Annotated in this window: 48 protein-coding genes (2 of these 48 cut by a window edge); 37 read left to right on the forward strand and 11 right to left on the reverse strand. The window is 62.1% G+C overall.

Translation table 11 applies throughout. From position 1 onward, the window contains the following. Positions 1–807: the 3' portion of a penicillin-binding protein 1A gene (locus tag SLW74_RS03355; protein ID WP_410928352.1), read on the forward strand. It extends 1,668 nt beyond the left edge of the window; 807 of the gene's 2,475 nt are visible here — the last part of the coding sequence; the start codon falls outside the window, past its left edge; it ends in the stop codon at positions 805–807. 124 nt (positions 808–931) lie between these two features. On the opposite strand, the gene SLW74_RS03360 is transcribed toward SLW74_RS03355, so the two are convergent. The 3 genes from SLW74_RS03360 to rpmE all read right to left on the reverse strand — a co-directional run bounded on the left by SLW74_RS03360 (position 932) and on the right by rpmE (position 3,439). Next, the gene (locus SLW74_RS03360; RefSeq protein WP_410928133.1) at positions 932–2,200 is read right to left on the reverse strand and encodes a malic enzyme-like NAD(P)-binding protein; all 1,269 of its coding nucleotides are present in this window, start codon (positions 2,198–2,200) and stop codon (positions 932–934) included. 178 nt (positions 2,201–2,378) lie between these two features. Further along, positions 2,379–3,182, reverse strand: coding sequence for a thermonuclease family protein (locus tag SLW74_RS03365; protein ID WP_410928134.1), 804 nt, complete (start codon positions 3,180–3,182; stop codon positions 2,379–2,381). A 23-nt stretch (positions 3,183–3,205) separates the two neighbouring features. After that, a complete protein-coding gene (gene rpmE, locus SLW74_RS03370; protein ID WP_065986634.1) occupies positions 3,206–3,439 on the reverse strand; it encodes a 50S ribosomal protein L31 in 234 nt (77 codons plus the stop codon). Between the two features lie 168 nt (positions 3,440–3,607). On the opposite strand from rpmE, the gene SLW74_RS03375 reads away from it, so the two are divergent. Further along, the gene (locus tag SLW74_RS03375; RefSeq protein ID WP_410928135.1) at positions 3,608–5,827 is read left to right on the forward strand and encodes a primosomal protein N'; all 2,220 of its coding nucleotides are present in this window, start codon (positions 3,608–3,610) and stop codon (positions 5,825–5,827) included. Here the strand turns inward: SLW74_RS03375 and SLW74_RS03380 are convergent. Further along, positions 5,821–5,949, reverse strand: coding sequence for a hypothetical protein (locus SLW74_RS03380; protein WP_274605108.1), 129 nt, complete (start codon positions 5,947–5,949; stop codon positions 5,821–5,823). The two genes, SLW74_RS03375 and SLW74_RS03380, sit on opposite strands and share 7 nt — an antisense overlap. On the opposite strand from SLW74_RS03380, the gene argS reads away from it, so the two are divergent. From argS to SLW74_RS03405, 5 genes are all read left to right on the forward strand, one after another. Beyond that, positions 5,948–7,693: an arginine--tRNA ligase gene (gene argS, locus SLW74_RS03385; RefSeq protein WP_296310018.1), complete on the forward strand. Its 1,746-nt coding sequence runs from the start codon at positions 5,948–5,950 to the stop codon at positions 7,691–7,693. The two genes, SLW74_RS03380 and argS, sit on opposite strands and share 2 nt — an antisense overlap. A gap of 1 nt (position 7,694) precedes the next feature. Continuing rightward, positions 7,695–8,384, forward strand: coding sequence for an SPOR domain-containing protein (locus SLW74_RS03390; RefSeq protein WP_065986637.1), 690 nt, complete (start codon positions 7,695–7,697; stop codon positions 8,382–8,384). 350 nt (positions 8,385–8,734) lie between these two features. Next, positions 8,735–9,265: an ATP-dependent protease subunit HslV gene (gene hslV, locus SLW74_RS03395; RefSeq protein ID WP_065986638.1), complete on the forward strand. Its 531-nt coding sequence runs from the start codon at positions 8,735–8,737 to the stop codon at positions 9,263–9,265. Positions 9,266–9,334: 69 nt separating this feature from the next. Continuing rightward, the gene (gene hslU, locus SLW74_RS03400) at positions 9,335–10,672 is read left to right on the forward strand and encodes an HslU--HslV peptidase ATPase subunit (protein ID WP_065986640.1); all 1,338 of its coding nucleotides are present in this window, start codon (positions 9,335–9,337) and stop codon (positions 10,670–10,672) included. A 99-nt stretch (positions 10,673–10,771) separates the two neighbouring features. Further along, positions 10,772–11,149 carry a gamma-butyrobetaine hydroxylase-like domain-containing protein gene (locus SLW74_RS03405; RefSeq protein WP_410928136.1) on the forward strand — a complete coding sequence of 126 codons (378 nt, stop codon included), beginning with the start codon at positions 10,772–10,774 and terminating at the stop codon, positions 11,147–11,149. A gap of 15 nt (positions 11,150–11,164) precedes the next feature. On the opposite strand, the gene SLW74_RS03410 is transcribed toward SLW74_RS03405, so the two are convergent. Next, the gene (locus tag SLW74_RS03410; RefSeq protein ID WP_065986644.1) at positions 11,165–11,443 is read right to left on the reverse strand and encodes a polyhydroxyalkanoic acid system family protein; all 279 of its coding nucleotides are present in this window, start codon (positions 11,441–11,443) and stop codon (positions 11,165–11,167) included. 141 nt (positions 11,444–11,584) lie between these two features. On the opposite strand from SLW74_RS03410, the gene ubiE reads away from it, so the two are divergent. The 11 genes from ubiE (at position 11,585) to SLW74_RS03465 (ending at position 22,107) form a co-directional block, all read left to right on the forward strand. Next, positions 11,585–12,355 (forward strand): bifunctional demethylmenaquinone methyltransferase/2-methoxy-6-polyprenyl-1,4-benzoquinol methylase UbiE, encoded by a 771-nt coding sequence (ubiE, locus tag SLW74_RS03415; protein ID WP_065986646.1) that lies wholly within the window; start codon positions 11,585–11,587, stop codon positions 12,353–12,355. After that, a complete protein-coding gene (locus SLW74_RS03420; RefSeq protein ID WP_410928137.1) occupies positions 12,355–12,978 on the forward strand; it encodes an SCP2 domain-containing protein in 624 nt (207 codons plus the stop codon). The genes ubiE and SLW74_RS03420 overlap by 1 nt, the downstream gene beginning before the upstream one ends. After that, on the forward strand, positions 12,975–14,594 hold the full coding sequence (gene ubiB, locus SLW74_RS03425) for a ubiquinone biosynthesis regulatory protein kinase UbiB (protein WP_192130899.1): 1,620 nt from the start codon (positions 12,975–12,977) through the stop codon (positions 14,592–14,594). The genes SLW74_RS03420 and ubiB overlap by 4 nt, the downstream gene beginning before the upstream one ends. A gap of 56 nt (positions 14,595–14,650) precedes the next feature. Beyond that, a complete protein-coding gene (gene hisI, locus SLW74_RS03430) occupies positions 14,651–15,043 on the forward strand; it encodes a phosphoribosyl-AMP cyclohydrolase (protein WP_410928138.1) in 393 nt (130 codons plus the stop codon). 2 nt (positions 15,044–15,045) lie between these two features. After that, positions 15,046–15,378 (forward strand): phosphoribosyl-ATP diphosphatase, encoded by a 333-nt coding sequence (locus tag SLW74_RS03435; RefSeq protein ID WP_065986654.1) that lies wholly within the window; start codon positions 15,046–15,048, stop codon positions 15,376–15,378. Positions 15,379–15,420: 42 nt separating this feature from the next. Then, complete coding sequence (locus SLW74_RS03440) at positions 15,421–15,705, forward strand: twin-arginine translocase TatA/TatE family subunit (protein WP_065986662.1); 285 nt, start codon at positions 15,421–15,423, stop codon at positions 15,703–15,705. A gap of 10 nt (positions 15,706–15,715) precedes the next feature. Then, a complete protein-coding gene (gene tatB / locus SLW74_RS03445) occupies positions 15,716–16,285 on the forward strand; it encodes a Sec-independent protein translocase protein TatB (RefSeq protein WP_410928139.1) in 570 nt (189 codons plus the stop codon). Next, positions 16,282–17,076, forward strand: a complete 795-nt coding sequence (gene tatC / locus SLW74_RS03450) for a twin-arginine translocase subunit TatC (RefSeq protein ID WP_065986665.1) — start codon at positions 16,282–16,284, stop codon at positions 17,074–17,076. Before tatB ends, tatC begins: the two co-directional genes overlap by 4 nt. Further along, positions 17,073–17,780: a 16S rRNA (uracil(1498)-N(3))-methyltransferase gene (locus SLW74_RS03455; RefSeq protein WP_410928140.1), complete on the forward strand. Its 708-nt coding sequence runs from the start codon at positions 17,073–17,075 to the stop codon at positions 17,778–17,780. The genes tatC and SLW74_RS03455 overlap by 4 nt, the downstream gene beginning before the upstream one ends. A 275-nt stretch (positions 17,781–18,055) precedes the next feature. After that, positions 18,056–19,981: a methyl-accepting chemotaxis protein gene (locus SLW74_RS03460; RefSeq protein ID WP_410928141.1), complete on the forward strand. Its 1,926-nt coding sequence runs from the start codon at positions 18,056–18,058 to the stop codon at positions 19,979–19,981. A 182-nt stretch (positions 19,982–20,163) separates the two neighbouring features. Beyond that, entirely contained in the window at positions 20,164–22,107 is a 1,944-nt protein-coding gene (locus tag SLW74_RS03465; protein ID WP_410928142.1) for a methyl-accepting chemotaxis protein, read from the forward strand. Positions 22,108–22,299: 192 nt separating this feature from the next. On the opposite strand, the gene mdoH is transcribed toward SLW74_RS03465, so the two are convergent. From mdoH to pip, 4 genes are all read right to left on the reverse strand, one after another. Then, the gene (gene mdoH, locus SLW74_RS03470) at positions 22,300–24,897 is read right to left on the reverse strand and encodes a glucans biosynthesis glucosyltransferase MdoH (RefSeq protein WP_410928143.1); all 2,598 of its coding nucleotides are present in this window, start codon (positions 24,895–24,897) and stop codon (positions 22,300–22,302) included. Next, a complete protein-coding gene (locus SLW74_RS03475; protein WP_083233003.1) occupies positions 24,890–26,869 on the reverse strand; it encodes a glucan biosynthesis protein in 1,980 nt (659 codons plus the stop codon). Before SLW74_RS03475 ends, mdoH begins: the two co-directional genes overlap by 8 nt. Positions 26,870–27,127: 258 nt before the next feature. Then, on the reverse strand, positions 27,128–27,565 hold the full coding sequence (gene dtd / locus SLW74_RS03480; protein ID WP_065986671.1) for a D-aminoacyl-tRNA deacylase: 438 nt from the start codon (positions 27,563–27,565) through the stop codon (positions 27,128–27,130). Then, a complete protein-coding gene (pip, locus tag SLW74_RS03485) occupies positions 27,566–28,537 on the reverse strand; it encodes a prolyl aminopeptidase (RefSeq protein WP_065986673.1) in 972 nt (323 codons plus the stop codon). It abuts the gene before it with no gap. A 379-nt stretch (positions 28,538–28,916) separates the two neighbouring features. Between pip and SLW74_RS03490 the strand changes: the two genes are divergently transcribed. The 6 genes from SLW74_RS03490 (at position 28,917) to SLW74_RS03515 (ending at position 38,598) form a co-directional block, all read left to right on the forward strand. Continuing rightward, positions 28,917–31,400, forward strand: a complete 2,484-nt coding sequence (locus SLW74_RS03490; protein ID WP_065986675.1) for a glycogen/starch/alpha-glucan phosphorylase — start codon at positions 28,917–28,919, stop codon at positions 31,398–31,400. A gap of 478 nt (positions 31,401–31,878) precedes the next feature. Beyond that, positions 31,879–34,761, forward strand: a complete 2,883-nt coding sequence (locus SLW74_RS03495; RefSeq protein WP_410928144.1) for a DUF2339 domain-containing protein — start codon at positions 31,879–31,881, stop codon at positions 34,759–34,761. Next, positions 34,758–36,158, forward strand: coding sequence for a DUF3999 domain-containing protein (locus SLW74_RS03500; RefSeq protein WP_410928145.1), 1,401 nt, complete (start codon positions 34,758–34,760; stop codon positions 36,156–36,158). Before SLW74_RS03495 ends, SLW74_RS03500 begins: the two co-directional genes overlap by 4 nt. 355 nt (positions 36,159–36,513) lie before the next feature. Further along, on the forward strand, positions 36,514–37,524 hold the full coding sequence (locus tag SLW74_RS03505) for a class 1 fructose-bisphosphatase (RefSeq protein WP_065986681.1): 1,011 nt from the start codon (positions 36,514–36,516) through the stop codon (positions 37,522–37,524). A 235-nt stretch (positions 37,525–37,759) separates the two neighbouring features. Continuing rightward, complete coding sequence (gene bamE, locus SLW74_RS03510) at positions 37,760–38,014, forward strand: outer membrane protein assembly factor BamE (protein ID WP_065986688.1); 255 nt, start codon at positions 37,760–37,762, stop codon at positions 38,012–38,014. Then, positions 38,011–38,598, forward strand: coding sequence for a lipocalin family protein (locus SLW74_RS03515; RefSeq protein ID WP_410928146.1), 588 nt, complete (start codon positions 38,011–38,013; stop codon positions 38,596–38,598). The genes bamE and SLW74_RS03515 overlap by 4 nt, the downstream gene beginning before the upstream one ends. Position 38,599: 1 nt before the next feature. Here SLW74_RS03515 and SLW74_RS03520 read toward each other — a convergent pair whose 3' ends face one another. Further along, positions 38,600–39,964 carry a formimidoylglutamate deiminase gene (locus SLW74_RS03520; RefSeq protein ID WP_410928147.1) on the reverse strand — a complete coding sequence of 455 codons (1,365 nt, stop codon included), beginning with the start codon at positions 39,962–39,964 and terminating at the stop codon, positions 38,600–38,602. Between the two features lie 190 nt (positions 39,965–40,154). Here SLW74_RS03520 and hutC point away from each other — a divergent pair, with 190 nt between their 5' ends. The 13 genes from hutC to hutG all read left to right on the forward strand — a co-directional run bounded on the left by hutC (position 40,155) and on the right by hutG (position 56,408). Continuing rightward, entirely contained in the window at positions 40,155–40,865 is a 711-nt protein-coding gene (gene hutC, locus SLW74_RS03525; RefSeq protein WP_167355769.1) for a histidine utilization repressor, read from the forward strand. Continuing rightward, positions 40,862–41,455 (forward strand): HutD family protein, encoded by a 594-nt coding sequence (locus tag SLW74_RS03530; protein ID WP_192130874.1) that lies wholly within the window; start codon positions 40,862–40,864, stop codon positions 41,453–41,455. The genes hutC and SLW74_RS03530 overlap by 4 nt, the downstream gene beginning before the upstream one ends. A gap of 59 nt (positions 41,456–41,514) precedes the next feature. Next, complete coding sequence (gene nhaA, locus SLW74_RS03535; RefSeq protein WP_410928353.1) at positions 41,515–42,687, forward strand: Na+/H+ antiporter NhaA; 1,173 nt, start codon at positions 41,515–41,517, stop codon at positions 42,685–42,687. A 484-nt stretch (positions 42,688–43,171) separates the two neighbouring features. Further along, the gene (hutU, locus tag SLW74_RS03540) at positions 43,172–44,863 is read left to right on the forward strand and encodes a urocanate hydratase (protein WP_410928148.1); all 1,692 of its coding nucleotides are present in this window, start codon (positions 43,172–43,174) and stop codon (positions 44,861–44,863) included. Between the two features lie 180 nt (positions 44,864–45,043). After that, positions 45,044–46,513 carry a purine-cytosine permease family protein gene (locus SLW74_RS03545; protein WP_410928149.1) on the forward strand — a complete coding sequence of 490 codons (1,470 nt, stop codon included), beginning with the start codon at positions 45,044–45,046 and terminating at the stop codon, positions 46,511–46,513. A gap of 139 nt (positions 46,514–46,652) precedes the next feature. Next, positions 46,653–47,618: an ABC transporter substrate-binding protein gene (locus tag SLW74_RS03550; RefSeq protein WP_369318314.1), complete on the forward strand. Its 966-nt coding sequence runs from the start codon at positions 46,653–46,655 to the stop codon at positions 47,616–47,618. Positions 47,619–47,804: 186 nt separating this feature from the next. Next, the gene (locus SLW74_RS03555; RefSeq protein WP_192130864.1) at positions 47,805–48,656 is read left to right on the forward strand and encodes an ABC transporter permease; all 852 of its coding nucleotides are present in this window, start codon (positions 47,805–47,807) and stop codon (positions 48,654–48,656) included. Then, entirely contained in the window at positions 48,653–49,537 is an 885-nt protein-coding gene (locus SLW74_RS03560; RefSeq protein ID WP_065986706.1) for a glycine betaine/L-proline ABC transporter ATP-binding protein, read from the forward strand. Before SLW74_RS03555 ends, SLW74_RS03560 begins: the two co-directional genes overlap by 4 nt. A 13-nt stretch (positions 49,538–49,550) precedes the next feature. Next, a complete protein-coding gene (gene hutH / locus SLW74_RS03565) occupies positions 49,551–51,200 on the forward strand; it encodes a histidine ammonia-lyase (protein ID WP_410928150.1) in 1,650 nt (549 codons plus the stop codon). Continuing rightward, on the forward strand, positions 51,197–52,747 hold the full coding sequence (gene hutH, locus SLW74_RS03570; protein ID WP_410928151.1) for a histidine ammonia-lyase: 1,551 nt from the start codon (positions 51,197–51,199) through the stop codon (positions 52,745–52,747). The genes hutH (SLW74_RS03565) and hutH (SLW74_RS03570) overlap by 4 nt, the downstream gene beginning before the upstream one ends. Positions 52,748–52,849: 102 nt before the next feature. After that, positions 52,850–54,244 carry an amino acid permease gene (locus SLW74_RS03575; RefSeq protein ID WP_192130859.1) on the forward strand — a complete coding sequence of 465 codons (1,395 nt, stop codon included), beginning with the start codon at positions 52,850–52,852 and terminating at the stop codon, positions 54,242–54,244. A gap of 141 nt (positions 54,245–54,385) precedes the next feature. After that, positions 54,386–55,591, forward strand: a complete 1,206-nt coding sequence (gene hutI / locus SLW74_RS03580; protein WP_065986712.1) for an imidazolonepropionase — start codon at positions 54,386–54,388, stop codon at positions 55,589–55,591. Between the two features lie 13 nt (positions 55,592–55,604). Then, positions 55,605–56,408, forward strand: coding sequence for an N-formylglutamate deformylase (hutG, locus tag SLW74_RS03585; RefSeq protein WP_410928152.1), 804 nt, complete (start codon positions 55,605–55,607; stop codon positions 56,406–56,408). Between the two features lie 120 nt (positions 56,409–56,528). On the opposite strand, the gene SLW74_RS03590 is transcribed toward hutG, so the two are convergent. Further along, a protein-coding gene (locus SLW74_RS03590) for a heavy metal translocating P-type ATPase (protein ID WP_410928153.1) crosses the window boundary here: on the reverse strand, positions 56,529–57,671 show its final stretch. The gene runs 1,203 nt beyond the window's last position; only the last 1,143 of its 2,346 coding nucleotides appear in the window; its start codon lies beyond the right edge, outside the window; the stop codon is at positions 56,529–56,531.

Genomic DNA, 57,671 nt, shown 5'->3' on the forward strand with positions numbered 1-57,671 from the left:
TCCCTGGCCCTGGGCACAGCCACCCTGACGCCGATGGAAATCGTCGGCGGCTGGAGTGCGTTTGCCAACGGCGGCTACAAGATCAGCCCGTACCTCATCCAGAAGATTGAGGACCGTGAAGGCAAAACCCTGTTCGTCGCCAACCCGCCGACGGTGCCCGCCAATGACCCGAATCCGAAAGCGGTCAGCGAAGCGGCCATCAGCAGCGCATCGACCTACGCAGCGCCAGACACGCCACCGCTGACTGCCAACGTCGTGCCAAACGCACTGGATACTTCGGGCGCAGCGCCGGCCCCGGTGGTCGCGGAGCGGATTGTTGACGGTCGCACGGTTTACATCCTCAACAGCATGCTGCAGGACGTGATCAAGCGCGGCACCGGTCGCCGCGCCCTGGCCATGAACCGTCCGGACATCGCAGGCAAAACCGGTACCACCAACGAATCAAAAGATGCGTGGTTCACGGGATACAACGCTGACTACGTGACCACGGTCTGGACCGGTTTCGATCAGCCTGAAAGCCTCGGTCGTCATGAGTTCGGCGGCACGGTCGCGCTGCCGATCTGGATGAAGTACATGAGCGCCGCGCTGAAGGACAAGCCGCCACACGTTCAGGCAGAACCGGACGGCATCCTTAGCCTGCGCATCGATCCGGTCAGTGGCCGCTCTGCGACGCCAAGCACGCCGGGTGCGTTCTTCGAGCTGTTCAAGAGCGAAGACACGCCGCCTAGCGTGAACGAACTCGGCGGCAGCCCACCCCCAGGCAGCCCGCTGCCAGCGGACGAATCGGCGCCGATCGATCTGTTCTAGGGGAGCAGCCGCAAGCCTCAAGCGGCAAGCTCCAAGTAAAAGCAGCGGCGATCAGTTGCACTGCTGGTAGCCTCCAGCCATAAAAAAACCCAGCACTTGGCTGGGTTTTTTATGGGCGCTTGTATCAGCCGTTGAACACTTCGTCCACGCTCTTCAGCGGGTAGTGCTTTGGATACGGCATTGTCGCGACACCGCTCTCGATGGCTGCCTTGGCAACTGCATCGGAGATCAAGCCCAACAGGCGTGCGTCCATTGGTTTCGGGATGATGTACTCACGACCGAATTCCAGGGCGATGCCGCCGTAGGCGTCGCAGACTTCCTGAGGCACCGGCAGCTTGGCCAGTTCGCGCAGGGCGTTGGCCGCTGCGATCTTCATCTCTTCGTTGATGCGCTTGGCGCGAACGTCCAGTGCGCCACGGAAGATGAACGGGAAGCCCAGCACGTTGTTAACCTGGTTCGGGTAGTCCGAACGGCCGGTCGCCATGATCACGTCGTTGCGGGTGGCGTGAGCCAGTTCCGGCGAGATTTCCGGATCCGGGTTCGAGCAGGCGAACACGATCGGGTTGGCCGCCATCGATTTCAGGCCTTCAGCGCTCAGCAGGTTCGGACCGGACAGACCGACGAACACGTCAGCGCCTTCCAGTGCATCGGCCAGCGTGCGCTTGTCGGTGGTGTGAGCGAACTGGGCCTTGTACTGGTTCAGATCGGTACGTCCGTCGTGAACCACGCCGCTACGGTCGATCATGAAAATGTTTTCGATCTTCGCGCCCATGCTCACCAGCAACTTCATGCAGGAGATGGCCGCAGCGCCAGCGCCCAGGCAGACGATCTTCGCCGTTTCCAGGGTTTTGCCAGCGATTTCCAGCGCGTTGATCATGCCGGCGGCGGTAACGATCGCGGTGCCGTGCTGGTCATCGTGGAAAACCGGAATGTCGCATTGCTCGATCAGCGCCTTTTCGATTTCGAAGCACTCAGGTGCCTTGATGTCTTCCAGGTTGATGCCGCCGAAGGTGATGGAGATGCGTCGCACGGTGTCGATGAAGGCCTGCGGGCTTTCCGAATCGACTTCGATATCGAACACGTCGATACCGGCAAAGCGCTTGAACAGCACACCCTTGCCTTCCATGACCGGCTTGGAGGCGAGAGGCCCGAGGTTACCCAGACCCAGAATCGCGGTGCCATCAGAGATCACCGCTACCAGGTTGCCTTTGCCGGTGTACTTGTAGGCAAGTTCCGGATCGCGACCGATTTCGCGGACCGGCTCAGCCACACCCGGGCTGTAGGCCAGCGACAGATCGCGAGCGGTTGCAGTGGCTTTGGTGAGCTCGACGCTGAGTTTCCCTGGACGGGGATGAGCGTGGTATTCGAGAGCGGCAGTTTTCAAATCTGACATGGGGGCATTCCGCTTTTTTGCTGTTGGACAGACGGACCGCCGAGCATACGCAAGTCATAAAGTCCTAACAAGACTGGCGGGTCACCTGTGTCAAGAGGCCGCATCTACGACTTTCAGCGTAGAGACGCAGAACACAAGGCCTCCAGCGGCGACAATCCTGACCAAAACTGTCTACAATTTATTTATTGACTGTATCCAACATTGCAGGATGAGTGATCGGCATCATCCAGCGAGGCTGACCTGATTTAAGGCTGCCCCGACGCGAACGATCGACTACCCAGCCACGCGCCTCGATTCGCTGACCTTTCAAGCGCTGCAACGCGGCAGTGTCAAACTGGCCGAGCAGCCTGGGCGCAATGCGCAGCACCAGCGCATCGCCGAATTCGATCCACAGGCCGCCGCCATTGCGCTGCATGCTGGTCACGCGCCCACTGACCAGCGCAAACCCGCCCGTGCTGATCTGCTCGACCGGCTGAACCGGCGAGTTGCGCCACAGGCCCCGTCCGGCCTGGCGTGCTGACGTCTCTGCGGCCTGCTGGCAGCTCACCAGTGCAACGTTAGGGGAGACTGCGACGAGATAGCCTAGGCCTTCCGCCAGCAGTTGCGCCTCGAGATTGGCGCCATCGCGGCCATAGACGTTGGCCAGGGTGCGTCCGTAGTGATCGGTCGGCTCTTCACCGACACGTAGCCTGACCTGCCCGTCACTGGCATCCACCAATGCCTGCAAACGACGCTTGGCCGCTTCGGCAAACGGCTGGGCGGACTGGCCCTTTTTGCCGGTTTCTGGCGTATTCAGGCCAATCATGCGAACGCTGCGACCATCGCTCAGGCGAACCGTGTCGCCATCGACCACTCGCTGCACCTGAAGCACAGGCAGAGACGGCGGCGCAGGGCACAAGGCCTGGGCCGACGAAAGCCAAATCGCAGACATAAAAAAGGCGCCCGCGAGGGACGCCTTTTTAAGCAGCCTGGAGAAACGCATCGGCGACTCCAGAACGGCCAACCTTACTCTGCAGCAGCAGGAGCTTTGGTAGGACCGAATGCACCGAAACGCGACTTGAACTTGTCGACACGACCGCCGACGTCCAGAGTTTTTTGCTTGCCGGTGTAGAACGGGTGGCACTCGTTGCACACGTCCAGGCTCAGAGGCTTGGCCAGTGTGGAACGGGTTTTGATGACATTGCCGCAGCTGCAGGTTGCGTCAATGGCTTCGTAAACTGGATGGATATCAGCTTTCATGGGTATTTCCTCAGGCTATCGTGCCGCCACCCAACACTATTGTTGAATACCGCACGGAATTAGGCCGCGCATATTAACAGACAACGCCAATCACGCAAGGGAACGTTCACGCCGGTCGTCTGCTAAGATCGCGCCCTTCGCCATACTCCGTAACAGGATATCCCCCGCGTGCCCGACGCCATCTTGCGCCTCGCCCTGCCCTCGCCGCTGCGTCGCCTGTTCGACTACCTTGCCCCCGCAGGTGTGGCGCGCAGTGCCTTGCAGCCAGGGATGCGCCTGCGCGTGCCGTTCGGACGTCGGGAAATGATCGGCGTGTTGGTGGAGGTCGTCGATCACAGCGACGTGCCGGCCGACAAGCTCAAGCCGGCCATTGCCGTGCTGGATGCCGAAGCGCCGCTGCCGCCTGCATTATTCAAGCTGTGCCTGTGGACGGCCCAGTATTACCAGCACAGCCTGGGCGACACGTTCAGCTGGGCGTTGCCGGTGTTGCTGCGCCAAGGGGAACCTGCGGAAGCGCGGCAGGAGCGGTTCTGGCACGCAGCCCCGGACGCCAGCGTCGATGACCCGCGCATCGCCCGGGCGCCGAAACAAAAGGAAGCGCTGCGCACCCTGGCCCAGCATCCCCACGGCGTGGCTCATCAGTTGCTGAGCAAGCTGATGCTCAACCGGGACAGCCTGAACTTGCTGCTCGCCAAAGGACTGGTGACCGTCGAGGTGCGCGGTCATGGCCCGGTCGAGCGGCACGAGCACTGGCTGGCGCAGCCGGAACTGCCGCTCAACACCGAGCAACGGGCGGCCTATGAGGCCATCCGTTCGGGTTTCGGCAGTTTCCACGCCTCACTGCTGGCGGGGGTCACCGGCAGTGGCAAGACCGAGGTTTATCTGCAGCTCATCCGCGAGACGCTGGAAGCGGGCAAGCAGGCGCTGGTGCTGATTCCGGAGATCAACCTCGGCCCGCAGACCCTCGCGCGCTTCGAGCAGCGTTTCAACGCGCGCATCGCGCTGCTGCATTCGGCGGTCAACGATCGCGATCGGCTGGACGCCTGGCTGGCAGCACGCGATGGCGAAGCCGACATCATCATCGGCACCCGTTCGGCGCTGTTCACCCCCATGAAAAACCCCGGGCTGATCATCATCGACGAGGAGCACGACGGTTCCTATAAACAGCAGGAAGGCCTGCGCTATCACGCCCGGGACCTGGCGCTGGTGAGGGCGCATCAGGAGGACATCCCGATCGTGCTCGGCTCGGCGACGCCTTCGCTCGAAAGCCTGCACAACGCCCACACCGGTCGGTACGCGCTCCTGCGCCTGAATCAGCGCGCAGGCGGTGCGCAGCAACCTCGCTTCCTGCGGCTGGATGTGAAAAGTCGTCCCCTCGACAGCGGCATCTCGGGCCCCATGCAGCAAGCCATCGCCCAGACCCTGGCGGCGGGCCAGCAAGTGCTGGTGTTCCTCAATCGCCGCGGGTTTGCCCCTACTCTGCTGTGTCACGACTGTGGCTGGTTGTCGGAATGCCCCCGTTGCGACGCGCGCATGACTGTTCACCAGCGCTCGGGTGAGCTGCGGTGTCACCACTGCGGCCATGTCGAGCGCGTCCCACGCAATTGCCCGGCATGCGGCAAGGTTGATCTGCGCCCGGTGGGTGCAGGGACCGAACGTGCCGAGGAGCGGCTGGCGATTCTGTTCCCCGACTATCCGGTCCTGCGCGTCGATCGCGACAGCACTTCGCGCAAGGACGCGATGAATCAGCTGTTCGCGACCATCCAGAAAGGCCAGCCGTGCATTCTGGTGGGCACCCAGATGCTCGCCAAAGGGCATCACTTCCCGCGTGTGACGCTGGTGTCGATTCTCGACGCCGATGGCGGGCTGTTCTCCGGTGACTTCCGCGCCAGCGAGCGCATGGCGCAATTGATTGTGCAGGTCGCAGGCAGGGCCGGGCGCGCCGAAGAGCCGGGCAAGGTGATCATCCAGACCCACCTGGCCGACCATCCTTTATTGATTCAACTCACCGAGCAGGGTTATTTCGCCTTTGCCGAGCAGGCGCTGAGCGAACGTCGCGCCGCCGGGCTGCCGCCGTTTTCACACCTGGCGCTGTTGCGCGCGGAAGCGCACAAGCCGGGTCAGGCCGAAGGGTTTCTTGACGAAGCCTGCACCGAAGCCGAGCGGTTATTGAAGGACATGGCGCTGGGCGGCATCGAGCTGCTGGGTCCGGTTCCGGCACCGATGGAACGACGCGCCGGACGCTATCGCGCTCAGTTGCTGGTCCAGGCCAACGCCCGCGCGCCACTGCACAAGCTGCTCGCGACCTGGCTGCTGACGCTGGAAAACATGCCGAGCGGGCGCCAGGTCAGATGGTCGCTGGACGTGGACCCGGTGGACCTTTATTGATTCGCATCGATTGACCGCGCATCCAGCGCGGTTGGCAAGGCGGCTCCGGCCACGGATAATGCCCAGTTTTTCCACCCGCGCATCCAGGCGCGGCCGCGCTTGCGGTCGAAAGAGAGCACCATGAAAGACACCATCCGCCAGCTGATTCAACAAGCTCTGAGCCAACTCGTCACCGATGGCGTCTTGCCGGAAGGGCTGACGCCGGCGATTCAGGTGGAGAACGCCAAGGACAAGAAAAACGGCGACTTCGCCAGCAATATCGCCATGATGCTGGCCAAGCCTGCCGGCTTGAAACCTCGCGATCTGGCCGAGAAAATCGTCGCCGCGCTGCCCGCCGACGAGCAGATCACCCAGGTCGACATCGCCGGCCCCGGCTTCCTCAATTTTTTCCAGAACACCCAGGCCCTGGCTTCGCGCCTCGACGAAGCGCTGGCCGACGCGACCCTGTCCGTGCGCAAAAATGGTCCTGCTCAACGCGTCGTGGTCGACCTGTCCGCGCCGAACCTGGCCAAAGAGATGCACGTCGGCCACTTGCGCTCGACCATCATTGGCGACGGCGTGGCCAGCGTTCTTGAGTTCCTTGGCGACACCGTGATCCGTCAGAACCACGTGGGCGACTGGGGCACCCAGTTCGGCATGCTGCTGGCCTATTTGCAGGAAACCCCGGCGACCAGCGACGAGCTGGCTGACCTCGAAAACTTCTACCGCGCTGCAAAGGGCCGTTTTGACGAGTCCGAAGAGTTCGCCGAGCGCGCACGTGGGCTGGTGGTCAAGCTGCAAGCGGGCGACGCCGAGTGCCTGAGCCTGTGGACGCGCTTCAAGGACATCTCCCTGTCTCACTGTCAGGAAGTGTACGAACGCCTGAACGTCAAGCTCACGCCGAAGGACGTCATGGGCGAAAGCGCCTACAACGACGACCTCGCCAATGTCGTCGCCGACCTGAAGAAAGCCGGCCTGCTGGTTGAGAGCAACGGCGCGCAGTGCGTGTTTCTTGAAGAATTCAAAACCGCTGAAGGCACGCCGCTGCCGGTGATCGTGCAAAAGGCCGGTGGCGGTTATCTGTATGCCACCACCGACCTCGCCGCCATTCGCTACCGCAGCAACGTGCTGAAAGCCGATCGCGCGCTGTATTTCGTCGATCAGCGTCAGGCCCTGCACTTCCAGCAGGTCTTCGAAGTGGCGCGCCGCGCAGGCTTCGTCACCAACGGCATGCAGATGGAGCACATGGGCTTCGGCACCATGAACGGCGCCGATGGCCGTCCGTTCAAGACCCGCGACGGCGGCACGGTCAAGCTGGTCGACCTGCTCGACGAAGCCGAAGAACGCGCCTACACGCTGGTGAAAGAGAAAAACCCGGACGTCGCCGAAGACGAGTTGCGCTCGATCGCCAAGGCCGTGGGCATCAGCGCGGTGAAATACGCCGACCTGTCCAAGCATCGCGCCAGCGACTACAGCTTCAACTTCGACCAGATGCTCAGCTTCGAAGGCAACACCGCGCCTTACCTGCTGTACGCCTACACCCGTGTGGCCGGCGTATTCCGCAAGCTCGAAGAAAAGGGCGAAACCTTCGACGCGAGCCAGGGCCAAATCATCCTGGACGCACCTCAGGAGCAAGACCTGGCCGCGCGTCTGGCGCAGTTCGGCGAGACCGTCAACACTGTCGCCGACAAGGGCACGCCCCATGTGCTCTGCGCCTATGTGTACGACCTCGCCGGTCTGTTCTCCAGTTTCTACGAGAACTGCCCGATCCTGGCGGCAGAAAGCCCTGAGCAACAGCAAAGCCGTCTGCGCCTCGCCGCCCTGACCGGTCGCACCCTCAAGCAAGGCCTGCAGTTGCTGGGTCTGGACACTCTGGAGCGTATGTAAGTTGGCCGTTAAAAAGAAACCTGCTCCCAAGCGCGGCGCCAGCCGGTATCAGGCACCCGCAAAGACGCCGATTCCGGGTTGGGTGTGGATGGCGATCGGCCTGACCGTCGGCGCTTTCGTTGTTTTTCTGATGAAGCTCGAACCCGGCAGTGGCGACGATATCAAGCGCGTCAAGGCTGAAGCCAAGGCCGCGAAGATCGCCGAAGCGAACAAGACGCCGCCCAGCCCGACCGCGCCCGTGAAGCCGAAGTACGACTTCTACACGCTGTTGCCTGAGTCGGAAGTCATCGTGCCGAATGAAGCGGTGCCAGAGAAGACGCCACCGGTCGTTGCGCCAAGCACGCCGGTTACGCCTGAAGTGGCCGCGAAGATCGACACGGCTCGTGCCCAGGCGGCACTCAGCGGTCTGACGCCACCGCCAGCGCCCCCGGTGGCCAAGCCGGCGGCCGTGACGACGTTCTTCCTGCAAGCGGGCTCGTTCCGCAAACAGGCCGACGCCGAAAAAGTGCGCGCGCAGATTATTCTGCTGGGGCAAACCTCGACCGTGGAGTCGGGGACGGTGAAGGATGAAACCTGGTACCGCGTGCTGGTCGGCCCGTTCAGCAACCGCGAACAGCTGACCATCGCGCAGAAGCAACTGGCGGGCGGCGGCTTCAGCAACCTGCTCCTGCAACAGCGCCAGGCTCGCTAGGGCACTTCATAGAGTGTGGTGGCTGCTCTTGGTCCTGATGCAACGCCATAGCGCAGCGAACACCGCACCTGTGGGAGCGAGCTTGCTCGCGAAGACGGTATTTCAGCCGCTGAAGATCTAGCGGATGTTCCTGCCCTTTCGCGAGCAAGCTCGCTCCCACGGTGATTGTGCTTGCGCTCGGGGACGCTCAGCGTCCAGCCCGGCATTACCACGCGGAGCGCGGGAACGATCAAGCAGTGATCGGCAACGCCATTCATCCCTCAACCCACTCAACGGTTGAAATACCCGCCCCCACCCCCATATGAGTTTCCATCAGGGCATTTTCGCCCCGCAGCGTGGAGACTCTCCCCTTGACCACCATCGTTTCAGTGCGCCGCCAAGGCAAAGTCGTCATGGCCGGTGACGGCCAGGTTTCCCTGGGCAATACCGTCATGAAAGGCAACGCCAAGAAAGTCCGGCGCCTTTACCACGGCCAGGTCATCGCCGGTTTCGCAGGCGCCACCGCTGACGCCTTCACCCTGTTCGAGCGCTTCGAAGCCCAACTGGAAAAGCACCAGGGTCACCTCATTCGCGCCGCCGTAGAGCTGGCGAAAGAATGGCGTACCGACCGTTCCCTGAGTCGCCTTGAAGCCATGCTGGCCGTTGCCAACAAAGACGCCTCGCTGATCATTACCGGTAACGGCGACGTGGTTGAGCCCGAAGATGGCCTGATCGCCATGGGCTCCGGCGGTGCCTTTGCCCAGGCCGCGGCCCGCGCGCTGCTGCTGAAGACCGAACTCTCTGCCCGTGAAATCGCCGAAACCGCCTTGCACATTGCCGGCGACATCTGCGTCTTCACTAACCACAACATCACCATTGAGGAGCAGGACCTCGCCGAGTAAGCCTGAGGTAATGGCCGCCATTCATCGCGGCCTGCCCGACTTGCACTCTGCCGAGGACCGTTGAAAACCATGTCCATGACTCCCCGTGAAATCGTCCACGAACTCAATCGCCATATCATCGGCCAGGACGATGCCAAGCGCGCCGTCGCCATCGCCCTGCGTAACCGCTGGCGCCGGATGCAGCTGCCTGAAGAGCTGCGCGTCGAAGTCACCCCGAAGAACATTCTGATGATCGGCCCGACCGGCGTCGGTAAAACCGAGATCGCCCGTCGTCTGGCCAAGCTCGCCAACGCGCCTTTCATCAAAGTCGAAGCGACCAAGTTCACCGAAGTCGGCTACGTGGGTCGCGATGTCGAGTCGATCATCCGTGATCTGGCCGACGCGGCGATGAAGCTGCTGCGTGAACAGGAGATCACCAAGGTCCGCCACCGCGCTGAAGACGCCGCCGAAGAGCGCATTCTCGACGCCCTGCTGCCACCGGCGCGCGCGGGCTTCAACGAAGACGCGACATCGGGCAGTGATTCCAACACCCGTCAGCTGTTTCGCAAGCGCCTGCGCGAAGGTCAGCTGGACGACAAGGAAATCGAGATCGAGGTCGCGGAAATGGGCGGCGTCGATATTTCCGCGCCGCCGGGCATGGAAGAGATGACCAACCAGCTGCAGAGCCTGTTTGCCAACATGGGCAAGGGCAAGAAGAAAAGCCGCAAGCTGAAAGTCAAAGACGCGATGAAGATGGTTCGCGATGAAGAAGCGGGCCGTCTGGTCAACGACGAAGAGCTGAAAGTGCAAGCGCTGGAAGCGGTCGAGCAGCACGGCATTGTGTTCATCGACGAGATCGACAAAGTGGCCAAACGCGGCAATGTCGGCGGCGCCGATGTTTCACGCGAAGGCGTTCAGCGCGACCTGCTGCCGCTGATCGAAGGCTGCACCGTCAACACCAAGCTGGGCATGGTCAAGACCGATCACATCCTGTTCATCGCGTCCGGCGCGTTCCACCTGAGCAAGCCGAGCGATCTGGTGCCTGAACTGCAGGGTCGTCTGCCGATTCGCGTCGAGCTCAAAGCGCTGAGCCCGCAGGATTTCGAACGCATCCTGACCGAACCCCATGCCTCGCTGACCGAGCAATACCGCGAGCTGTTGAAGACCGAAGGCCTGAACATTGCGTTCCTGCCGGATGGCATCAAGCGTCTGGCCGAGATCGCCTGGCAGGTCAACGAGAAGACCGAGAACATCGGTGCGCGTCGCTTGCATACGCTGCTTGAGCGGTTGCTGGAAGAGGTTTCTTTCAGTGCCGGTGATCTGGCGGGTGCGCAGGATGGCGGGACGATTCAGATCGACGCTGAGTACGTGAACAGCCACTTGGGTGAGCTGGCGGAAGACGAAGATCTGTCGCGTTATATCCTTTAAAGCAGCTGCAAGCGGTTAGCTTCAAGCGGCAAGCAGATTTCACTGGCTGCACGAATCTGCTTCGCTTGTAGCTTGTAGCTTGTAGCTGAGATTACCTCTATGACCCGCATTCCCACCGCCATCCAGCTGCACAAAGCATCGAAAGTCCTCAGCCTGAAATACGGGACGGACGAGGAATACCGCCTGCCGGCTGAATTTCTGCGTGTGCACTCGCCTTCGGCGGAGGTGCAGGGCCATGGCAACCCGATTTTGCAGTTCGGCAAGCTGGGCGTCGGGCTTACCAAAGTGGAACCCGCTGGCCAGTACGCGCTGAAGCTGACCTTTGACGACGGTCATGACAGCGGCTTGTTTACTTGGGAATACCTGGAGCAACTGGCGCAACGCCAGGCGCAACTGTGGGAGGAGTACCTGGCCGAGCTCAAGGCCGCCGGCAAATCCCGCGACCCTTCCGAGCAAGTCATCAAGCTGATGCTCTAGCCGTCGCTCCAGACGTCAGGCGGTCAGCACCTTGTCCAGCTGCCGTTCAACTTCCGACTGAATCGAACCGCTCATGGCGGAGAGGAAGAAGTTGAGATCAATGTTCACCCGCACCCATTCATCTTCGACCGCGACAGTGCCCTTGGCGCCCTTGCCTTCCAGGGCCACGGTGTCGCCTGTCCACTCGTGCTCGATGCCGTACTTGTCGGATAGTTTCTGCAGCATGATCTCAGCCTTCTCGCGGGCCTTTTCCTTTCCCAGCGTGTGCTGGCGTTCCACGGTAATTCTGGCCACTGACGGGCTCCTGCTTCGGCTTAAATCGTCGACGCACTATACCAGCGGCCCGAAGCGAAGAAACTGTTGGCCGTGCGCCTTGTCAAGACAAAGCCAGCCCCGACGATTAGAATGGCGCCACTTTATTCCGGTGACAGCGATATGAATGATCCGCGCAAAGGCAGCGATGCCGAACCCATCACCCACTTCGGTTACAAAAACGTACCGGAAAGCCAGAAGGCCGAGAAAGTCGCCGAGGTATTTCACTCCGTCGCGGCCAAATATGACCTGATGAACGACGTACTGTCCGGCGGTATGCATCGCCTCTGGAAGCGCTTCACCATCGAACTGTCCGGCGTTCGCAGCGGCAACCGCGTGCTCGACATCGCAGGCGGCACCGGTGATCTGGCGAAGAAGTTCTCCCATCTTGTCGGCCCGACCGGTGAGGTCGTACTGGCTGACATCAACGCATCGATGCTCAAGGTCGGTCGTGACCGCCTGCTGGATCGCGGGGTGGCCGGCAACATCAAGTTCGTCCAGGCCGACGCTGAAAAGCTGCCGTTCCCTGACAACCACTTCGACTGCGTGACCATCGCCTTCGGCCTGCGCAACGTGACGCACAAGGAAGACGCGATCCGCTCCATGCTGCGCGTGCTCAAGCCGGGTGGTCGTTTGCTGGTGCTGGAATTCTCCAAGCCAACCAGCAAAGTCATGTCCAAGATCTACGACGCCTACTCGTTCGCTTTCATGCCGCTGGCGGGCAAGCTGATCACCAACGATTCGGAAAGCTACCGCTATCTGGCAGAGTCGATCCGCATGCACCCTGATCAGGAAACCCTGAAGTCAATGATGGTCCAGGCCGGTTTCGACCGAGTGACCTACCACAACATGACCTCCGGCATCGTGGCGCTGCACCGGGGCATCAAACCCTGATGCTGATCAACGGCTTGCTCGCCAGTGCCGAACACGGCATCAACCGCGTGCTGCGCATGGACAGCACCGCCTTGCCGCGCCTTGACCGGCTGAGCGGCAAGGTCATCGCGATCGAGTGCACCAGCCCGACGTTTCATCTGCACGTGCTGCCCAGCGACGACGGCCTGATGCTGGCGGCGAACTGGGAAGGCGGTGCTGATGTGACCCTGCGCGCGCCCGCTGCGAGCCTGATGCGCCTGGCGATGAGCAAAGACAAAAATGCCGTGCTGCACAGCCCGGAAGTCGAGCTGGAGGGCGAAAGCGCCGTGCTGCTTGAGCTGGTGGGCGTGCTGCAGGACCTGGACCTCGATTGGGAGTACGAGCTGCAACGCTGGCTCGGCCCTGTCGCGGCGCCCCTGATCGGCGGGCACCTGCGCAACAGCGCGCGCTGGACCCGCGACAGCGCGGCCAGCCTCAGCCACAACCTGGCCGAATACCTGGCCGAAGAATCCCGCACGCTGGTCGGCAAACGCGAGGCCGAAGCCCGCTTCGCCGAACTGGATCAGACCAAACAAGACCTGGAACGCCTCGAAGCCCGCTTCGAGCGTCTGGCCCACTCCCTCACATCCAGCGATAACGCATGAGCCTGCTTGCCGTCCGCCGCCTGTTTCGCATCCAGCGTGTCGTAATCCGTTACCGCCTCGATGACCTGTTGTTCGCCCTGCCCCTGCCGTGGTGGCTGCTGGCTGTGCGCTTCGTGCTGCCATGGCGCTGGTTGCCGCGGCGCAAGAACGAACTGAGCCGTGGTGCCCGTCTGCGACTGGCGTTGCAGGACCTGGGGCCGATTTTCATCAAGTTCGGGCAGTTGCTGTCCACTCGCCGGGATCTGCTGCCTGAAGACGTGGCCGACGAGCTGATGATGCTGCAGGACCGCGTGCCGCCGTTCGACTCCGCCAAAGCCGTGGCGCTGATCGAGTCGCAGCTGGGCGCGAAGATCAGCGAAGTGTTCAGCCGTTTCGATGTGGCCCCGCTCGCCTCTGCTTCTGTCGCTCAAGTCCACGCCGCGCGCCTGAAGACTGGCGAGGAAGTGGTGGTAAAGGTCGTACGGCCAGGCTTGAAGCCGATCATCGGTTCCGATCTTGCGTGGCTGTTCATTCTGGCAAAGATTGCCGAGCGGGTTTCCGCAGACGCCCGCCTGCTGCACCCGGTGGACGTGGTCGCCGATTACGAAAAAACCATCTACGACGAGCTCGACCTGCTGCGCGAGGCGGCCAACTCCAGCCAGCTGCGCCGCAACTTCGAGGGCTCGCCCATGCTCTACGTGCCGCAGGTCTACTGGGACTGGTGCCGGCCGAAGGTGTTGGTCATGGAGCGCATTTACGGCGTGCAAGTGACCGATCTGGCGACCCTCGCCGATCAGCGCACCGACATGAAGAAGCTGGCGGAGCGCGGCGTCGAGCTGTTCTTCACCCAGGTTTTTCGTGACAGCTTTTTCCACGCCGACATGCACCCCGGCAATATTTTCGTCAGCACGGTCACGCCGTGGGATCCCCAGTACATCGCCATCGACTGCGGAATTGTGGGCAGTCTGACCCCTGAGGATCAGGACTACCTGGCGCGCAACCTGTTTGCCTTCTTCAAGCGCGACTACCGCCGTGTGGCTCAGCTGCACATTGACTCGGGCTGGGTGCCGGCCGAGACCAAGCTGAATGAATTCGAAGCGGCCATCCGTACGGTGTGCGAACCGATATTCGAGAAGCCCCTGAAAGACATTTCCTTTGGCCAGGTACTGATGCGCCTGTTCCAGACCGCTCGCCGCTTCAACATGGAAGTGCAGCCGCAACTGGTGCTGCTGCAAAAGACGCTCCTCAATATCGAAGGCCTCGGCCGTCAGCTGTACCCGGAGCTGGATCTCTGGGCGACTGCGCAGCCGTTCCTCGAACGCTGGATGCGCGAGCGCGTCAGCCCGAAAACCCTGCTGGGCAACCTGCAGTCCCAGGTTGAACAGATTCCGCATCTGGCCAACATGACCCGGGATTTGCTCGAGCGCCTGTCGCAGCCCCATCGCCACGATCCGCCCCCGCCCTACCGGCGCGATGGCGATCATTGGGCCCTTCGGCTGCTCGGCGCGGGCCTGCTGGCCGGCGGCGTGCTGCTGGCAATCACCCATACCCAGACCGGCGCAGCGCTGAACACCCTGAGTGCCTGGCCTGCCTTGCTGATGCTGGCGGCAGGCGTCTATCTGGTCGTTCGCCGATAGCCATCGGCGCAAGCCGCTGGCACACTAACCCTCCCCTGGAACGGCCGGAGCCGATGATGAAAGACTGGCTGGACGAGATTAAGTGGGACAAGGACGGCCTGGTGCCCGCCATCGCACAGGACCACAAGACCGGTCGCGTGCTGATGATGGCGTGGATGAACCGTGAAGCCTTGAGCCTGACTGCCAGCGAACAGCGCGCTATCTATTGGTCACGTTCGCGTGGCAAGTTGTGGCGAAAGGGCGAAGAATCGGGCCACGTGCAGAAGCTTCATGAGCTGCGTCTGGACTGCGATGCCGACGTCATTATCCTGATGGTCGAGCAAATCGGCGGCATCGCTTGCCATACCGGCCGCGAGAGCTGCTTCTACCGCGTCTACGATGATGCCGGCTGGAAGACCGTGGACCCGGTACTCAAAAACCCGGAAGCCATTTACCAAGCAGGACACTGAACATGACTGATACCTTGTCACGCCTTGCCGAGGTGCTCGAATCACGCAAGGGCGCGGCTGCCGACTCGTCATACGTCGCCAGCCTGTATCACAAGGGACTGAACAAGATTCTGGAGAAGGTCGGCGAAGAGTCGGTCGAAACCATAATCGCTGCCAAGGACGCTGCCATCAGCGGTGACTGCAGTGATGTCGTCTACGAAACCGCCGACTTGTGGTTCCACAGCATGGTGATGCTTGCCCAGTTGGGCCAACACCCGCAAGCCGTGCTCGATGAGCTGGACCGCCGTTTCGGCCTGTCCGGCCACGCCGAGAAAGCATCTCGCTCGGCGGAATAAACACAGGGGCTGCGGCCCGAAATTTCTTGTGAGGAACGCGTTATGGGCATTTTTGACTGGAAACACTGGATCGTCATTCTTGTGGTTGTCGTGCTGGTCTTCGGCACCAAGAAACTCAAGAACCTGGGGACTGACGTGGGTGAGTCGATCAAGGGCTTTCGCAAGGCCATGAATGACGACGACAAACATCCGGAAGAGCCAACCGTGCAGCCGCCGGTTCAGCCACAGCCCACCGCGCAGCCTGTCCCTCCGACTCAGCCGCTGCACCAGCCGCACACCATCGACGCTCAGGCGCAACGAGTCGAAGACCCCCTCCGCAAAGACTAGGTCGTGACGCATGTTTGGTATCAGCTTTTCTGAACTGCTGCTGGTCGGCCTCGTTGCCCTGCTGGTCCTGGGGCCCGAGCGTCTGCCGGGCGCAGCACGGACGGCCGGGCTCTGGATCGGCCGCCTGAAACGCAGCTTCAATGCGATCAAACAGGAAGTTGAGCGCGAAATCGGCGCTGACGAGATTCGGCGTCAGCTGCACAACGAGCATATCCTTTCGCTGGAAGAGGAAGCTCGCAAGATCATGCAGCCACAGCAACCGCCTGCAGCGCCTGTAGCCCCCGCGACACCGGCACCGGCTGAACCCGCTGCCGAGACGCCGATTCCACCGGCTCCGGCCTCTACAGCGCCGGTCATGGGTGCGGCCTCACCGGCCCAGAGCGCCGACATTGGCCCGGCCGCTCCGGCGGAAAGCGCGTCGGTTACGCCGCCGCCCGTTCATGTCGAGCCTGCTGCGCCTGCACCTTCGCCTGTCGGGCCGGATTCTGCACCCGCACCTGCGCCGGTCATCACCCATGCGACCGCGGTGCAAAGTGCGCCTTCTGCCAACGATTCGTCACTGCCACCACGAGCCCCATGAGCGAAATCCCGGAAAACGACCAGCAAATGCCGCTGGTCTCGCACCTGACAGAACTGCGCTCTCGCCTGCTGCGCTGCGTGCTGGCGATCTTCGTGATCTTCGGCGCGCTGTTCTACTTTACCCAGAAGATCTACACCTTCGTTTCAGCCCCGCTGCGCAAGTTTCTGCCTGACGGCGCCACGATGATCGCGACCGATGTGGCCTCGCCGTTCATCACGCCGTTCAAGCTGACGATGATGGTGGCGCTGTTTCTGGCGATGCCGGTGATTCTGTATCAGATCTGGGGCTTCATTGCGCCAGGTTTGTACAAGCACGAAAAGCGCGTGGCAGTGCCGCTGCTGATCTCCAGCATCATCCTGTTCTACGCCGGGATGGCGTTTGCCTACTTCCTGGTCTTCCCGCTGATCTTCCACTTCTTCGCCAGCGTCACGCCGGAAGGCGTGTCGATGATGACGGACATCGCCAGTTACCTGGACTTCGTGATGACGCTGTTCCTGGCATTCGGGGTCGCGTTCGAGATTCCGGTGGCGGTTGTACTGCTGGTGTGGATCGGCATCGTCGACGTCAAATACCTGAAGAAGATTCGCCCGTACGTGGTGATTGGCTGCTTCGTGGTCGGCATGATCCTCACCCCGCCGGACATCTTTTCCCAGACCCTTCTGGCTGTGCCGATGTGGCTGCTGTTTGAAATCGGCGTGCTGTGCAGTTCGATGATCACCAAGCGCGGCGATCATGAAGACGACGAGAAAGCCGAAGACGAACAGAGCCAACCGCCAGCGACCCAGCCGTGAACCTGCTGTTGCTTGAGGACGCCGACTTCATCGCGGCGGATCGGGTCGTGCTGCGTGATCGGCGCCTCAAGCACATGCAGGAAGTGCATCGCAGCGAAGTCGGCGACAGCCTGCGGGTCGGTCGAGTGAACGGCTTGCTGGGCAGTGCGCAATTGCTGCGTCTGGAAACTCGTGAAGCCGAGCTTTCGGTGAGCTTCGAGCACGCCCCGCCGGCCAAACTCCCCCTGACGCTGATCCTCGCCCTGCCGCGCCCGAAAATGCTGCGTCGGGTGTTTCAGACCGTGGCGACGATGGGTGTCCCCCGAGTCATTCTGGTCAACAGTTACCGCGTCGAAAAAAGCTTCTGGCAGACGCCCTTTCTGGAGCCGGCTGCCATTCGCGAGCAGTTGATTCTCGGGCTGGAGCAGGCCCGGGACAGCGTGCTGCCTGAGATCGTCATCGAGAAGCGCTTCAAGCCGTTCGTTGAGGACCGCCTTCCCGCTGTGGTTGAAGGGACGCTGGGATTGGTCGGCCATCCGGGTGATTTCCCCGCCTGCCCACGCGCGGTCGGGCAGCCCGCCACCCTGGCCATCGGCCCCGAAGGCGGCTGGATTCCCTACGAAGTTGATTTGCTGCAGGCCTCGGGGCTGAATCCAGTCCAGTTGGGTGCGCGGATCCTGCGCGTTGAAACCGCCGTGACCGCGCTACTCGCCCGATTGTTCTAGAACATGGCGACACCGATTCCCCCACAGACATAGAACCTGTGGGAGCGAGCTTGCTCGCGAAGGCTCAGTTTCAGTCACCCGAGAACGTTACTGACTGTCCCGGCCTCGTCCTGAGCACGCTCAGTCCCACACACGGCCCATGTCTGCTGCTCCGCCGCGCGGTGTCAGAACGGCGGGCAATCCCCCCGAGCTACCTCCCGTCCTCATCAAGCACTTCAGTTTGCCGCGCGACAGCCGATGCACAAGCGTCTATAAAAAAATTCGCAGGAATCATCATGTCTCGCTGGTTTACCCAACGCCTTGGAAATATGAGCGTCCGTCTCAAACTGGGTGTCGGTTTCGGCCTTGTGCTGTTGCTGACGCTACTTATCACGGCGACGGGCTGGTCCAGCGTGAAGGCGGTGATCGAGCGTGGCGACAAGCTGGGGATGATCTCGCAGATCAGTGAGCGGACGATGGATCTGCGCACGGCAGGCATGGTGTATGAAGCTCAATACACCGCTGAAGCCGCGACGGCGGTCATGACCGCGCTGGACAAGCTCGACGCTGACCTGAAAACCGGCCAGAGCATGGTCAAAGGCATCGGCGATCTCAAACTGATGGACGCTCAGGCTCAGGCCGCCAGCGAATACCGCCGTGCCTTTGGCGACATGACCAAAGCGATCCAGACCCGCGAAGCCAGCCGAACCAACTTGGGCGCGTCCGCCGACGCCGCTGTCGATACCGTCAACAAGATCGAACAGGCGTTGCTGCAGCACGACAACATCCTGCAATTCAACAGCGCGGTGGATGTCAGCAAACAGATCCAGCAGGCACGCTTCCAGGTGCGCGGTTACACCTTCAGTGGCAAACCGGATTTCGAAAAGAACGCCACCGCCGCCACCGCCGCCATCGACGAAGCCATCGTCGGGGTCAACACGCTGGCCGGCGACGTTTCCTCCCAGTACATCCCGCAGCTGCAAAAGGCCAACCTGGCGCTCAAAGGCTATCGCGACGCTGTCGGCCAATACCGTGAAGCGCAACTGGTCAGCGTTCAGGCCCTCGCCAAGATGACCGAGCTGGGGCAACAGCTGCTGGACGCCAGCGAACAACTGAACATTTCGCAAAACGCCAAACGCGAGGCAGACACCCGCCAGGCCCAATCGACCCTTGGCATTGCCACGATAGTGGCCCTGATCCTCGGTGTTTTTGCCGCCTGGGTCATCACCCGCCAAATCACGGTGCCGCTGGGGCAGACGCTTGTTGCGGTCGAGCGCGTGGCGTCCGGTGATCTGACCCACAACTTGAGCGTCGACCGGCGCGACGAGCTTGGCCAGTTGCAGGGCAGCATCCAGCGCATGACGGTGGAGCTGCGCCAATTGATCGGCGGCATCGGCGAAGGCGTGACCCAGATCGCCAGCGCGGCCGAAGAGCTGTCGGCGGTCACTGAGCAGACCAGTGCCGGGGTCAACAGCCAGAAGGTCGAGACCGATCAGGTAGCGACGGCGATGCACGAGATGACCGCCACGGTGCAGGAAGTGGCGCGTAACGCCGAAGAAGCGTCCGAGGCCGCCGTAGCCGCTGACCTCCAGGCGCGTGAGGGCGACAAGGTCGTCAACGAGGCCATCGCGCAGATCGAGCTCCTCGCGACCGAGGTCGGTCACTCCACCGAGGCGATGGCCGAACTCAAGCGCGAGAGCGACAAGATCGGCAGCGTCCTCGACGTGATCAAGTCCGTTGCGCAACAAACCAACCTCCTTGCCCTGAACGCGGCCATCGAGGCCGCCCGGGCGGGTGAGGCCGGTCGCGGATTCGCTGTGGTCGCAGACGAAGTGCGCAGCCTCGCGCAACGCACGCAAAAGTCCACGGAAGAGATCGAAGAGCTGATTTCCGGCTTGCAGAACGGCACCCGACAAGTCGCGACAATCATGGACAACAGCCGCGAACTGACGGTCAGCAGCGTCGAACTGACCCGCCGCGCCGGCACCTCACTGGAAAACATCACCCGGACCGTGTCTGCGATTCAATCCATGAACCAGCAGATCGCCGCCGCGGCCGAGGAGCAAAGCGCTACGGCCGAAGAGATCAACCGCAGCGTGCTCAACGTGCGCGACGTGTCGGAACAGACCTCCGCCGCCAGCGAGGAAACTGCCGCGTCGAGCGTCGAGCTGGCGCGACTGGGCAGCCATCTGCAAGGGCTGGTGAGTCGCTTCCGGATCTGATCCGCTTGCCCGGCTCGCACCCGCATCAGCCACCGGCCTGCCGGCAAAGCCTCCAATAGGGGCGGAATCTGTGACACGCGTCACCCCTTCCCGCCCCTCGGAAATCTCCTACGACCTGATCAGGTCACGCCTCCGCCTCCCCTGCCGATGCGCGTTTATCGCCCATCCGCAGGAGACGCATCATGTTGCAACGCATCAACCGGGCGCTGGCCAACACCAGCGTCAAACTCAAACTCTCGCTGGGCTTTGGCCTGGTTCTGCTTCTGACCCTGGCCATTACCCTGACCGGGTGGCATGGGCTCGACACGATGATCGAGCGCTCGGAGTCACTGACCTCCATCGCTCAGCTCAACGCGATGACCAAGGACCTGCGCGCCGAGCGCATCGTCTTTCGGGTCGAAAACACTGCTGACAGCGCCTCGCGCGTCGTTGCCCGCATCAATGAAATCGAAGCGCATCTGGTTGTGCTGCGCGACGATGCTCCTCCCGCCGACATCCTCAAGCTGCTCAACAGCCAAAGCGACACGGTCAGGGCGCTCGAAGCCACCTTTGCCGATCTGACCACGCTGTTGAGTGCGCGAGCCGACTCGCGTGCGCAGCTGGCGGTTCTCTCGGACGAGGCGATCAAGTCCATCGGCCAGGTGGAAAGCGAGGTCTTGAAAGCCGTCAGCCAAGAGCAGGACAGCAGCGAGCGCCTCGGTGAGTTCACCAACATCCAGCAATTGCGCGAGCAAGTGCAGAACGCCCGTTACGAAGTTCAGGCGTACGTGTTCAGCGGTAAAGAGTCCTATGAAATTGCCGCCATTACCGCCATCGACGAAGCGCTGAAGGAGGTCGAGCAGATCGCCAGCGATCAAGCCGATGGCAACGTCAGTGAATTGCTCACGGCGCGTAAGACGCTGCTCAAGTACCGCGAGCACATGGGCCAGTTCAAAGACCTGCAGGTCAAGGTTGAAGCGGCCCAGGAGTCCATGGAGGCGCTGAGCGAGAGCCTCCTCACCTCGACCGGCGAGATCACCGCGCTGCAAGGCCAGCGGCGTGATGCCGAAGCCACTCAGTCGCGGCAGACGCTCAGTGGCGTGGCCGGGCTGGCGATGCTCCTGGGCCTGCTCGCGGCGTGGCTGATCACCCAGCAGATCATCGCGCCGCTACGGCTGACCTTGAGTGCGGCGGCGCGCATCGCCCAAGGTGATCTGAGTCAGGACCTGGAGCTCGGCCGCCGCGACGAGATGGGCATGCTTCAGCGCAGCATGCAGGAGATGACCCTGAGCCTGCGCAAGCTCATCAGTGGCATCAGCGACGGCGTGACCCAGATCGCCAGCGCGGCCGAGCAACTGTCCGCTGTCACGGCGCAGACCAGCGTGGGCGTCAACAGCCAGAAAGACGAAACGGACTGCGTCGCGACGGCGATGAACCAGATGACCTCGACCGTGATGGAAGTGGCCCGCAATGCCGAAGAAGCCAGCGAGGCGGCGCGGCACGCTGATCAGCAGGCACGGGACGGCGACAAGGTTGTCAACGACGCCATCGCGCAGATCGAGCGCCTGGCGCTGGAGGTGAATAATTCCACCGAAGCCATGGGCAAGCTGAAGCTGGAGAGCGACAAGATCGGCGGTGTGCTCGACGTCATCAAGTCAGTGTCGCAGCAGACCAATCTGCTGGCTTTGAACGCAGCGATCGAAGCCGCCCGGGCAGGCGAAGCGGGACGCGGTTTTGCGGTCGTTGCCGATGAGGTTCGCGGACTGGCCCAGCGCACCCAGGAATCCACCGAGGAAATCGAAGTGCTTATCGCGGCGCTGCAAAGCGGCACCCAGCAAGTGGTGATGACCCTCGATGCCAGCCGAACCCTGACCGACAGCAGCGTGGAGTTGAGTCGCCAGGCCGGCAGCGCGTTGGGACACATCACACGGACGGTGTCGACGATTCAGACGATGAACCAGCAGATCGCCGCGGCGGGCGAGGAACAGAGCAGCGTGGCGGAGCAGATCAACCGCAGTGTGCTGAACGTTCGGGATGTGTCCGAGCAAACCGCAGCGTCCAGCGAGGAGACGGCCGCGTCGAGCATCGAACTGGCGCGGCTGGGTGTGCAGCTGCAGGAGATGGTCGGGAAGTTTCGGGTGAGTTAAAGCGAAACCGGCTGCGACGTCGAGTTGTAGGACCGGCTTTAGCCGGGAAGGCGTGTGCATTCACATCGCAGAATTAATAGCACACGCGCAGGCCTCTTCCCGGCTAAAGCCGGTCCTACTACACAAGGGCCCGGCCCAAACAAAAACGCCGCCGAAGATCACTCTTCGGCGGCGTTTTGTTCAGCGTATGAATCAGGCGTTGACGAGGGTCGCGTCATTCACATGGGTCGCTGGCTGCAAAGGCAGCAGCGGCGCATGGGGATCGGCTTCCACCGACGCGCGCCAGGCATTGAGCCAAGCGGAATTGCCTTCGCTCCAGACCAGTTCGTGCAACCGAGCCAGCGCAACCGGATCGCTGAGCAATTGCAGGCGTTCGTGGTTGTTCAGGAGCTCAGGGCCACCTTTGATCGCGTGACGCACACGCTCGACACGCATCCACTCGATCGGCTCGGCCTCGCGATGGCGAGAGGTCGCCAGCGCGCAGGCCAGGGCGTTCTGCTGCGGATCGACCACCGCACGGATGAAACCGTCGTTCAACGCGTGCCAGCGGTTTTCGTGGGTGTACTTGTCAGTGGACACCAGCTCTTGCGGCGGCGTGTGCTCTTCCGGGATCAGGAACAGCTTGGTGTCGCGCGCTTTCAGGCCCAGATTCGTGCGGCTGGAAATCACCGACACCGGGATCGACAGCATCAACGAACCCACGATCGGCACCAGCCACCACAGGAAGCTCGGGTTCAGCCAGGCCACCAGCAGCGCCCAGCAGAAGCCCAGCAGCGTCTGCGGCCCGTGACGTTTGACCGCTTCGCTCCACGGCGTCGAGTCATCATCACGCTGCGGCGAGTTCCACGTCGCAGCCCAGCCCAGGAACGCGGCCAGTACGAAGCGGGTGTGGAAGATCATGCGCACCGGCGCCAGCAGCATGGAAAACAGCATTTCCAGCAGCATCGACAGGGTGACCTTGATGCGGCCACCAAAACCGGTTGCGCCCTTGGCCCAGATCAGGATCACGCTGAGCAGTTTCGGCAGGAACAACAGCACGACGGTCGTGGAGAACAACGCAACGGCTTTTTCCGGGTGCCACTGTGGCCACAACGGATACAGCTGGCGCGGTTCCATGAAGTACGTCGGTTCCATCAGCGTGTTCACCGCCAGCAGCGCGGTCGACAGCACCAGGAAGAAGAACCATAACGGAGCCGACAGATAGGACATCACGCCGGTCAGGAACACCGCACGGTGCACCGGGTGCATGCCTTTCACCAGGAACAGGCGGAAGTTCATCAGGTTACCGTGGCACCAGCGACGGTCACGCTTGAGCTCATCCAGGAGGTTCGGCGGCAGCTCTTCGTAACTGCCCGGCAGGTCGTAGGCAATCCACACGCCCCAGCCCGCACGGCGCATGAGCGCGGCTTCGACGAAGTCGTGGGATAGAATAGCGCCGGCAAAAGCACCTTTCCCCGGCAGCGGCGCGAGGGCGCAGTGCTCGATGAACGGTTTCATGCGGATGATCGCGTTATGACCCCAGTAGTGGGATTCACCCAACTGCCAGAAGTGCAGGCCGGCGGTGAACAACGGGCCGTACACCCGGGTCGCGAACTGCTGCATGCGTGCATACAGCGTGTCCATGCCCGAGGCACGCGGCGCGGTCTGGATGATACCGGCGTCCGGCGTCGCTTCCATCAAACGCACGAGGCTGGTAAGGCATTCGCCGCTCATGACCGAGTCAGCGTCAAGCACGACCATGTAGCGGTATTCACCGCCCCAGCGACGGCAGAAGTCATCGAGGTTACCGCTCTTGCGCTTAACGCGACGGCGGCGACGACGATAGAAGATCTTGCCGAAACCACCGGTTTCACGGCACACGTCCAGCCAGGCTTGTTGCTCGGCCACACAAATGTCGGTTTCGTTGGAGTCGCTGAGAATGAAGAAGTCAAAGCGGTCCAGATCGCCTGTGGCTTTGACCGATTCGAACGTCGCCCGCAGACCGGCGAATACGCGAGGCACGTCTTCGTTGCAGATCGGCATCACGAGTGCAGTGCGCGCACCCGCTTCAATCGGCTCATTGCCCGCGCTGGCACCGGAAATACGGTACTTGTCGTGGCCAGTGAGCAGTTCGAGGAAGCCCATCAGCGCGGTCCAAAAACCGGCCGACACCCAGCAGAACAGAATCCCGAACAACAGCAGGATGCTGGTCTGCAGCGCATACGGCATGACCTGAACAGCGGTCTGCCACAGGGTTTGATGACTGATTTCGTCGAATGAAACCAGTGACCAGCCCTGATACGGCAGGATGCCCTTCATGTAGAAGCCGGCGACGATGGTCTGCCCCAGCATGAGGATCAAGAGAATATAGCGACGGATCGAACCGACAGTGCGCCAGCGCGCCTTCGGCAGATCGCGTGGCAGATCGTCCTTGGGCGGCGGCGGATTGCTCTTGCCGGTCAGTCGACGCCAGCCGCGGTGCAGGATGTTGGTCCGCCACGGCTCCGGCACGACTTTGGTCCGACGAATCGGCGGCGTGGCTTTCAGGACAACGCGGCCGCTGGCGTCGACACTCAGCATCTCGGCTTCGTGCAGCTCATCAGCGGTCGTCAGGGTCAGGCGACGACCCACCGAGGCCTGGGAGGCCTCGGCAGGGTCAGCGACGGTTTGCGCCGAAAGGCGTTCGTGCAGCTCAGCGAACGAGGTGCAGCTGGCAAGTTCTGCCCGCTGCGCGTCGGTCATCGGCAGATGCGCCAGGTACTCGCTGAGAGACTCATTCAAAGGCTCTGGCACCGCGTGTGAATTACTCATCGGCTGGCAACTGGTAGCTCCAGGTTTCGGTCAGGATTTGTTGAATCATGGCCGGCCCCTGTTGGGTGGATGCAGCCTCTACCGCTGGCTGCGGGGTCTCTTTCATGCCTTTGTTGGCCTTGGCAGCGTCGCCCAGTGCGGCTTCAGGCTTGGAAGCCTCATCCGACTTGGCTTCGGCTACCTTGGTAGCTTCGGCCGACTTGGCGGCATCTTTGCTGTCGGCTTTAGGGCCTTTAGCGTCCTTCATGTCTTTCGCGTCTTTCGCATCGCCGGCCTTCAAGGCATCGGTCTTAACGAGTTCAGCTTTCTCGTCCTTCGGTGCAGCAACCACTGGCGCCGCAGCAACAGCAGCCTTGGCATCAGCCTTGGCGGCCGGCTTCTTGTCCGACTTGTCGGCAGTGATGACCGCTGGCTCCTTGCCTGGCTCGGCAGGGGTTTCGCGCAGCAGGTAAGCACGCATTTCAACCGCCTTGCCCGGATCCTTGACCTTCAGGCGAAGCGTCAGACGCCAGCCTTTGGTCACCGGGTTGTAGCGCAGGTTGTTCTCGACCAGATCGGTGTTGTCATCGGTGATGACCTGACTGCGGATCGACGGATCTTCGCCCAGCTTGGCGAGGGTCGGGCCAACGAAATCCACCAGGTAGGCAACGCTGCCGTCCGGCTGACGAATCAGGTTCGACTGCTTCACGTCACCCGTCGAGCGCAGGGTCTGCTTGACCCAGCCCAGATCTGGCGAGTGAATGGCATCCTCATCCATGGTCCAGTGCAGACGGTAGTTGAAGTCAATCGACTGACCCGGCTCTGGCTGGGTTTCCGGCTTCCAGAACGCAACGATGTTGTCGTTGGTTTCGTCAGCAGTCGGGATCTCGACCAGGTCAACGGTGCCCTTGCCCCAATCGCCCTTAGGCTCGATCCAGGCGCTTGGACGTTTGTCGTAGCGGTCATCCAGATCCTCGTAATGGCTGAAGTTGCGGCCACGTTGCAGCAGACCGAAGCCGCGCGGGTTCTCTACGGAGAAGCTGCTGACCGAGAGGTGTTTAGGGTTGTTCAGCGGGCGCCAGATCCACTCGCCATTGGCTGCCTGGATCGACAGACCGCTGGAGTCGTGCAGCTCGCGACGGTAATTCAGGACTTTCGACGGCTGATTGGCGCCGAACAGGTACATGCTGGTCAGCGGCGCAACGCCCAATTTGCCGACCTTGTCACGCAAGTACATGCGCGACTGGACATCAACCAGTGTGTTGGTGCCCGGACGCAGGGTCAGCTTGTAAGCGCCGGTGGCGCGAGGGGAGTCGAGCAAGGCGAAGATGACCAGATGGTTGTCATCCGGGCTTGGCTTCTCGATCCAGAATTCGGTGAAGCGAGGGAATTCCTCACCTGATGGCATGGCGGTGTCGATCGCCATCCCGCGCGCAGACAAACCGTAAACCTGACCTTTACCGATGACGCGGAAGTAGCTCGCGCCCAGCATGGTCATGATTTCGTCTTGCTTGTCGTCTTTGTTGATCGGGTAGGTGACGCGGAAACCGGCGTAGCCCAGGTTCTCGGTCGACTTGGGATCGAACTTCACGTCACCGAAATCGAAACGAGTCGGGTCGTACTTGATCTCGTTGACGGAGTTGGCGGTGACTTCGTTGATTTTGACCGGGGTGTCGAAGTGCATGCCCTGGTGGTAGAACGACACCTTGAACGGGGTCTTGTCATTCGCCCATTCGGCTTTGTCTTGCAGGAAGCGGATCTTTTGATAGTCCGCGAACTTCATGTCGCGGAATTCGGCCGGAAGATTGCTCTTCGGCGCGGTGAATTTCTGTCCGGCCAGATCTTTGGCCTTTGTCGCCACGTCGTCTAGATCGAACGCCCAGAGCTGACTGGCGCCGAACAGACAAAACAAAGCCGACCCTGCCAGCAGCGCGCTGCGCAAGCGCCCGCCCGGGTTCTTTGGTGCATTACATGGACTAACAATCACGAGCAACCCTCGCCGAAAACAGATGAAGAAACCAACGGCCAGCTATCAAATGCCGGGTTGGCGAGCACTGTTCCGACTCCAAAAGGGGCCAATGATTCCCCAAGCGGTGCCGGACCAGTCTGCGTTTTACCGATTTAACGGGCTTTGGCCCGTCCTTGTAGCGCGCGATTATCCAGTAGCTCGCGTTACAACGCATCAGGGGACGCAAACTATTTATTGCGTTTGAAGCCAGTAAATCCGGGGCCATCAAAAAGACCGGGGCGCTCAGGTTTCAAGCAAAAATGTCACAGGGCCATCATTGATCAGGTGCACCTGCATATCTGCACCGAACTGGCCCGTTTCCACCGTCTCGTGGGAGCTTTTGGCCTTCGTCACCAAATAGCCAAACAGCTCGGCGCCGAGGGCCGGGGGTGCAGCTTTTGAAAAGCTCGGCCGCATCCCGCTCTTGGTATCTGCCGCCAGTGTGAACTGAGAGACCAGCAGTAATCCGCCATTAACGTCGATTAACGAAAGATTCATCTTCCCGTCGGCGTCACTGAATACCCGATAGTTAAGCAGCTTGTGCAACATCTTGTCGGCGCTGGCCGGCGTGTCTTGAGGCTCGATGCCAATCAGGACCATTAAACCTTGATCAATCGCACCAATGGTCTGGCCGGCAACGTCGACGCGCGCCTGGGAAACGCGCTGAAGCAAGGCCTTCATTTATGCCTCTTCCGGCGGCAGATCCAGCAAACGGCGCGCCACTTCTGACGCCGCCCGCACCAGCGCATCGGTGATGCCTGGCTCGGACGCCGAGTGACCGGCTTCGCGGATGACCTGCAGTTCACTGTTCGGCCACGCCTGGTGCAGCTCCCAGGCGTTGTCCAGCGTGCAGATCATGTCGTAGCGGCCATGGACGATGATGCCAGGCAGATGGGCGATTTTCGGCATGTCGCGAATCAGCTGGTTTTCTTCGAGGAACGCACCATTGGTGAAGTAATGGCATTCGATGCGCGCAATGGACAAGGCGCGATGGGGTTCGGTGAAGCGATCGACCACCTGCGGGTTCGGACGCAATGTGGCGGTGCGCCCTTCCCATGTCGACCACGCCTTGGCGGCGTGCATCTGGGCGATCTGATCATTGCCGGTGAGGCGTTTGTGGAATGCGGCGAGCACGTCGTGGCGCTCGTCCGGCGGGATCGGCGCCATGTAGTCCTGCCAGTAATCCGGGAACAGCCGGCTCGCGCCTTCCTGGTAGAACCACTTGATGTCCTGGGGCCGGCTCAAAAAGATGCCGCGCAAGATCAAAGCATGGACCCGATCCGGGTGCTTCTGCGCGTAGGCGAGGGAGAGCGTCGAACCCCACGAGCCACCGAACACCACCCATTTGTCGATGCCCAGGTGGGTGCGGATGCGTTCGAGGTCATCGACCAGGTGCCAGGTGGTGTTGTTTTCCAGGCTGGCATGTGGCGTTGAACGACCGCAGCCGCGCTGATCGAAGGTGATGATGCGATAGAGATTAGGATCGAAATAACGGCGGCTCTGTGCATCGCATCCCGAACCCGGCCCCCCGTGAATGAATATGACGGGCAGGCCGTCCGGCGAGCCGCTTTCATCGACATACAGTACATGCGGCTCTTCCACCGCCAGATCGTGCCGGGCGTAAGGTTTGATCTGCGGGTACAAAGTCTGCATAGGTGCTCCAAAAGTCCAGTTCAGGGGCTGCGGTCTATCTGCCGTTGGGCATCATAAACCTGAATCGGCGAATGAACATGCCCGCCTCATTCCGGCCAACTGTTATCCCCTGTTTCACAGGCACATGCCCGCTGACAGCAAAACATGAGCAAGATCAACGCCAGAGTGGAACGATCAATGCAAGGCTCTCCAGATACGGGGGAATGCGCCAGAGAATTGCCTTCGATGTGCAATGACGGCGAACCGGGGTAGCTTGTTCGAGTCGAACCGAGGGTTGTGCAACCGCGTATTTTCCGTCCGACCGGGAGGAAATAACCAATGACACGCCCTACAGTCAACCCACCCATTTAATCGTCAAACCAACTTGAGGTCGTACCCGATGTCTCCGGAACCCAACGTTCGTGACGCTGAAGTGGCAGCCTTCCGAGAAGCTGTGCTGAACAAACTCGAGTATGCCGTCGGTAAAGACCCCGACCATGCCTTCGACCATGACTGGTTCATGGCCATCGCGCTGGCGACTCGCGACAAAATGGCCGAGCGCTGGATGAACCACACGCGCTACGTCTATCGGCAGGAAAAAAAGCGTGTCTATTACCTTTCCCTCGAGTTCCTGATCGGCCGTCTGATGTTCGACAGCCTGAGTAACCTGGGCATCCTCGAAACCGCGCGCGAAGCGTTGAAAGGCCTGAACGTCGACCTGGAGCAGATTCGCTCGCTGGAGCCTGACGCTGCACTGGGCAACGGCGGCCTCGGTCGTCTGGCCGCCTGCTTCATGGAAAGCATGTCGACCCTCGGCATTGCGGGCCATGGCTACGGCATTCGTTACGAGCACGGCCTCTTCCGTCAGGCCATCGTCGATGGCTGGCAGCAGGAGCAGACCGAGAATTGGCTGGACTTTGGTAACCCGTGGGAATTCGAACGTCCTGAAGTGATTTACCAGATCGGCTTCGGCGGCAGCGTGCAGCCTCTGCTTGATGCAGCCGGCGCGCCTGTGCTGGACGCCTCGGGCGAAACCCGTCAGGTCTGGACCGCAGGCGAAACCGTTCGCGCGATTGCTTACGACACGCCCGTCGTGGGCTGGCGCGGCAAAGCGGTGAACACGCTGCGCCTGTGGCGTGCGCGCGCCGTGGAAGACCTGCATCTGGAACGCTTCAACGCCGGCGACCACGTCGGTGCGGTGGCGGAAGTAGTGCGGGCCGAAAGTATTTCCCGTGTGCTGTATCCAAACGACAGCACCGAAGCGGGCCAGGAACTGCGCCTGCGTCAGGAATTCTTCTTCGTCTCGGCGTCGCTGCAGGATTTGCTGCGCCGCCACAAGAACATGGGCTACAGCATCGGCAGCCTGCCGGAACACGTTGCCATCCAGATGAACGACACCCACCCGTCGATCGCCGTGGCGGAGCTGATGCGCGTCCTGATCGACCTGCACGACGTGGAATGGGATGAAGCCTGGCGCATCACCGTCGGCACCCTGGCGTACACCAACCACACGCTGCTGCCTGAAGCGCTGGAAACCTGGTCGGTCGGCCTGATGGAACGCATGCTGCCGCGCCACATGCAGATCATTTACATGATCAACGCCCAGCACATCGACAAGGTCCGCCTGGACTTCAAAGACGATCCTGGCCTGTTCGACCTGTTGCGCGCCGTCTCGCTGATCGAAGAAGACAACGGCCGTCGCGTGCGCATGGGTAACCTGGCGTTCCTTGGCTCACACAGTGTGAACGGTGTGTCGGCGCTGCACACGCAGCTGATGCGCAAGACCGTTTTCGCTCATCTGCACAAGCTGCACCCGGACCGCATCAACAACAAAACCAACGGCATCACCTTCCGCCGCTGGCTGTTCCAGTCCAACCCGCAACTCACTTCCATGCTGGTCAACGAGCTCGGCGAGCAGGTACTCGACAACCACGAAACCGCGCTGCTGAAACTGGAGCCGCTGGCTGAAGACCCACGGTTCCAGCAGGAGTTTGCCGCTCAACGCCTGCAAAGCAAGAAAGCCCTGGCCTCGATCATTCAGGAACGCATGGGCATCGTGGTTAACCCCGAGGCGATGTTTGACGTACAGGTCAAGCGCATCCACGAGTACAAGCGTCAGTTGCTGAACCTGTTCCACACCGTGGCGCTGTATCAGGCCATGCGTGCCGACCCGAGCACCGATTGGGTGCCGCGCGTGAAGATCTTCGGCGGCAAGGCGGCGGCCAGTTATCACTCGGCCAAGCTGATCATCAAGCTGACCAACGACATCGCGCGCACGGTCAACAATGACCCGACGTTGCGCGGCCGTTTGAAAGTGGTGTTCATGCCCAACTACAACGTCAGCCTGGCGGAAAGCATCATTCCGGCGGCGGATTTGTCGGAGCAGATTTCCACGGCGGGCCTGGAAGCGTCCGGCACCAGCAACATGAAGTTCGGCCTCAACGGTGCACTGACCATCGGTACCCTCGACGGCGCCAACGTGGAGATGAGCGAGCAGGTCGGTCTGGAGCACATGTTCATCTTCGGCATGACCTCGCAGGAAGTCGAAGCGCGCAAGCATGCCGGTGAGTTCAACGCGCATCAGGACATCGCGGCGTCCGGGCGTTTGAATGACGTGCTTCAAGCGATCCGCGGCGGGGTGTTCTCGCCGGATGATCCGTATCGCTACGCCGGGCTGATCGATCAGTTGATCAACTACGACCGCTTCTTCGTCTGCGCTGACTTCGAGTCGTACTGGCACGCCCAAGCCAAGGTCGAAGCGCGCTGGCACGATTCGAAAGAATGGTGGCGTTCGGCGGTGCTCAACACTGCGCGCATGGGCTGGTTCTCTTCGGACCGGACCATCCGCGAGTACGCGACCGAAATCTGGAACGCGCTGGATTAAGGGCGTGTGAGGTGATTGTCTCAGCCGAGACGATCACCTCGATGTGACCGCTCGCTCTCGCAGCAAGTACAAATCCTGTGGGAGCTTGCTCGCGAAGACTTACTTTCATTCACCAGAAATGCCTGGCCGGGGACAGATTAATTTACGGTAAAGCGTTGTAAATAAATCAGTCCCCTTCCACCCCGCTTCCACCCCGGCCACACCGCTCGGTTTCGAGGCAGATGCAAATCCTGTGGGAGCGAGCTTGCTCGCGAAGACTTACTTTCATTCACCAGAAACGCTTGGGCGGGGACAGATTAATTTACGGTGAAGCGTTGTAAATAAATCAGTCCCCTTCCACCAATCCCCCTTCCTCCGCACTTCCACCGCAGTCCTTTTCCACTAGGCTCCCCTCCCCAACACAAAATGTTTCCCCTTTCCTGACGCCCGATATACTTTTCGCCATCGCCGTTGATCGGCTGAAAAGGGATGTCGTCGCGTGCAATGGATTCTTCTGCTGGCCGGTCTGGTGATCGGAGCGCTTCTTGATGGGTCGCTGTTGGGCGGCGCGGTCGGGGCGGTCATTGGCCTGGCGGCGGGCTTGAGCTTCCGGCTGAGTGCCTTGACGCGGGAAACCGCCGTGCAGAAAGCCGAACTTGCCAAGACCCGGCAGGACCTCGACGCCGTACAACAACGCCTCAGCCAGCTGGATTCCGCCGCCGCCCAGGTGCCGGATGCACCCGTGTCCGCGCCGTTGAATGTTCAGCCCATCGCAGACGATGGCCCGGAGCTGCTGTGGGATCTACCGGACCTCGAGCCGGCCGCCTCGGACGTTGGCGATTCGGAATGGAGTCGCCCTGCACCGGCGCCATCACCCACAGCCCCGAGCTACGCGCCCGCTGCTGCATCCGCCTCCCTGCCCGCTTCAACCCAGCCCACCCCTGCCGAGCAAAACCTGTTCGACAGCGCCTTCATGCGCGCAAAAAACTGGCTGCTCGGTGGCAACACCGTGCTGCGGGTCGGCGTCGTATTGCTGTTTCTCGGCCTGGCGTTCCTGCTGCGCTACGCCACCGAAGGTATGGTCGTCCCGATCGAAGCCCGTTATGCCGGTGTCGCGGGGGCAGCCTTGACGCTGCTGGGGTTGGGTTGGGGGCTGCGGCATCGCAATGAATCCTTCGCGCTGATGCTGCAGGGGACGGGCGTCGCGGTGCTGTACCTGACCGTGTTCGCCGCCATGAAAGTCCACACCTTGCTGGCGCCGGGGATGGCATTCAGCCTGCTGGTGGCGGTCACCGTGTTTTCGGCCATTCTCGCCGTCACGCAAAACTCTCTGGCCCTCGCCTGCGTCGCCGCTCTGGGCGGATTTGCCGCGCCGCTGCTGACATCCTCCGGCGACGGCAGTCACGTCGCGCTGTTCAGTTATTTCGCCCTGCTCAACGCCGGGATTTTCGCCATCGCGTGGTTCAAGGCCTGGCGCCCGCTGAACCTGATCGGCTTCATCGGCACGTTCGGCATCGGCTTCGCCTGGGGCATGGGCGCGTACACGCCCGAGCTGTTCTGGAGCACGGAACCCTTCCTGATCCTGTTCTTCCTGATGTACCTGGCCATCGGCCTGCTGTTCGCCCGGCGCACGCTGCAAGAACACGCCGCCGGGCCCGACGACGACAGCCGGGAAGCCACCCTGCGCGGGTCCTCGCGTCAGACCCACTACGTCGACGGCAGCCTGTTGTTCGGCACACCCATCGTCGGCTTCGGCCTGCAGTACGCGCTCGTTCAACACATCGAATTCGGCGCTGCGTTGAGCGCACTGGCGCTGGGCTTGCTGTACATGGGCATCGCTCGGTTCCTGGCCGGGCGCGCACCGGGTCGGGCGTTGCTGCTGGTCGAAACGTGCCTGTCGCTGGGCGTTGTCTTCGGCACGCTGGCGATTCCCCTCGGCCTCAGCGCGCAATGGACGACGGTCGCCTGGGCGGTCGAAGGCGCGGCGGTGTTCTGGCTCGGCATGCGTCAGAACCGCTTGCTGGCACGGGGTTTCGGCCTGCTGCTGCAACTGGGCGCGGGAATCGCGTTTCTGGGCGTGGTCGGGCGCTGGTATGTGCCGACGTTCAATCAGGGGGATTTCTGGACCCCCTTGATCATCGCACTCGCTGGTCTGGTCAGCGCGTTCTCCGTGGAGCGCATCGGGACTTTGCGTCTGTCGCTAAGCAAGCGTGTATTGCAACCTGCGTTGCTGATGTGGGGAACGCTTTGGTGGTCCGTAGCGCTGTTCATCATGACTGACTACGTAGCAGGCCCGAACGTGTTCTCGACGTTGCTGGTGCTGGGCGCCGTTAGCGTTGGGCTGTGGACCATGGCAGCCCTGCGCCTGAACTGGACGGGGATCGCACAGCTGACGACGCTGCTGACGCCGATGAGCGCTGTGTTGCTCGTGCTGATGAGTTTCAACGCCTATTACAACCCTGCCGCCGATTGGGGCTGGCTGGGCTGGCTCGCGGTGATTGCGGTTCACCTGTGGTCCTTGAAGAAGCTCGACAAACTGCTGCTCCCGCGCCTGCGTATCGGGGCCCATGTGATCGGCTGCTGGCTGATCATCAGCGTTTTCTCGCTGCAACTTCGTTACGGACTGCTGGTGTTGTCGGAGGCGTATAACGCTTGGCGCTGGCTGGGCTGGGCGTTGCTGCCGAGCCTGTACTTGCTGGCGATGACGGCTTCCCGCACGTGGCTCTGGCCTGTCAGTGCGTATCCGCGTGAGTACCGCGTCTGGGCTGCGGCGCCGCTGGCTGCATTGATGCTCGCCTGGTTCTGGCTGGCGAACGGGTTCAGCGAAGGCGCTGCCGACCCCCTGCCCTATCTTCCATTGCTGAACCCGCTGGAACTGGGCCTGTTGATCACGCTGACCGGCATCGTCAGCTGGACCCGCCAGCAACTTCCGCAATTGGGCGTCAGCGAGGGGCGTGCTCAGAAAGCGGCGCTGGTCATTGCCGGCGCATCGCTGTTCGCTCTGATCACCGCCATGGTGCTGCGCACGGCCCATCACTGGGCCGGCGTGGCCTGGCACCCCGACGCGCTGTTTGAATCGATGCGTGTGCAGGCCGGGCTTTCCATCGTCTGGACGCTGACCGCGCTGGCGCTGATGATCGGCGGCCATCTGCGCGCGCGTCGGGACCTGTGGATTGCCGGCGCCGCACTGATCGGGGTCGTCGTGGCCAAACTGTTCTTCGTCGAGCTGAGCAATCGTGGCGGTCTGGAGCGGATCATTTCCTTTATCGGCGTTGGCGTTCTGTTGCTGGTGGTGGGATATTTCGCCCCCCTGCCGCCCCGGCATCCAGCTCGAAGCGAGGGTCTGACCGACGCCGACGCGGCGGACCGGGCATCGAAATGAAGCGCGTAAGGAGTGTTCAGTTGAGTCGTCAGTTCGTCATCAAGGCCGCCCTGCTTGCCCCGTTGCTGGGCTCGCTGCTGTGCGCGGCCCCGCTCAGCCAGGCGGAGGATCTGCCGGATGATTTCACCACCCATGCGCCGCTGACCGTCAGCGGCGAAGGGCCCTGGTATCGGCTGGAATTGCCCCTCGGCGTGCAGTTGAACGCGCGCCAGAGCACTCTCAACGATGTGCGCGTTTTCAACGCAGACGGCCAGGCCCAACCCTACGCAATCACCCAAAGCCCGCCCCAGCGTGCAGCCGACGCAAGCCCGGTCTCGGTGAAGTGGTTCCCGCTGTACAACAGTGATGCCGCGAAAGACGCCGAGCCGAAAATCCGCGTCGAGCGAACGCCCAACGGCACGCTGGTGGAGGTGCAGCCCCAGGGTGAGATCGAGGCGGGCGAAGAGATTCTGCGCGGCTGGTTGCTCGACACCAGCGCGATCAACGCGCCGCTGGATCAATTGATTCTGGACTGGAGCAGCGAGCGCGACGGCTTTCAGCGGTTCAGCATCGAGGCCAGCGACGACCTCCAGCACTGGCAGCGCTGGGGCGAGGGTCAGGTCGCGAGGCTGTCATTTGCTGAAGAGTTGGTTGAGCAGCGCGTCGTCAATCTGCCGGGGCGCAGCGCCCGCTATCTGCGTCTGCTTTGGAAATCGCCCCTGTCCGCGCCGACGCTGAACGCCGTGCAACTGATCAGCACGCAGCCCGGCGTGCTGCCGTTGAGCTGGTCGCCGGCCATCAATGGCCGCGTCGAAAAACCTGGCGTGTATGTGTGGCAACTGCCGGTGGCCCTGCCGCTGGAACGCATGCGGATCGACATCGCGCAACCCAACAGCCTCGCGCCTGCCACGCTCTATGGGCGTCGTGACAGCAACGCAGCGTGGGAGTTGATCGACAACGGCCTGCTTTATCGGCTCAGCCAGAACGGTCAGGACGTTGTGCAGGACGAAATGGAGCTGCCGGGCAATGTCGTGCAGCAGCTTAAACTTGAGGTCGATGACCGCGGCGGCGGCCTGGGCAATGACGCGCCGACGCTGAGCTTTGCCGTGCGCGCCACGCAACTGGTGTTCCTCGGTCGCGGCGCGCCGCCTTACAGCCTGGCCGTCGGCAACGCCACGGTGAAAAGCGCGGCGTTGCCACTGGCGACGCTGATTCCCGGTGTCAGCCCGGAGAAGCTGGCAGCACTGGGCAGCGCGTCCATGGCCGCGACACCTGTGGCGCCGGTTGCTCCGGCAGCGCCCGTGGAGGCCAGTGGTCCCGACATGAAGCGCATCGGTCTGTGGGCCGTGCTGATACTCGGGGTGATTTTTCTGGCATGGATGGCGCTTGGCACACTGCGCGGGTCGCGTAGCAAGTAACGCGCAAAACAACGCGCCAAATTATAAGTGTCGGGGTGATGACGCTGAATCGTCCCGGCATCGAAAAAATTGCAGACGATGCCCGCCAATTCGTCACCCCGATCGCGTTACGCTTAACGTACAACCGATGCGACTGGGTACGGCGATCCCTTGTGGGACCGGCTTCAGCCGGGAAGGCGTCGGTCGTCACGCTGCAGGATTTGTGGTGTTCACACTGGCCTATTCCCGGCTAAAGCCGGTCCCACCAGGATGTAGCCCGTGAACTGAATCACTACCTACCCGGTCTGACAGGCAGTATTAAATTTCCGCTCACGCTAGACTGTGCGCGTTTTTATCCCCCATTTCGGAGCTCTCCATGTCCCGCGTTACCTTGAGTCGTTATCTGATCGAGCAGACCCGCACCAACAACACCCCTGCCGATCTGCGCTTTCTGATTGAAGTCGTGGCGCGCGCGTGCAAAGAGATCAGCCACGCGGTATCCAAAGGCGCCCTGGGCGGCGTGCTTGGCAGCATGGGCACTGAGAACGTGCAGGGTGAAGTGCAGAAGAAACTGGACGTGATGTCCAACGAGATTCTGCTCGAAGCCAACGAATGGGGTGGTCACCTGGCGGGCATGGCGTCCGAAGAAATGGACAACGCCTACCAGATCCCCGGCAAATACCCGAAAGGCGCCTACCTGCTGGTGTTCGACCCACTGGACGGCTCGTCCAACATCGACATCAACGCGCCGGTCGGCACGATCTTCTCGGTGCTGCGTTGCCCGAACGAGTACCTGAGCCAGAACGAAGCGCTGAACGAGAAGGCGTTTCTGCAGCCTGGCACTCAGCAAGTCGCCGCCGGTTACGCCATCTATGGCCCGCAGACCATGCTGGTGCTGACCCTGGGTGACGGCGTCAAAGGCTTCACCCTGGACCGTGAGATGGGCAGCTTTGTCCTCAGCCACGAAGACATCAAGATCCCGGAGTCCACTCAGGAATTCGCGGTCAACATGTCCAATCAGCGTCACTGGGAAGCCCCGGTCAAGCGCTACGTCGAAGAGCTGCTGGCGGGCGAAGACGGCCCGCTGAAAAAGAACTACAACATGCGTTGGGTCGCGGCGATGGTGGGCGACGTCCACCGCATCCTGACCCGTGGCGGTCTGTTCATGTACCCGCGCGATTCCCGCGAGCCTTCCAAGCCGGGCAAGCTGCGCCTGATGTACGAAGCCAACCCGATGTCGTTCCTGGTTGAACAAGCCGGCGGCGCGTCGACCGACGGCCATCAGCGCATCCTCGACATTCAGCCCGAAGGCCTGCACCAGCGTGTTGCTGTGTTCCTGGGTTCGAAAGAAGAAGTGGAACGCGCAACGGCGTATCACAAGGAATAAGGTTCTGAATGGCCGCCTTTGGCGGCCATTTTTCTGAGAGCTGCAGCCGCTCGTGTGGGAGCGCCACCTCGGTCACTCCCACAGGCTTTGTGTTTGCCGCGCGAACGCGCGGTTGCCCGAACGAGCCGGAAATCCTCTTCCTTCGGAAGCCGTCCTCCCCTTTTTTCTTCTAAGCTTGCGGCATCAGGTCGGCGCTGCGACGCTGCTCTCTCCCTCGATTCAGGAGTTTCATCTCATGTCTTTGCGCACTCTCGCGGTGTTGTCGTTCTGCGTTCTGCTGGCGGCCTGCAGCAAGGTCACTCAGGAAAACTACTCGAAAATCACGGCCGGCATGCCCAAGGCGCAGGTCGAGCAATTGCTCGGCAGTCCAACCGAGTGCTCCGGCGCGTTGGGGATGTCCAGCTGCACGTGGGGCGATGCGAAGACGTTCATCAGCGTCCAGTACGCCGCCGACAAGGTCGTACTGTTCTCAGCGCAGGGGCTTGAATGAATATTCGTCAGGCACTGAAGCTCGGCGCCGTGGCGATAGCGGCAGTTTGGCTGGCTGGCTGTGCGGTCAAGCCTGAAAGCGAATCCATGGCGCCTAAGACGGTTGATCATGTTGATCTCAAGCGCTATCAAGGCACCTGGTACGAGGTGGCGCGGCTGCCGATGTTCTTCCAGCGCAACTGTGCGCAGTCCGAAGCGCATTACACGCTGAAGGCTGACGGGAACATTGCCGTCACCAACCGTTGCCGCACCATGGAGGGCAAGTGGGAGCAGGCAACCGGGACCGCTTCACCGCAGATTCAGGGCAAGACCGATAAGCTGTGGGTCGTGTTCGATAACTGGTTCTCGAACCTCTTCCCGGGCGTGGCGAAGGGCGATTACTGGGTGCTGTACGTGAGCCCCGACTACACAGTGGCGCTGGTGGGCAGCCCGAGCCGCAAGTTCCTGTGGCTGCTGTCGCGCACGCCTCACGTGCCGGATGGGGTGCGCAACGACCTGCTGATGAAAGCGCAGCAACAGGGTTACGACACGACCAAGCTGATCTGGCGGGTAGCGGACTCGAAAGTAGGCAAGGCTGCGGACTGACTCAGCCCAGCAACTCCCGCAACACCTGAGCGAACGCACGGCTGCTCTGCCCTTCATCGGCATGGTGGCCGTCGCGGATCACCCAGCGGCCATTGACCATCACATCCCTGATCTGACGATCACTTCCGGCGAACAGCCAGCGATTGAGAATGGCATCGCCGGACGCCGTCGCGAGATACGGATCGTTGCCGTCGAGCACCAGCCAGTCTGCACGCTTGCCCACCTCCAACGCGCCCACCGGTTGCCCCATCGCCTGCGCACCGCCCACCAGCGCCGCGTCGTACAGCGTACGTCCGACCATCGGCTGATCCGGCCGGTACAGACGATTACGACGCTGATCGCGGAGACGTTGGCCGTATTCCAGCCAGCGCAACTCCTCGACCACGCTCAGCGACACATGGCTGTCTGAACCAATGCCCCAACGCCCGCCTTGTGCGATGTAATCCACCGCCGGGAATATCCCGTCGCCCAGATTTGCCTCTGTGGTCAGGCACAGCCCCGCGATCGCATGACTTTGCGCCATCAATGCCACTTCGTCCGGCTCGGCATGGGTCGCATGCACCAGGCACCAGCGCCCATCGACCTCGACGTTTTCATACAGCCACTGCAGCGGCCGGCGACCGCTCCAGCTCAGACAGTCATCGACTTCCTTCTGCTGCTCGGCGATATGAATGTGGATCGGGCAATGGGGGTCGCTGGCGGCGGTTACGTCGCTGATCTGCTGCGGGGTCACGGCGCGCAGCGAATGAAAGCACAGCCCCAGCGCCTGGGCGGGTTGCGCGGCAATGACGGGCTTCAGGCGGGACTGCAAATCCAGGTAGCTGTCGGTGCTGTTGATGAACCGGCGCTGCCCCTCGTTCGGCGTCAGGCCGCCAAACCCCGAGTGGCTGTAGAGCACCGGCAGCAGGGTCATACCGATGCCGACCGAACTCGCCGCCTGACTGACCTGCAGCGCCAGCTCGGCGGGGTCGGCGTAGGGCTTGCCGCTGGTGTCCTGATGGACGTAGTGAAACTCCGCGACCGAGGTAAAACCGCCCTTGAGCATCTCGATGTACAGCTGCCGCGCGATAACGCCGAGCTGCCGGGGACTGATCTGCCCGACGAGGCGATACATCAGGTCGCGCCAGGTCCAGAAACTGTCATTGGGATGGCCGGCCACTTCTGCCAGACCGGCCATGGCGCGCTGAAAAGCGTGGGAGTGCAGGTTGGGCATGCCCGGCACGACCGGCCCGTTGAGCCACTCGGCGTCACCACGTTCGGCGTCGGTCTGCACCTGGCTCAGCAGGCCATCGGCACCGACCTCGAAACGTACGTTGCTGGCCCAGCCGGTGGGCAACAACGCGCGTTCGGCAAAGAAAACGGACATGACTCGGCACCCCTCGCGTGAAATTGTCTATACATATACAGACGTTTACATGGCCGGTAAACTGCGCCGCGCTTGTCGGCACACGTGTTAATGGTTAGCGTGGACGCTGTAACCTCTCTCGCCTGAATAACGCCATAACAAGGATTTCTCCGTGCCGACTCCGCCTGCCAATTTGCCGCTGGCTTCCCAGATGGGTGACAGTCCGGCGCCGCTGTACGCCAGGGTGAAGCACATGATCACCCAGCAGATTCAGAACGGCACCTGGCCGCCGCACCACCGCGTGCCGTCCGAGAGCGAACTGGTGACGCAACTGGGCTTCAGCCGCATGACGATCAATCGCGCCCTGCGCGAGATGACCGCCGAAGGGATGTTGGTGCGCATGCAAGGCGTCGGTACGTTCGTCGCCGAGCCCAAGACTCAATCCGCGCTGTTCGAAGTGCATAACATTGCCGATGAGATCGCCGCTCGCGGACATGTCCACACCTGCCAGGTCATCATTCTCACCGAAGAAGCCGCCGGTTCCGAACGCGCGCTGGCGCTCGACATGCGTGAAGGCCAGCGCGTGTTTCACTCGCTGATCGTGCATTTCGAAAACGATATTCCCGTGCAAATCGAAGACCGTTTCGTCAACGCCCTCGTCGCGCCGGACTACCTGCAGCAGGACTTCACCCAACAAACGCCCTACGCCTACCTTTCCCAAGTCGCGCCGCTGACCGAAGGCGAGCACGTGGTCGAGGCGATTCTCGCCGAGCCCGACGAGTGTAAATTGCTGCAGATCGAAAAGGGCGAACCGTGCCTGCTGGTGCGTCGGCGCACCTGGTCCGGCCGCCAGCCGGTGACTGCTGCCCGCCTGATTCATCCCGGCTCACGCCACCGCCTGGAAGGACGCTTCAGCAAATGACTCAACTGACTGTTCTGCGCGCTGCGGACTACCCGCGAATGCCCTGGAAAAACGGCGGCGGCAGCACCGAGGAAATCACCCGCGATGCCGGCGAAGGCCTGGAAGGTTTCGGCTGGCGGCTGTCGATTGCCGACATCGCCGAGTCGGGCGGCTTCTCGGTGTTCGCTGGCTATCAGCGCATCATCACCGTGCTGCAAGGTGCAGGCATGACGCTGACTATCGATGGGAAGGACAGCGAGCCACTGCTGCCGTCCGACCCGTTCGCGTTCAGCGGCGACAGCGCGGTGTCGTGCACGCTGCTCGACGGCCCGATCCGCGACTTCAACCTGATCTATTCGCCAGCCCGTTACCGCGCGCGCCTGCAGTGGATCGACGTGATGCAGCCCCAGCGGTTTTTCAGTTCGGCTGACGTGTTCGTGGTGTTCAGCACCGCCGAGCAGATGGCCGCCAATATCGGCGAGCACCCCCCGCAAATGCTCGAAAAACATGACTGCTTACAATTGGAGAACGCCCCGGGCGCGCTCGTGGAAGCGGTGCTCTACGCCCCGCGCCCCAGCCGCGTGTGCGTGATCGAGCTGTCGCGCGTCTGAGTCCAGCCGTGCCTGTGTTAGATTGCGTTTTTTTCGCCAGCACAAGGACGACCATGACGATGCTCAACGACAATAAAGAAAGCCCACGAGCCCTCGCCATTCTTGCCAGTTTCCTTGCATCGGAGTCGGCGGGCGGCCTTGTGCTGATGGGCGCCGCCCTCGCCGCGATCATCGTCGCCAACTCCCCCCTCGCCCCCTCGTATTTCGCCGCACTGCACAGTGTCTGGGGCGGGTTGTCGATCGAGCTGTGGATCAACGACGGGCTGATGGCGATCTTCTTTCTGATGGTCGGCCTGGAAATCAAACGCGAAGTATTGGCCGGCGGTCTCGCCAGTTGGGGTCAGCGTGCGCTGCCCGGTTTCGCGGCAGCGGGCGGCATGCTGGTGCCGGCGCTGATCTACATCGGCGTCAACATGGGCAACGCCGAAACCATGAGCGGCTGGGCGATCCCGGCAGCCACTGACATCGCCTTCGCCCTTGGCGTGCTGTCGTTGCTGGGCAAGCGGGTGCCAACGTCGCTGAAGGTGTTTCTGGCCGCGCTGGCGATTCTCGATGACCTGGGCGCCGTCACCATCATCGCGCTGTTCTACAGCACCGGCCTGAACATGCCGATGCTGGGCGCCTCCTTCGCGACGCTGGCCGTGTTGGTGATCATGAACCGCATGGGCGTGCAGCGATTGCTGCCATACCTGCTGCTCGGCCTGTTGTTGTGGTTCTTTGTGCTGCAGTCAGGCGTGCATGCAACGTTGGCGGGTGTAGCCCTGGCGCTGTGCATTCCGCTGGGCACACGCAAGGAAGAAGCCCGCTCGCCGCTGCTGTTTCTTGAAGAGAAAATGCACTACTGGGTGGCGTTCGCGGTGGTGCCGATTTTTGGATTTGCCAATGCGGGCGTGTCCCTGTCGGGCATTACTCTCGGCAATCTGGTCGACCCGGTGCCGCTGGGTGTGGCGCTGGGGCTGTTTGTCGGCAAGCAGATCGGCGTGTTTCTCGCCGCGGTGCTGGCGATCCGGTCCGGGCTGGCGACACTGCCGGAAGGCAGCAACTGGCCCCAGCTGTATGGCGTGGCCCTGCTCTGCGGCATCGGGTTCACCATGAGTCTGTTCATCGGCAACCTGGCCTTCCCGGGCGCAGCGCATCTGATCGATGAAGTGAAAGTGGGCGTGTTGCTGGGCTCGATCGCGTCGGCGCTGGCCGGGGTGTGGCTGTTGCGCAGCAAGCTGGCCCAGCACTGATTGAGTCCAGACACAACGGTATCGCGCTGCAGACACTGGCCCTGTGGGAGTGAGCTTGCTCACGAAGATGGCAGTACATCAGCAGGAGATTTTGCGGATGTATGAACCGCTTCGCGAGCAAGCTCGCCTCCACAGGTCAGTGGCTCCGTAAATAACTCTTCTGTTACCCCAGTCATGCACTGAGCTGGGGCGTTCGCACCGAAAAGTAACAATTCCCTTCTTTTCACCTTCCTTGAATCCGTAAGCCTTCGCACGGCTGAAACCTTGGCAAGCGCGCAGCAATGCGGGCCGAAGGGGTTTCTGCACCTGCAAAAGCAACGTTGGCCTCTTGGTTGCATATGCTTGTATGTACAAGTAAGCATGAGTCGATAAAAGCTGTTCCCAGCCGGTTCGGATTACAACGGCAGCACTCATGCAGAACCTTATTCCCACGTTCGTCACGGACTCCCGCGTCCAGGCCGGATCGATCATCGAGGACTGTTAAGTGACTACTGACCACAACACCCCTGCTCAGCAATGGACCAAACGCCGCGATGTGGAAATCCGCGCAGCCCGTGGCACGCAACTGACCGCCAAGAGCTGGATGACCGAGGCGCCGTTGCGGATGTTGATGAACAACCTCGACCCGGAAGTCGCCGAGAACCCGAACGAACTGGTGGTCTACGGCGGTATCGGTCGAGCAGCGCGCAACTGGGAGTGCTACGACAAGATCGTCGAGAGCCTGACGAACCTGAACGACGACGAAACCCTGCTGGTGCAGTCCGGCAAACCGGTCGGCGTGTTCAAGACCCACAGCAACGCGCCCCGCGTGCTGATCGCCAACTCCAACCTGGTGCCGCACTGGGCGAGCTGGGAGCACTTCAACGAACTGGATGCAAAAGGCCTGGCGATGTACGGCCAGATGACCGCCGGCAGCTGGATCTACATCGGTAGCCAAGGCATCGTCCAAGGCACCTACGAAACCTTCGTCGAAGCAGGTCGCCAGCATTACGACGGCAACCTGAAGGGCCGTTGGGTACTGACCGCAGGCCTGGGCGGGATGGGCGGCGCGCAGCCACTCGCGGCAGGGATGGCGGGCGCCTGCTCGCTGAACATCGAATGCCAGCAGAGCCGCATCGATTTCCGCCTGAAAACCCGTTACGTCGACGAGCAAGCCACTGACCTCGACGACGCCCTCGCCCGCATCGCCAAGTACACCGCCGAAGGCAAGGCGATCTCCATCGCCCTGTGCGGTAACGCTGCCGAGATCCTCCCGGAAATGGTCCGCCGTGGCGTGCGCCCGGACATGGTCACCGACCAGACCAGCGCCCACGACCCGCTCAACGGCTACCTGCCCAAAGGCTGGACATGGGAGCAGTACCGCGAGCGCGCCGCCACCGAGCCTGCCGCCGTGGTCAAGGCCGCCAAGCAGTCCATGGCCGAGCACGTCGAAGCCATGCTGGCGTTCCGGAAACTGGGCGTGCCGACGTTCGATTACGGCAACAACATCCGTCAGATGGCCAAGGAAGTTGGCGTGACCAACGCGTTCGATTTCCCCGGTTTCGTGCCCGCTTACATTCGCCCGCTGTTCTGCCGTGGCGTCGGTCCTTTCCGCTGGGCCGCGCTGTCGGGCAACCCTGAAGACATCTACAAGACCGACGCCAAAGTCAAAGAGCTGATCCCGGACGATGCGCACCTGCACAACTGGCTGAACATGGCCCGTGAGCGCATCAGCTTCCAGGGTCTGCCGGCACGTATCTGCTGGGTCGGCCTGGGTCAGCGCGCCAAGCTGGGCCTGGCCTTCAACGAAATGGTCCGCAGCGGCGAGCTGTCGGCGCCGGTGGTGATCGGCCGTGATCACCTGGACTCCGGCTCCGTCGCCAGCCCGAACCGCGAGACCGAATCAATGCAGGACGGCTCCGACGCCGTGTCCGACTGGCCGCTGCTCAACGCGCTGCTCAATACCGCGAGCGGCGCGACGTGGGTCTCGCTGCACCACGGCGGCGGCGTCGGCATGGGCTTCTCGCAGCACTCGGGCATGGTCATCGTCTGCGACGGCACCGACGAAGCTGCCGAACGTATCGCCCGCGTCCTGCACAACGACCCGGCCACCGGCGTGATGCGTCATGCCGATGCCGGGTATCAGATTGCGATCGACTGCGCCAAAGAGCAGGGCCTGAACCTGCCGATGATCTGATACTTCAGTGGCCATCGCGCTGAACCCTGTGGGAGCGAGCTTGCTCGCGAATGCTGAATGTCAGACGCAGTTGATGCTGCGGATGTACCGGCCCCCTCGCGAGCAAGCTCGCCCCCACAGATCCGCGCAGAAATGTGCCTGACGACTAGCGCTTCCAGAACTGTTTCGGGGATGTTTGAGATGGCTGTTCCAGATGATCGTGCTGCACCTGCTTCCGTGATCGAGCGGCGTTCGATCGATTACATCCCTGATGCCGAACGACACGGCCGTCTGTTCAGTCAGTTCACCCTCTGGCTGGGCGCCAACCTGCAAATCACCGCGATTGTCACCGGGGCGCTGGCCGTGGTGCTGGGCGGCGATGTGTTCTGGTCGCTGATCGGGCTGTTCATCGGGCAACTCATCGGCGGTGGCGTGATGGCACTCCATGCAGCACAGGGCCCGAAGCTCGGTCTGCCGCAGATGATTTCCAGCCGGGTACAGTTCGGCGTTTATGGCGCGGTGATTCCGCTGGTGCTGGTGTGCCTGATGTACATCGGTTTTTCCGCCAGCGGCTCGCTGCTCGCGGGCCAGGCGGTGGCACAACTGATCAACGTGCCGGACTGGCAAGGCGTGGTGATATTCGCGGCGGCCATCGTGGTGCTGACCATTCTGGGCTACCGGGTCATCCACCTGATCGGCCGGGTCGCCAGCCTCATCGGCGTGATCGCGTTCGTCTACCTGTTCGGCGCACTGCTGGCGGGCAACGACGTCGGCGCGCTGTTGGGCAATAAGCACTTCTCGCTGAGCAGCTTCCTGCTGGCGATTTCCCTGTCGGCGTCCTGGCAGATCGCCTTTGGCCCTTACGTCGCGGACTACTCGCGCTATCTGCCGCGTAGCACCTCAGCCAGCAAAACATTCTGGGCGGTAGGTCTGGGGTCGGTGATCGGCGCGCAGGCGTCGATGGTGTTCGGCGTGTTCGCGGCGGCGCTGGCCGGCAAAAACTTCGCCCATCACGAGGTCTCGTTCATCGTCGGCCTCGGCGGGACCGGCGCGGTCGCGGCAGCGCTGTATTTCAGCATTGCGTTCGGCAAGGTGACCATCACTACGCTCAACGCCTACGGCAGCTTCATGTCCATCGCCACCATCGTCAGCGGCTTCCGTGGCAATCGGCACATCTCCAGCGCGCTGCGGCTGACGTACATCTTCGCCATGGTCGGTATCGCGACGGCCCTGGCGCTGCTGGGCAAGGACTCGTTCCTCAAGGACTTCTCGGCCTTCATCCTGTTTCTGCTGGCGTTCTTCACGCCGTGGAGCGCGATCAATCTGGTGGATTTCTACTGCATCACCAAAGAACGCTACGACATCCCGGCGCTCTCGGACCCGAACGGTCGCTACGGTCGCTGGAACGGGATGGGCATCGGGATTTACGTGCTGGGCGTGCTGATTCAGATGCCGTTCATCTCCACGCATTTCTACACCGGGCCACTGGTGGCGAGCCTCGATGACACCGACATCTCGTGGATCATCGGCCTCATCGTGCCGGCTGTGCTGTACTACGGGGCGGCGAAGAGGTGGCCGGGCAACGTGGCCGATCGCTTGATCCTGCCGACGGATTCGGGGGCACCTCAGGCAAGTCGCGCCGCTGCCCCTGCGCACGTGGCGGTGAACTGACCGTTCGTCCTGCACGTCTGTTGCAGGAGGCATGCTGGAGAGAGAAGCGGGACGAGGCCGCCAAGTGCCTCTCCCCTTGGCTGGAAGCCATCTGTTTTCGTTACTGCCGTCATCCACTACAAGACCGGAGCGTCACTCAATGAACACGAAAAAGGCCCTGCTATCCACGTTGCTCACCGCGGGCGTGCTCGCCAGTGGCGCCAGTCAGGCGGCGGGATGGTGCGAGTCCGGCAAGCCGGTGAAATTCGCCGGCCTGAACTGGGAAAGCGCAATGCTGCTGACCGATGTGCTGCAAGTGGTGCTGAACAAGGGTTATGGATGCGAAGTGGACAGCCTGCCGGGCAACTCCATCACCATGGAAAACGCCCTGAGCACCAACGATATTCAAGTGTTTGCCGAAGAGTGGGTCGGCCGCAGCGAAGTCTGGAACAAGGCTGAAGCCGCCGGCAAAGTGGTCGGCGTCGGTTCGCCGGTCAAGGGTGCGGTGGAAGGCTGGTACGTGCCGCGCTACGTGATCGAAGGCGACGCCAAGCGCAAGCTGGAAGCCAAGGCACCGGACCTCAAGTCCATCGCCGATCTGGGCAAATACGCAGCCCTGTTCAAGGACGCCGAAGAGCCGGAAAAAGGCCGTTTCTATAACTGCCCGGCCGGCTGGACCTGCGAGCTGGAAAACAGCGAAATGCTGAAGAGCTATGGCCTGGAAAGCAAATACACCAACTTCCGCCCAGGCACCGGCCCGGCGCTGGATGCGGCGATTCTGTCCAGCTACAAGCGTGGCGAGCCGATCCTGGCGTACTACTGGTCGCCGACCCCGCTGATGGGCCAGGTGGACATGGTGCGTCTGGACGAGAAAGCCGGCGTGAACAAGACCATCGAGATCAAGGTCGGCCTGTCCAAGGCGTTCCACGAACAGGCGCCTGAACTGGTGTCGGTGATGGAGAAGGTCAACATCCCGATCGACCTGCTCAACCAGAATCTGGCGCGCATGACCAAAGAGCGCATCGAGTCGCCGAAGCTGGCGAAAATCTTCCTCAAGGAGCACCCGGAAGTCTGGCATCAGTGGGTGAGCGAGGATGCGGCGAAGAAGGTGGATGCCTCTCTCTGACAGGCACCGCTGTCTGTAGGAGCGTGGCTTGTCCCGCGAGCGGCCGGGAACCGGTCGTAGATAAGCCGAACGCGGTATGTCAGACACACCGCAGCGTTTGATTTTGCTGCCGCTTCGCGACAGATCGCGGGACAAGCCACGCTCCTACATGAACCAGGCCGCCACTCTAAACATCGAGATAACGATATGTTCCCCGAAAGCTTCACGTTCTCCATCGCCGACTGGGTCAATGACTGGGTCGACAAGCTGGTCACCAACTACGGCGACGTGTTCCGGCACATCTCCGACACGCTGCTGTGGGCCATCGTCAAGCTCGAAGGCCTGCTGCGCGTTGCGCCGTGGTGGCTGCTGCTGGCCATCGTCGGCCTGATCGCCTGGCACGCGACCCGCAAGATCACCACCACGGTGGTCATCGTCGGCCTGCTGTTTCTGGTCGGTGCCGTTGGCCTGTGGGACAAGCTGATGCAGACCCTGGCGCTGATGCTGGTCGCCACGCTGATCTCGGTGATTATCGGCATACCGCTCGGCATTCTGTCGGCGCGCAGCAATCGCCTGCGCTCGATACTGATGCCGCTGCTGGACATCATGCAGACCATGCCCAGCTTCGTGTACCTGATTCCGGTGCTGATGCTGTTCGGTCTGGGCAAAGTCCCGGCGATCTTCGCCACGGTCATCTACGCCGCGCCGCCGCTGATTCGCCTGACCGATCTGGGCATTCGTCAGGTCGATGGCGAGGTCATGGAAGCGATCAACGCCTTCGGCGCCAACCGCTGGCAGCAACTGTTCGGCGTGCAACTGCCGCTGGCCCTGCCAAGCATCATGGCCGGGATCAACCAGACCACGATGATGGCGCTGTCGATGGTGGTGATCGCCTCGATGATCGGTGCGCGCGGTCTGGGCGAAGACGTGCTGGTCGGCATTCAGACCCTCAACGTCGGACGCGGCCTGGAAGCGGGCCTGGCCATCGTCATTCTGGCGGTCGTGATCGACCGTATTACGCAGGCCTACGGCCGTCCACGGCATGAGGCGAACAAATGAGCGTCGAGACTATCAATCCAGCGAGCTCGGGCAATCCACTGAGCACGGGCGTTCCAGAGAACACGGGCGGCAAAATCGTCGTCAAGAACGTGTACAAGATCTTCGGTAACCGCGCCAAGGATGCCCTGGCGATGGTTCAGAACAACCAGAGCAAGGATCAGGTCCTGGCGCAGACCGGCTGTGTGGTCGGCGTGAACGACCTGTCGCTGTCTATCTCCAGCGGCGAGATCTTTGTGATCATGGGCCTGTCGGGCTCCGGCAAATCGACCCTGGTGCGCCACTTCAACCGCCTGATCGATCCCACCAGCGGCGAGATTCTGGTCGATGGCGAAAACATCCTGACCTACGACATGGAAGCGCTGCGCAACTTCCGTCGGCACAAGATCAGCATGGTGTTCCAGAGCTTCGGCCTGCTGCCGCACAAGACCGTGATCGACAACGTCGCCTACGGCCTGACCATTCGTGGCGAGAGCAAAACGCAATGCGCCGAGCGCGCGCAGCACTGGATCACCACGGTGGGCCTGAAGGGCTACGAGAAAAAGTACCCCCATCAGCTCTCCGGCGGCATGCGTCAGCGTGTCGGCCTGGCACGGGCGCTGGCGGCCGACACCGACATTATCCTGATGGACGAAGCGTTCAGCGCACTCGATCCGCTGATCCGCGCCGAGATGCAGGATCAGTTACTGGAGCTGCAATCGAACCTGAAGAAAACCATCGTTTTCATCACCCACGACCTCGACGAAGCCGTGCGCATCGGCAACCGCATTGCGATTCTCAAGGACGGTCAGCTGATCCAGGTCGGGACACCGAAAGAAATCCTCTACTCGCCTGCCGACGATTACGTTGATCGCTTCGTGCAGCGGCGCGTGGCGACTCTCTAAGGACGCTGCGGTCATGTCGCGAGCAGAACAGATCATCATTGGCGAAGGCCCGCTCAGTTGGCGGGACGTGACCGCCGTTGCCCGCCATGGCGCAACGCTGTCGTTGTCCGAAGGCGCGTGGGCGCGGATCGACAATGCCCAGGCGATCGTGCAGCGCATCGTTGCCAGCGGCGAGCGCGCCTATGGCGTGAACACCGGCCTCGGCGCGCTGTGCAATGTGTCGCTGGCGGGTGAGCAACTCGGCCGACTGTCGCGCAATACCCTGCTCAGCCATGCCTGCGGCGTCGGCCCGGCGTTGCCCGACGAGCAGACCCGCGCGATCACCTGCGCCGCGATCATCAATTACAGCCAGGGCAAGTCCGGGATTCACCGCCAAGTGGTCGAGGCCTTGCTCGCCTTGCTCAATCGACGCATCACCCCGCAAGTGCCGTCCCAGGGGTCGGTGGGTTACCTCACTCATATGGCGCACATCGGCGTCGCCCTGCTCGGCGTGGGTCAGGTCAGTTATCGCGGGCAAGTGATGTCGGCGTTGCAGGCGCTCAGCGAAGAAGGCCTGTCGCCGGTGGAACTGGGTGCGAAAGACGGTCTATGTCTGGTCAACGGCACGCCGTGCATGACCGGCCTCAGTTGCCTGGCGATTGCCGACGTGAATCGCCTGATGCAGTGGGCCGATGTCATCAGCGCCATGACCTTCGAAGGCCTGCGGGGCCAGCTCGACGCCTTCGACGAAACCATCATCGCCCTCAAGCCGCACCCCGGCATGCAACAGGTCGGCAAAAACCTGCGCGGTCTGCTCGCCGGCAGCGAGGTGCTCGCCAACAGTCAGGGCATCCGCACCCAGGACGCCTTGAGCATCCGCTCTATCCCCCAGGTCCACGGCGCTACGCGCGACCAGTTGGCCCACGCAACGCGGCAAATCGAGATCGAGCTCAACTCTGCCACCGACAACCCGCTGCTGCTGGGCAGGCCCGACGCGTATCGCGTGGTCTCCCAGGCCAACCCCCACGGCCAGTCCGTGGCGATGGCCGCTGATCTGTTGGCGATTGCCATGGCCGAACTGGGCTCGATTGCCGAGCGGCGGCTCGACCGGCTGATCAACCCGACAGTCAGCGGGCTTCCGGCGTTTCTGGTCAGCCAGCCGGGGGTCAACTCCGGAATGATGATCACCCAATACGTCGCCGCCTCGCTGTGCGCGGAAAACCGCCAGCTGGCACAACCGGCGGTCATCGATAACTACGTGACCTCGGGCCTGCAGGAGGATCATCTGAGCATGGGCACCAGCGCCGCCTTGAAGCTGCACAAGGTGCTGGAGAACGTGACGCAGATCCTCGCCATCGAGTATTTGCTGGCCGCCCAGGCGTTCGAGTTTTTCAAGGGCCCGCGCTTTGGCGTCGGCACCGAGGCGGCGTGGCGTTTGCTGCGCGAACGCGTGCCGGCCTACGACGAAGACCGCTGGCTGGCCCCGGACATTGCCAGCAGCGTGACGCTGCTGAAGAACGAAGAGTCATTGGAAACCGTATTCCAGCGCTGCCGCGACTACGCGGCAGGCGCTCGTCCCGACACCGACAACAACGGTCGCAGCGCAAGCGCCCCCCGCGCGGGACAGGCAGGAGCCGGTTCAGCGCAGACGACCGATACCCATTCAGGAGTAGCAGCATCGTGACCGACACCCAACAGGCGACCCCGCTGAATCTGATCCCTGGCCAGTTGAGCCTCGCCCAGCTGCGCGCGATTTATCAGCGACCCGTCACGCTGACCCTCGACGCCAGCGCCGATCGGCAGATCGAAGACAGCGTGGCCTGCGTCGAGCAGATCCTCGCCGAAAACCGCACCGCCTACGGCATCAACACCGGTTTCGGCCTGCTGGCCTCGACGCGCATCGCCAGCGCCGACCTCGAGAACCTGCAGCGTTCGCTGGTGCTGTCCCACGCTGCGGGGGTTGGCGGGCCGATCAGCGATGAGCTGGTGCGCCTGATCATGGTGCTCAAGGTCAACAGCCTCAGTCGGGGCTTCTCCGGAATTCGCCGTCAGGTCATCGACGCGCTGATCGCCCTGATCAACGCCGAGGTTTACCCACACATCCCGCTCAAGGGTTCCGTCGGCGCATCCGGCGACCTCGCACCATTGGCGCATATGTCGCTGGTGCTGCTGGGCGAAGGCAAGGCGCGCCACAAGGGCGAATGGCTGAACGCCGTGGAAGCTCTGGCGATTGCCGGGCTCACGCCGCTGACGCTGGCGGCCAAAGAAGGCCTGGCGCTGCTCAACGGCACCCAAGTGTCGACGGCGTACGCGCTGCGCGGCCTGTTCGAAGCCGAAGACCTGTTCGCCGGTGCCCTGAGCTGCGGCGCGCTGACCGTTGAAGCCGTGCTCGGCTCCCGCGCGCCGTTCGATGCACGCATTCATGCGGCTCGCGGTCAGCGCGGCCAGATCGATTCGGCTGCGGCCTATCGCGAGCTGCTCGGCGAAGACAGTCAGGTCTCCGACTCCCACCGGGACTGCGACAAGGTTCAGGACCCCTACTCCCTGCGCTGCCAGCCCCAAGTCATGGGCGCTTGCCTGACCCAACTGCGTCAGGCCGCCGAAGTGCTGGCGATCGAATCCAACGCAGTGTCGGACAACCCGCTGGTGTTCGCAGCCGAAGGTGAAGTCATTTCCGGCGGTAACTTCCACGCCGAACCGGTTGCCATGGCGGCCGACAACATCGCCTTGGCCATCGCTGAAATCGGCTCACTGAGCGAACGCCGCATCTCGCTGATGATGGACAAGCACATGTCGCAGCTGCCGCCGTTCCTGGTGGCCAACGGCGGGGTGAACTCCGGCTTCATGATCGCTCAGGTCACCGCCGCAGCGCTGGCGAGTGAAAACAAGGCCCTGTCCCACCCGCACAGCGTCGACAGCCTGCCGACGTCTGCCAACCAGGAAGACCACGTGTCGATGGCGCCTGCGGCCGGCAAGCGGTTATGGGAAATGGCGGAGAACACTCGCGGCGTGCTGGCTGTAGAATGGCTGGCTGCGTGTCAGGGTCTGGACTTGCGCAACGGTCTGAAGACCTCTGAAAAACTGGAAATCGCCCGCACCACGCTGCGCGGCAAAGTCCCGTTCTACGAGAAAGACCGCTTCTTCGCCCCTGATATCGAGGCCGCCATCGAGCTGCTGGCTTCCAACTGCCTGAGCGACCTGGTTTCTGCTGACCTGCTGCCGAGTTTTTGATCGGGACAGGCCAGGATGGCCTGTCGTTGAAATGAGTGTGGGGGGATCGCCCCCCTGCAACCGCTCATTTCGCAGCAAAAAGTAAGACTAGGAACGTGTGAAATGACATCGCAAAACGCTACAGATCTCAAACGCGGGCTCAGCGCGCGTCACATACGCTTCATGGCGCTGGGCTCGGCCATTGGCACCGGGTTGTTCTACGGTTCCGCGTCGGCGATCAAGCTGGCTGGCCCCGCCGTGCTGCTGGTGTACATCATCGCCGGCGCTGCCGTTTACATGGTCATGCGCGCCCTCGGCGAGATGGCCGTGCGCAACCCGGTGTCCGGCTCGTTCGGCGAGTACGCCACCACGTACCTGGGCCCCCTCGCCGGGTTTGTCCTTGGCTGGACCTACGCGTTCGAGATGGTCATCGTCTGTCTGGCCGATGTCACCGCGTTCGGCATCTACATGGGCTTCTGGTTTCCCGAGGTCCCCCGCTGGATCTGGGTGCTCGGCATCGTCTTTCTGATCGGCGCGCTGAACCTGTGCAGCGTCAAGGTGTTCGGTGAAACGGAGTTCTGGCTGTCGCTGCTCAAGGTCGGCGCGATCATCGCGATGATCCTCGCGGGCTTCGGCATCATGCTGTTCGGCATCGGTTCGGTGTCGGGCGGCGGCGTCAGCAGCGTGAGCAATCTGTGGGCCTACGGCGGCTTCATGCCCAACGGCATCAGCGGCCTCGTCGCCTCGCTGGCGGTCGTGATGTTCGCTTTCGGCGGCATCGAAATCATCGGCATCACTGCCGGTGAAGCACGTAACCCGGAGCGCGTGATTCCCCGCGCGATCAACGCTGTGCCGCTGCGGATTCTGTTGTTTTACGTGCTCACGCTGTTCGTCCTGATGTCGCTGTACCCGTGGCAGCAGATAGGCAGCCAGGGCAGCCCGTTCGTCCAGATCTTCGATCACCTGGGGATTTCCTCCGCCGCCACCGTCCTCAACATCGTGGTCATCACTGCAGCCGTTTCGGCGATCAACAGCGACATCTTCGGTGCCGGACGCATGATGTACGGTTTGGCCATACAGGGTCAGGCGCCCAAGGGTTTTGCTCAGCTGTCTGCTCAGGGCGTGCCGTGGATGACGGTGCTGGTGATGGGCGTCGCGCTGCTCTGCGGCGTCGTGCTGAATTACCTGATTCCCGAAAACGTGTTCCTGCTGATCGCCTCGATTGCGACCTTCGCGACGGTCTGGGTGTGGCTGATGATTCTGGTCACGCAGATCGCCATGCGCCGCTCCATGAGCGCAGAAGAAGTCGCCCAGCTGAAATTCCCGGTGCCGTTCTGGCCCGTGGCGCCGATTGTTGCCACCTTGTTCATGGTGTTTGTGTTTGGCGTGCTGGGTTATTTCCCGGACAGCCAGGCCGCGCTGGTGGTGGGGGCGGTGTGGATCGGGTTGCTGGTGGTTGCGTACTGGATCTGGGTGAAGCCGAAGCAAAACCTGATCAAGGCCACATCAAACAGCTGAGGCAAAACGTGTAGGCGCCGGCTTGCAGGCGAACGTGTTGAATCAGGACAGGTTGCTTTGAATGACGCAGCCGGTTCGCCAGCAAGCCGGCTCCTGCGGTCCGTGTCTGAGGCAGGATCTATTTGTTCTCTGGAGGTACTGATGAAAACGCTCTGGCACCACTGTCACGCAGCAACCATGGCGAACGGCACGTACTCGATCATCGAGGACGCCGCCATCGTGACCGATGCAGCGCAGATCGTCTGGATCGGTCCTCTCCGAGACCTGCCGGACCCGGGCGACGTCAAGCGCGTCGACCTGAACGGCGCGTGGGTGACGCCCGGCCTGATCGATTGCCATACCCACACGGTGTTCGGCGGTAACCGCAGCGGTGAATTCGAGCAGCGTTTGCAGGGCGTGAGCTACGCCGAGATCGCCGCAGCGGGTGGCGGCATCGCCAGCACCGTGCGCGCTACCCGGGCCGCCAGTGAAGAAGAACTCTACGCCAGCGCCGAACGTCGTCTGCTTCATCTGCTCAGGGATGGCGTGACCACGATCGAGATGAAATCCGGCTACGGCCTGGACCTCGCCAGCGAACGCAAAATCCTGCGGGTCATTCGCCAACTGGGCGAAAACCTGCCGGTCACCGTGCGCAGCACCTGCCTCGCCGCCCATGCCCTGCCCCCCGAATACAAAGACCGCGCCGATGACTACATCGCCCACATCTGCAGCGAGATGCTGCCGGCGCTGGCGGCGGAAAATCTGGTGGATGCCGTCGATGCGTTCTGCGAATACCTCGCCTTCTCGCCGGCACAGGTCGAACAGGTGTTCATCACCGCGGGCCAATTGGGCCTGCCGGTCAAGCTGCATGCCGAGCAGTTGTCCTCGCTGCATGGCTCGAGTCTGGCGGCGCGTTATCAGGCGCTGTCGGCTGACCATCTGGAGTTCATGACCGAAGAAGACGCCATTGCGATGGCGGCCTCAGGCACGGTCGCCGTCTTGCTGCCGGGGGCGTTCTACTTCCTGCGCGAAACTCAGTTGCCGCCAATGGATGCCCTGCGCAAACACGGAGTGAAGATCGCCATTTCCACCGATCTCAATCCGGGCACGTCGCCGGGCCTGTCGCTGCGGCTGATGCTCAACATGGCCTGCACGCTGTTCCGTATGACGCCGGAAGAAGCCCTGGCCGGCGCAACCATCCACGCCGCTCAAGCGCTGGGCATGGCGGGGACCCATGGTTCGCTGGAGGTGGGCAAGACGGCGGATTTCGTCGCCTGGCACATCGAACGGCCTGCCGACCTCGCCTACTGGCTGGGCGGCGATCTGGACAAACGCGTCGTGCGTTATGGCGTGGAACGCACTCTCTAATCAGGGGAATACTGTGGACAAGGTTCTGAGTTTCACTCGCGGTCGCGTACCGCTGCTGATCAGCATGCCGCACCCGGGGCTGCACCTGACGCCCGTTGTGCGTGACGGTCTGGTGGATGAGGCCGTGAGCCTGCCGGACACCGACTGGCATATTCCGCGCCTGTACGACTTTGCGTCTGATCTGGGGGCCAGCGTGCTGTCGGCGGAATATTCGCGCTTCGTCATCGACCTCAATCGCCCGTCCGACGATACGCCGCTGTACGCCGGCGCGACCACCGGGTTGTTCCCCTCGACGCTGTTCGAGGGGGATCCGCTGTTCAGGGAGGGTTTGGCGCCAAGCAAGGAGGAACGCGTGAGCTATCTGGAGAAGATCTGGACGCCGTATCACGACACGCTGCGCAGCGAGCTCGAACGCCTGCGCGCCGAGTTCGGCTACGCCCTGCTGTTCGATGCGCATTCCATTCGTGGGCACATCCCGCATCTGTTCGACGGTCGGCTGCCGGATTTCAACCTCGGCACCTTCAATGGCGCGAGCTGTGATGAAGCGCTGGCCCAGCGTCTGGATTCAACCTGCGCTGCCGCGAAGCTTTACAGCCATGTGCTGAATGGGCGCTTCAAGGGCGGCCACATCACCCGCCACTACGGCGATCCGGCCAACCATATCCACGCGGTGCAACTGGAACTGGCGCAGAGCACCTACATGGACGAGTTCGTGCCCTTCCACTACCGCCCGGATCTGGCGGAGCCGACGCAAGTGGTGTTGAAAGGCTTGCTGGAAGAAATGATCGCCTGGGGACGGGAGAAGTACGGGAAGTAACCGGATGATGGTGCCCACGCAGAGCATGGGCACCATCATCAATGTACGCGTGGCGTTAGTAGGACCGGCTTCAGCCGGGAAGAGGCAAGTCTGAGCGCCATCAATTCCTGGTCATCAGCGTTACTTCTTCAACAACCGCAACCCGTTGGCCACCACCAACAGACTCACGCCCATGTCAGCGAACACCGCCATCCACATGGTCGCCATGCCGGCGAAGGTCACCGCCAGAAAGATCAGCTTGATCACCAACGCCAGCGCGATGTTCTGCTTGAGCACCGCCGCCGTGTCCCGCGACAGGCGAATGAAGGTCGGGATCTTGCGCAGATCATCATCCATCAGCGCCACGTCGGCGGTTTCGATGGCGGTGTCCGTGCCAGCCGCCGCCATGGCGAAACCGATCTCCGCCCGGGCCAGCGCCGGCGCATCGTTGATGCCGTCGCCGACCATGCCCACGCGATGGTTCTGCGCGTACAGGGCTTCGATGGCTTGCAGCTTGTCGGTCGGCATCAGATTGCCCTGGGCCTGATCGATGCCCACCTGAGCGGCGATGGCCTTGGCCGTGTGCGGGTTGTCACCCGTCAGCATCATCGTCTTCACGCCCAGCGCATGCAGTTGCTCGATGGCTTCGCGACTGCTGTCCTTGACCGTGTCGGCCACCGCAAACAACGCCAACGGGCCGGAGGCATCGAACAGCAGCACCACGGTTTTTCCCTGGCTTTCCAGCGCTTCAAGTTGCGCTTCCAGCTCCGGCGAGCAATACCCGGCGTCATGCACCAGACGGTGGTTGCCCAAATGGTACAAACGCCCTTGCACTTCGCCCTTCACGCCAAGCCCTGCGAGCGCCTCGAACGCTTCAACCGGCAACCGAGCGCCTTCCTGCGCGGCCTTGGCGATAGCCTGAGACACCGGGTGATCCGAGCGACCGGCCAGGCTCGCCGAGATCGCCAGCGCCTGTTCGCCCAATGACGCATCGAGCAACACGTAATCGGTCTGCACCGGCTTGCCGTGGGTGATGGTGCCGGTCTTGTCGAGGGCCAGGTAATCGAGCTTGTGCCCCATCTCCAGGTACACGCCGCCCTTGATCAGAATGCCTTTGCGCGCCGCCGCTGCCAGACCGCTGACAATCGTCACTGGCGTGGAAATCACCAGCGCACACGGGCACGCGACCACCAGCAACACGAGCGCGCGGTAGATCCAGTCAAACCACACCGCCCCCATGAACAGCGGCGGGATGATCGCAATCGCCAGCGCCAGCGCGAACAC

The sequence above is a fragment of the Pseudomonas sp. W5-36 genome, from assembly GCF_046540455.1.
In the GTDB taxonomy this organism is placed as follows: domain Bacteria; phylum Pseudomonadota; class Gammaproteobacteria; order Pseudomonadales; family Pseudomonadaceae; genus Aquipseudomonas; species Aquipseudomonas graminis_B.

Bases quoted from the DNA above. Each gene is read 5' to 3' on its own strand.
- rpmE (WP_065986634.1), bottom strand. From the start codon at position 3,439: ATGAAAGCTGATATCCATCCAGTTTACGAAGCCATTGACGCAACCTGC.
- SLW74_RS03515 (WP_410928146.1), top strand. From the start codon at position 38,011: ATGAATATTCGTCAGGCACTGAAGCTCGGCGCCGTGGCGATAGCGGCA.
- SLW74_RS03420 (WP_410928137.1), top strand. From the start codon at position 12,355: ATGCTGATCAACGGCTTGCTCGCCAGTGCCGAACACGGCATCAACCGC.
- SLW74_RS03365 (WP_410928134.1), bottom strand. From the start codon at position 3,182: ATGCGTTTCTCCAGGCTGCTTAAAAAGGCGTCCCTCGCGGGCGCCTTT.
- ubiE (WP_065986646.1), top strand. From the start codon at position 11,585: ATGAATGATCCGCGCAAAGGCAGCGATGCCGAACCCATCACCCACTTC.
- SLW74_RS03545 (WP_410928149.1), top strand. From the start codon at position 45,044: ATGGCTGTTCCAGATGATCGTGCTGCACCTGCTTCCGTGATCGAGCGG.
- SLW74_RS03505 (WP_065986681.1), top strand. From the start codon at position 36,514: ATGTCCCGCGTTACCTTGAGTCGTTATCTGATCGAGCAGACCCGCACC.
- SLW74_RS03360 (WP_410928133.1), bottom strand. From the start codon at position 2,200: ATGTCAGATTTGAAAACTGCCGCTCTCGAATACCACGCTCATCCCCGT.
- SLW74_RS03560 (WP_065986706.1), top strand. From the start codon at position 48,653: ATGAGCGTCGAGACTATCAATCCAGCGAGCTCGGGCAATCCACTGAGC.
- nhaA (WP_410928353.1), top strand. From the start codon at position 41,515: ATGCTCAACGACAATAAAGAAAGCCCACGAGCCCTCGCCATTCTTGCC.
- hutH (WP_410928150.1), top strand. From the start codon at position 49,551: ATGTCGCGAGCAGAACAGATCATCATTGGCGAAGGCCCGCTCAGTTGG.
- SLW74_RS03465 (WP_410928142.1), top strand. From the start codon at position 20,164: ATGTTGCAACGCATCAACCGGGCGCTGGCCAACACCAGCGTCAAACTC.
- SLW74_RS03405 (WP_410928136.1), top strand. From the start codon at position 10,772: ATGACCCGCATTCCCACCGCCATCCAGCTGCACAAAGCATCGAAAGTC.
- SLW74_RS03530 (WP_192130874.1), top strand. From the start codon at position 40,862: ATGACTCAACTGACTGTTCTGCGCGCTGCGGACTACCCGCGAATGCCC.
- hisI (WP_410928138.1), top strand. From the start codon at position 14,651: ATGAAAGACTGGCTGGACGAGATTAAGTGGGACAAGGACGGCCTGGTG.
- SLW74_RS03490 (WP_065986675.1), top strand. From the start codon at position 28,917: ATGTCTCCGGAACCCAACGTTCGTGACGCTGAAGTGGCAGCCTTCCGA.
- hutC (WP_167355769.1), top strand. From the start codon at position 40,155: ATGGGTGACAGTCCGGCGCCGCTGTACGCCAGGGTGAAGCACATGATC.
- hutI (WP_065986712.1), top strand. From the start codon at position 54,386: ATGAAAACGCTCTGGCACCACTGTCACGCAGCAACCATGGCGAACGGC.
- SLW74_RS03555 (WP_192130864.1), top strand. From the start codon at position 47,805: ATGTTCCCCGAAAGCTTCACGTTCTCCATCGCCGACTGGGTCAATGAC.
- hslU (WP_065986640.1), top strand. From the start codon at position 9,335: ATGTCCATGACTCCCCGTGAAATCGTCCACGAACTCAATCGCCATATC.
- mdoH (WP_410928143.1), bottom strand. From the start codon at position 24,897: ATGAGTAATTCACACGCGGTGCCAGAGCCTTTGAATGAGTCTCTCAGC.
- SLW74_RS03500 (WP_410928145.1), top strand. From the start codon at position 34,758: ATGAAGCGCGTAAGGAGTGTTCAGTTGAGTCGTCAGTTCGTCATCAAG.
- ubiB (WP_192130899.1), top strand. From the start codon at position 12,975: ATGAGCCTGCTTGCCGTCCGCCGCCTGTTTCGCATCCAGCGTGTCGTA.
- SLW74_RS03520 (WP_410928147.1), bottom strand. From the start codon at position 39,964: ATGTCCGTTTTCTTTGCCGAACGCGCGTTGTTGCCCACCGGCTGGGCC.
- SLW74_RS03550 (WP_369318314.1), top strand. From the start codon at position 46,653: ATGAACACGAAAAAGGCCCTGCTATCCACGTTGCTCACCGCGGGCGTG.
- bamE (WP_065986688.1), top strand. From the start codon at position 37,760: ATGTCTTTGCGCACTCTCGCGGTGTTGTCGTTCTGCGTTCTGCTGGCG.
- tatC (WP_065986665.1), top strand. From the start codon at position 16,282: ATGAGCGAAATCCCGGAAAACGACCAGCAAATGCCGCTGGTCTCGCAC.
- SLW74_RS03380 (WP_274605108.1), bottom strand. From the start codon at position 5,949: ATGGTGCTCTCTTTCGACCGCAAGCGCGGCCGCGCCTGGATGCGCGGG.
- pip (WP_065986673.1), bottom strand. From the start codon at position 28,537: ATGCAGACTTTGTACCCGCAGATCAAACCTTACGCCCGGCACGATCTG.
- dtd (WP_065986671.1), bottom strand. From the start codon at position 27,565: ATGAAGGCCTTGCTTCAGCGCGTTTCCCAGGCGCGCGTCGACGTTGCC.
- SLW74_RS03460 (WP_410928141.1), top strand. From the start codon at position 18,056: ATGTCTCGCTGGTTTACCCAACGCCTTGGAAATATGAGCGTCCGTCTC.
- argS (WP_296310018.1), top strand. From the start codon at position 5,948: ATGAAAGACACCATCCGCCAGCTGATTCAACAAGCTCTGAGCCAACTC.
- SLW74_RS03575 (WP_192130859.1), top strand. From the start codon at position 52,850: ATGACATCGCAAAACGCTACAGATCTCAAACGCGGGCTCAGCGCGCGT.
- SLW74_RS03440 (WP_065986662.1), top strand. From the start codon at position 15,421: ATGGGCATTTTTGACTGGAAACACTGGATCGTCATTCTTGTGGTTGTC.
- SLW74_RS03435 (WP_065986654.1), top strand. From the start codon at position 15,046: ATGACTGATACCTTGTCACGCCTTGCCGAGGTGCTCGAATCACGCAAG.
- tatB (WP_410928139.1), top strand. From the start codon at position 15,716: ATGTTTGGTATCAGCTTTTCTGAACTGCTGCTGGTCGGCCTCGTTGCC.